This window comes from Pseudomonas sp. G166, assembly GCF_037027455.2.
GTDB lineage: Bacteria > Pseudomonadota > Gammaproteobacteria > Pseudomonadales > Pseudomonadaceae > Aquipseudomonas.
Window position 1 is genome coordinate 5556923 of record NZ_CP146985.1, and the last position, 57671, is coordinate 5614593.

Consider the following 57671-nt stretch of genomic DNA (forward strand, 5'->3'; position numbering starts at 1 on the left):
GGTTCCAGCTGTAGTCTACGGTGGCGAGAAAGCCCCTGAGTCCATCAGCATGCTGGCCAAAGAAGTTGCCAAACTGCTCGAAAACGAAGCGGCCTACAGCCACATCATCGAGCTGAACATCGGTGGCGCCAAGCAGAACGTCGTGATCAAGGCCCTGCAACGTCACCCGGCCAAAGGCCACGTGATGCACGCTGACTTCGTACGCGTAGTAGCTGGCCAGAAACTGACCGCTATCGTGCCTGTGCACTTCGTTGGCGAAGCTGCTCCGATCAAGAAAGGCGGCGAAATTTCGCACGTTGTTTCGGAAATCGAAGTGACCTGCCTGCCGAAAGACCTGCCTGAATTCATCGAAGTCGACCTGGCTGACGCCGAAGTCGGCACGATCATTCACCTGTCCGACCTCAAGGCTCCTAAAGGCGTTGAGTTTGTTGCTCTGGCACACGGCGATGACAAGGCTGTTGCCAACGTCCACGCTCCACGTGTTGCTCCAGAAGCTACTGAAGAAGGCGCTGCAGAGTAATTTCACTCTGTCGCCGGGGTGAGCGGAAACATCGCGGGCTGGAACGTAGCGAGGCAGCGGGCGAGAACGCGAAGTTTACCTAACGGTAGATCCGCATTTTTCGTCCACTGTCGCAATACCGTTTGAGCGCGACGTTGTTATCCACACTCCAGGAAGGGCCCCTATCGTGACTGCCATTAAACTGATCGTTGGCCTGGGAAATCCAGGCGCCGAATACGAACAGACCCGGCATAACGCAGGGGCCCTTTTTGTTGAGCGCATCGCGCACGCACAAGGCGTCAGCCTAACGGCCGATCGCAAATATTTCGGCCTGACCGGGCGCTTCTCGCATCAGGGTCAGGATGTTCGTCTGTTGATTCCCACCACCTACATGAACCGCAGCGGCCAGGCCGTGGCGGCATTGGCCGGTTTCTTTCGCATCAAGCCTGAAGAAATCCTGGTGGCCCACGACGAACTCGACCTGCCTCCGGGCGTTGCCAAGCTCAAGCAGGGCGGCGGCCATGGCGGTCACAACGGGTTGCGCGACATCATCGCGCAACTGGGTAATCAGAATACCTTTCACCGCCTGCGGCTCGGCATCGGCCACCCGGGCGTTGCCAGTATGGTTTCAAACTTTGTCCTGGGTCGTGCGCCACGCGCCGAACAGGAAAAACTCGATGCCAGCATCGACTTTGCCCTCGGCGTGCTGCCGGATATCCTCGCCGGGGAATGGAACCGCGCGATGAAAAACCTGCACAGCCAGAAGGCCTGACACTCACTCCTAGGGGAAACACCATGGGATTCAATTGCGGCATCGTCGGCCTGCCTAACGTCGGCAAGTCCACCCTGTTCAACGCCCTGACCAAGTCCGGTATCGCGGCTGAGAACTTCCCCTTCTGCACCATCGAGCCGAACACCGGCATCGTGCCGATGCCCGATCCACGCCTGGAGGCCCTGGCGGCCATCGTGATCCCGGAGCGCGTGCTGCCGACCACCATGGAATTCGTCGACATCGCCGGCCTGGTAGCCGGCGCGTCGAAGGGTGAAGGCCTGGGCAACAAGTTCCTGGCCAACATCCGCGAAACCGACGCCATCGCCCACGTGGTCCGCTGCTTCGAAGACGAGAACGTGATTCACGTCTCCAACAGCGTCGACCCGAAACGCGACATCGAGATCATCGACCTGGAACTGATCTTCGCCGACCTCGACAGCTGCGAGAAGCAACTGCAAAAAGTCGCTCGCAATGCCAAGGGTGGCGACAAAGACGCCGTCGCCCAGAAAGCCCTGCTCGAGCAGTTGATCGCCCACTTCACCTTGGGCAAGCCGGCCCGCAGCCTGATCAAGAACATGGGCGCCGATGAGAAGCAGATCGTTCGCGGCTTCCACCTGCTGACCACCAAGCCGGTCATGTACATTGCCAACGTTGCCGAAGACGGCTTCGAGAACAATCCTCTGCTGGACGTGGTAAAAGCCATCGCCGAAGAAGAAGGTGCGATCGTGGTACCGGTCTGCAACAAGATCGAAGCGGAAATCGCCGAGCTTGAAGACGGCGAAGAGAAGGACATGTTCCTCGAGGCCCTGGGCCTGGAAGAACCTGGCCTGAACCGCGTGATCCGCGCTGGCTATGAAATGCTCAACCTGCAGACGTACTTCACCGCAGGCGTAAAAGAAGTCCGCGCCTGGACCGTTCGCGTCGGCGCCACTGCGCCACAAGCCGCGGCCGTGATCCACACCGACTTCGAAAAAGGCTTCATCCGCGCCGAAGTCATCGCCTATGACGATTTCATCCAGTACAAGGGTGAAGCCGGCGCCAAGGAAGCCGGTAAATGGCGTCTGGAAGGCAAGGAATACATCGTCAAGGATGGCGACGTGATGCACTTCCGTTTTAACGTCTAACTTTCCTGAGCCTATCGCGTGGCAGCTACTCACTGCCACGCGACCTTCTCAAGCAGACGTCACGTCAATAGATGCCCTTGATCGAACTCTGCCGCTACCCCGATCAGCCCTATCCCGGCGTCGGGAGCAAAGCTCATGTCATCTTCGTCGAGGTTTTCCCGCCAGTCCCCGGCCAGCGCGATCTGGAACCAGTGGCCTTGGGCGTCTGCTTCCACATCCGCCAGATAAGTGCGGTCCAGCTCCTGGTTGTAAACCATCTTCAGCGTAGTGCCCGTACCGTCTCCGAAGCCGGTATAGCCCAGGGTCGCCACATCGATCTTGTCGTCAACCGTGAAGCCTTCGATAAGGTCGGCAAAGCTCTGGCTGTCAGTGCGATAGCTGTCTTGGGTTGAGGTATAGCGGAACACGTCGGCGTTTTCCCGGTTATCAGTCCACAACGAGATGTCGGCTCTATCTCCGCCGTTGAGACGGTCGGCGCCCGCGCCGCCTATGATTACATCAGCCCCAGCGCCGCCGTTGATACGGTCATTGCCGTCCAGGCCATAGATGATTTCCGACAAGGCAGAACCAGTAATCGTATCCTTGGTAGAGGTGCCTTCAACAGTGGGCGCGGTGAACACCAGGTTGGTGCTGTTCAATTGCCCCACCAGGTTGCCGTCCAAGGCCAGTTCAAACCGTTGCCCGGAGGCATCGACGTCGTAACTCTTGAGGTAGGTGAGAGTACCGTCCGCGCTGGTATGGACGGCCAAGGTGCCGTCATGGCCGTCGCCAATGCCGGTGAAACCCAGGGCAATCAAGTCGATGCGGTCCCCAGAGGCGTCGAAGTCCTGGACCCGGTCACTGTGGTTTTGCGTCGCAGTGCGGAAACTGTCACTCAGTTCGGTAAAGCGGAAAATGTCAGCGCCAACGCCACCTTGCAGAAGGTCGCGCCCGCCGCTGCCTTGAAGCACATCATCACCCGCCAGCCCCTGGATAATTTCGGCGGCATCGGTACCCTGCAAGATGTCTTCACCGGCGTAGCCATCCACATGGGGCTTACCGTCCTGGCTGCCGAAGCGGGTATCCACACTGCCATCCGCGTTCCAGCGGATGACGCTGAAATCCCCGTTGCTCGTGCCGGCCGCCAGGATCTTGCCATCTGCCTGGACCGTCACAGCCACAGGCGTGTCGGCCTCGAAGGTCACCATGCCATTGGAGCCAAAGCTGGTGTCAAAGGAACCGTCAGCGTTAAGCCGCGCTACAGTCGCCGAGGTGGAGCTTTCGCCATGGCCCATGACGATGATCTTGCCGTCAGCCTGCACGGTGACCACTGAGTCTTCGCCAAACCCCATGGCAGCACTCAAGTAGAGAACACCGTTGTCACCGAAATGGGTATCCAGCTGACCATCGGGATTGAAGTGCTGCAAGGCATACGTCGGATCACCCGCGCCGGCGGCATTGTACGCAGCCCCGACCACAACACCGCCATCGGCCTGTACCGCAGTAGAAATTCCGCCGTTGTAATATTCGTCTTCGGGAATGTTGACGGTCAGCACGCCATGGTCGCCAAAGCCATCGACGAGAGTGCCGTCATTGCCGAGCCTGGTCACTGTGGCCTGGTCGAATCCACGGGCGCTGATCTGGAACGTGCCATCCGTATTGGCCGTCAGGTCGATGTCCTTGAAGTCATGGCTGATGTCGACCGTGATAGCGCCGTTTTGACCAAAGCTAGCATCGCGTGTCCCGTCGCTGTTGAAGCGCTCCACCTGAACGCCCGTGTTCAGCGCTGTGGCGATCAGCACCTTGCCATCAGGTTGCACCGCCGTCAGCTCGTAGCGCGACGCCGGGGCTGTCGCGGCGGGTACGATATCGACGCCGCCGTCATGGAAGCTGGTGTCCAGACTACCATCTGCGTTCAGGCGAATAACGCTATGGTTCTGTTCGTAGCCATAGCTTTCCTCGCCTGGCGCCCCGGGGTAGCCCCAGGCCAGGTACTCGGTATAGCCACCGACCAGGATCTTGCCGTCCGGCTGGATAACGATGCTCTGGTTATCATCGAACTGGCCGGTGAGGTCGACCTGGACTGTGCCCGGGCCAGTTCTCACGGTATGGGTACTGACCATCGTGTTGTCGGTGGTTGCCATGGGTTTAATCCTTTAAGGGCATTGGATCCGTCACTTTAGTGGAGCAGGAAGGATTTGCACGCCGCCCCATCGCTGACACGAGCAGCGGCCGACCGATGGTTTTTTGTAGCCGTCTGGCCTCGCTGGTGGGCTGAAAAAAGTGCGCATAGCAAAAAGCCGCGTTGGTTCGCGGCTTTTTCATGGGCGTGGTTTGGAGGTACTTGAGATTCGATACGGCCTAGAACAGATAGCCTATATAGATCGCCCCGCCACCACCGGCCTGCACACCAGCGTTCATGCCTGCCATGACCAGCGCACCCTTGGCCGACTTCGCCAACTGCCGGTTGACCGTGGTGGACGCGATGAGCGCGGTCGCCGGGTTGGCGTTCAGCGCCATCGACAATGCCAGCAGCTTGGGATCGAGCCCGAACAACAGGGCCGTGGCGGAAGCACCGACCACCAGGCCTCCGCCCACTTCGGTATACATGCAGGGGCCGGTGATGTCATCGCTGGTCAGGTCGCGACTGGCCAAGGCGTCGCTGACAAACACCTTGCCGAAGCTGGGGAACGCCTCCGCTGCGCCGACGCCAGCCACGCTCTTACCCTTGACCTGGATATTGATCTTGCCGAAACGCGGCAGCCGCGCGCCGAATCCGGCCCCTACCCCGACGCCGCCGTAGCGGTAGCTGACGTCCTCACCTTGGGGCGAACGCAGGATGATCGAACCGCCACTGCCCGCCACCATGACCACGGTCAGACCACCGCCGCTGGCGGTCTGATACTGCCAGCGACTTTCATTGACCGGGATTGGGATGTTGAAGCTCATACGCTCAAAGTCCTTTATGTGAGTGAACTGCACCGTGACCACGCTGACGAATGGCTTTTGCCAGACCAGCAATGGTAAACATCAGACCCAGGCAACCCAGCAGCCCGGAAGGCCCCCACAGTGCACCCGGATCATCGACGATAGCGCTGCTGGCCGGCTGCTCGGGCAAGTAATGCACGCGTACCGACTGCCCCTCCCGATAGCCGAAGATCAAGCCGCCCTGGGGATAAGAGATTTTCTCGCCAGTGCCAGCGGTGAAGGCGATCTCAGGATGCGAACCGCCGGCATTCAGGCGGCTGACGATGCCATCGGCGGTCTGGGCGCGGGCGAGGAACTCGCGGCGCTCAAGCGTGAGATTGACGGTAATGCCCAACAGGACGATACCAATCAGGGCAAACAGCAGACCCAGCAGTATCTTCCCGATGTGTGACGGGGTGTCGTTAGCCATGGTGTGTCTCGGCGTTCGTCCATGAAAGAGGGGCGTCAGGATAACAAAGAAGCTTCGCGACTCCCCATCCCATGCGCAAAATGATTGAGGACAGGAGAAGCCGCTGCCTCTTGCATGAAGCGTCGAGGCAGCGTCCAGACTTATGCCCTATGCCTGGACCAGATTGGCAATCTTGACGTCCGGATCGACGTCAGCCTCATAGTCCACCCCTTCTACCCCAAAACCGAAGAGACGCAGGAACTCCGCTTTGTAACCGACAAAGTCCGTCAGCTCATAAAGGTTATCCGTGCTGACCTGATCCCAGAGTTGCTTGACGCGGTCTTGCACTTGAGGTGCCAGTTCCTTGTAGTCCACGCGCAGACGCCCCTCCTCGTCCATCACAGGAGAATGGCCGTACAAGCTGTCTTTGTAGAGCGCATGAACCTGCTCGATACACCCTTCGTGCGTGCCCTGCTCCTTCATGACTTTAAACAGCAATGACAGGTACAGCGGCATGATCGGGATCGCTGAACTGGCCTGGGTCACCACGGCTTTCAATACCGAGACCCGCGCATCGCCCCCCAGGGCAGCCAATCGTTCACGGATACCAAGGACTTTCTGGTCCAGGTCTTTCTTGGCCGCGCCAATGGAACCATTCCAGTAGATGTCATGGGTCAGCTTTTCGCCCAAGTAGGTGAACGCAGTCGTTTTCGCCCCATCAGCCAGGACACCCGCTTCGTGCAGGGCATCGATCCACATCTGCCAGTCTTCGCCGCCCATCACGGCCACCGTGCCATCGATTTCGCTTTGGGTCGCCGGCTCCAGGGTGGTCTCCTTGACCACTTCTTTATCAGTATCCAGCCCGCGCAAGGTCACGGCCTTGTCGAGCGGCTTGAGGGTAGAGCTCAGTACGGCACCGGTCTTGGGGTGCGTGCGGCGTGGCGCGGCCAGACTGTAGACAACGAGGTCGATCTTGCCCAAGTCGCGCTTGATGACGTCGATGGTCTGTTGTTTGATTTCATCGGAAAACGCATCGCCGTTGATGCTCTTGGCGTAGAGGCCCTCTGACTCGGCGAACGAGTGAAAGGCCGCGGTGTTGTACCAACCGGCGGTGCCGAGCTTGCCTGGATCACCTTCACGTTCAAAAAACACACCCAGGGTCTTGGCGCCACAACCAAAAGCGGCCGTAATCCGCGCAGCCAGCCCGTAGCCGGTCGATGCACCGATCACGAGTACGTTCTTTGGCCCATCGGTGATGGGGCCTTGGGCGGTCACGTAGTCGATCTGACTCTTGACATTGGCTTCACAGCCAGTGGGGTGGGTCGTCACACAGACAAAGCCACGAACGCGCGGTTTGATGATCATAAAAGGATCTGCCTCTTCCAGGATGTAGAGCGCCAACACTGGCCATTAAAGTCGTAGACGCCTGGAACGTGGAAGCGTCACGGTGAATGTCGCCTTACGTGGCTTGACTCACCAACGGCAACCTCACGATGAACTCGCTCCCCAGGCCATCCCCCGCGCTCTTGCCAATCACGGTGCCACCGTGGCTTTCGACCAATTCGCGCACCACCGTCAGGCCAATGCCCAGGCCTGCGCCGCTGAAGCCGACGGCGTGAACGTCCTGCACGAACGGCTCGAAAATGAATGGCAGCGCCTTGGCCGAGATCCCCATGCCGCTATCGCGGATGCTGACCTCCAATAGGTCGGCCTCGACGGTGGCCGAAAGCCTGATCGTGCCGCCGGCGGGGGTGTACTTGACGGCATTGCCCAGCAAGTTGCCGAAAATCTGCGCGAGCCGCACCGGATCGCCGTTCATGGATAGTACAGACGCGGGTAATTCGGCGCTGAAGTGCAAGTCGCCAGAGAGCATGACCGGCCGACAGTTGTCGATGGACTCATGAATGATCTGAACGATATCGACAATCTCGCAATCGAGGCGAAACTTGCCGGTCTTGACCCGAGAGACGTCGAGCAAGTCTTCGACCAACCGAGACATGTGCCGCACCTGGCCTTCGATCAACTTCTGCATGCGCGGCAGTTCCTCACTGGGCGCCCGTGCCAGTCGGCCGGCAATCATACTGATGGGGTTCAGTGGATTACGCAGTTCATGGGCCACCAGGGCGAGGACGCTACGCTGGCGTTCCAGCGCGCGTTCGGCCGAGGCCTTCAGGTGTTGCGCGCTGAGGGCGGCGATGACCAATAGCTCATTGGCTTCGCGCATATCCAGGTACAGCTGCTGTTGTTCTGCCGCCTGCGCGTTTTTTGGCTTTTCAGCCTCGGACTGGGCCGACAGGATCGCCAGGACCAACTGCTGGTTGGCCTCGATCAATTGCTCGATCTGTTGCTTATCGGCGAGCTGGGTGTTGGCGTCGTTCAGTTCCTTATGCAACGCCGCCAGCACCGCCCGCGCCTCGACGGTTTTCTGGCCAAGCAGGAACAGCTCGCGAGCGACCGTGGCCTTCGCTTGCTCATCCTTGCCATGGGTTTCATCCATGATCGTGACTCATCCAGCGCCTTTGCCAGAAAGCCGCCGGGTGGGGCGACCTCCAAGCAACCCCTCCTGATCCGGCAACATTTCACCGATCTGCAAACCGTTGTCGTCGATGCGATAAAGGCGTAATTCATCGGAGTGAGCGCTGGCGCGGACCTTGACCACGGCCATGATGCGCAATAAACGGCTCTGCACTTCAATGTAGCGTTGAACGATGATGGCGTCGGTGAGAAACGCCGTGCCATAAGGACTGAAACGCAGGTCGGTGTAGCGGTCCTCCAGCTCCGACGTCAGCAATACCGTGACACCGGCGCTGGTCAACGCCGTGACCATGCGCGACAGCGACTCGCGAAAGTCTTCGCGGAAGGTCGGCGCCAGCGCCAGTTCGAAGCCCGACAGCGAATCGATCACCACCCGGGTCGCTTTCAGGCGGGCGATCTCACTGAGCAGCAAGTGCACGATTTCGTCGATGGACAGGTCCGGCGCGCGGCTATCCACCAGCCCGACTTTTCCAGATTGAATCAAGTCGGCGAGCTTGGCGTTCTGGGAGTGATTGGGGCGCTGTTCAAACACCGCGATCACGCCGGTCTCACCGTTGCGCGCACCTTCGGCGAGAAAGGACGCCGCCAGAATGCTCTTGCCTGAACCGGACGGCCCCGCCACTAACAAGGAATACCCGCGCGGCAGGCCACCGCCGAGCATTTCATCGAGCTGCGGTACGCCCATGGCCAGGCGCTTGATCGGAAATTCCAGTGGCGCTTCGCCCGGGTTGAAAGGTGCAGGGGCAAATACCTTGATTCCCGACGCAGCGATACGGAAGGTGTGCAGGCCCGGCAGCGTCGGCTGGCCGCGCATTTTCATGATTTCCATCTTGCGCACCATGGAGTTGCGCTGAACGCTCTGGCGCAGCCAGATCAGCCCATCGGCCACGGTGAAAATCGGGTTGGTATCGGTTTCGGTGAAATACTCGCCGATCAGGAAAGTCGTGGCCTGCCAGGTGGTCATCAACATGCCCAACTGCTGGACGAACTGCGGCAGGTTGTTATTGGGGTTGTCCTGGGTCTGGCTGGCCAGCACTACCGAACGGAACGAGTCCACGAACACCAGCGCCGGGGAGTGAGCCTCCACCTCGCTGACAATACGCCGCAGCACTTCGTCCAGATCCCCGGCCAGGGTGTCGTCAGCCAGGTTGACGTAGCGGATCGACTGATTGATCGCGTCGCTGTCGAAGAAATCGAACTGCTGTTGATAACGCAGCATCTTCAGTGGCGGCTCGCCCAGCACGGTAAAAAACAGCGCGGGACGCTCGGGGGTCGCAAGGGCAAACATCATCTGGTGTGCGAGGGTGGTCTTGCCGCAACCGGGCGGGCCGGCGATCAGATTGAAGGAAAACTCCGGCAATCCTCCGCCCAAGACCTCGTCCAGCCCTGGCACGCCGGTGGCCAAGCGGTTGATAGTCACTTTGGTGCTCATGGCGAATTTTCCTGCGAAGGGGTGTCGCTCAAGGAAGGTTCCCACACGCCACGAAGCAAACGTGCGGTGAGCGAAGGCCCGATCAACGTGGTCAGCAACTCGTAGAAAATGCTCAGCAACATTTCACCGAAAAACAGCGCATCGGCTTCGCTTTGCTCGACGAGTACGGATTTAAGGGCCGTCAGAACCTGGCCGGCCTGCACTCTATCGCAGGTGCTGGTCAGGCGCGGATGGGTAGCCCCACACAAGTGCAGGCTGCGGCGATAAAGCGCGGCAACCCCTTGCTGGCCAATGACGGGCGTGAGGGCCGCCTCGATATCCTGCAAAATCGAAATGATCGCATGGGCGGTCTTGTCAATGTCAGCGTTGGGGCCAACGCGGTGCGTCAGAGAAGCTACGATCTGACGGCTCTCTTCGCTTAGCGTGGACATAGCTAACTGATATCCGATGGGCAAGCTTTGATAGTACACCCTCAAGGGCATTATCGAGCTCCCACTGGGCGAAGCAATGCAATTGCGATCATCTGCCGTTAGCGGATAAATCCAGCCTGGCCGCTAACCTAAAATGAAAAATCCCCGGTATCACTCGTGGATACGGGGATTTTACGTGATAACGCTCCAGGCTCGCGTCTGGAGCGGGCTGAAAAAAACTAACCCCTTTTGACCTTGAAGCGTCCCAGCACGCGTTGCATCAGCGAGGCGCGCTCCGAAAGGTCCTTGGCCGCCACCGCGCATTCTTGCGAGTTGGACTGGTTTTTCTGCGTCACCTCATCGATCTGCTCCAAGCCGATGCTGGCCTGCTGCAAACCCGAAGCCTGCTCGCTGGAGGCTTGATAGATCAGCGAAACCAGGTTGGAAACCGCGCTGGTTCCCGTGACGATGTTTTTCAGCGATTCGGCGGTCCGGCCGGCGATGATCATGCCGCGTTGCGTCTTGCTCGAAGAGTCGGCGATCAGCGCGGCCGTTTGCTGGGCGGCCTCGGCGCTGCGGGCGGCCAGGCTGCGCACTTCATCGGCCACCACGGCAAAACCGCGCCCAAGCTCACCCGCCCGGGCGGCTTCGATGGCCGCATTCAGCGCCAACAGATTGGTTTGAGCGGCAATATTGTCGATGGTGGTGATGATCGCGGTGATGTCCTTGCCCGAGTTGTCGATTTCGGCCATGGCGGCAATCAGCTCGCTCATCAATTTATCGCTCTCCCCCGCATCGGCACGGGATGCCTGGGATTGCTCATCGGCCTTCTTGGCGTTGGCGGCGTTGTCCCGGGTCTGCGCGGCCATTTGCGTCATCACCGCGCTGATTTCGGTAATGGACGACGCGGAATTGGACGCGCCATCAGACAATGACTGGCTCAGGTCGGTGACCTGCGCCGAGCTCCCGGTAATCTGCGTGGCGCTGGTCTGCACCTCGGAAATCAGCTGGTTCAGGTTGCTGACCATCTTCTCCAGTGACTTGCCCAGGGTATCGTGGGGCGAAGACAAGCGGACCTCCAGGTCCAGGTCTCCTTCGGAAATGCGCTCGGCCACTCGCACTTGCCGTTGCAGGCTTTCAGACATGTCGTTGAGCGCGACAGACAACTGCCCGACTTCATCTTCGGATTTCTGCACCAAACGACGGGAGAAATCCCCCAGGCTGATGTTGGCGGCCAAGGCCGCGGCCTCGCGAATCGGCCCGACGATTTTCGCGGCGGCAAACCACAGGGCGGCCAGGGCCAGCAGCGAAATACCCAGGCCCACCGAGACTTGCCAGATGCTGTTGCTGATACTGCGCGCCTGCAACTCCTGCTCCAGGGCAATGGCCTGGCTCATGACCACGGCCTTGGGCAGGCGAATCAGTACCGCCCATGGCTTGCCTGTACGACCGAGCGTAATGGGCATCAGCACTTCGATGTTCTGGGTTTGTGAGTTGAGCAAGCCGTCACTGCGACCGCCCTGGATATCGCCCAGCACTTTTTCCCAGGACTCAGGCAGCAAGGCCTTGATGGACTGGCCAATCAGGTCAGTGCGCTGGCTGTCTGCGACCACCAGGCCCTGGTTACTCAGGATCGACACCGTACCCTTGCCGCCGTAGAGCTCGGCGGACATCTGCTCGCTGAGTTTCTGGATAAAGGCGATATCGTAGTCCGCCCCGACCACACCGTAGAACTTGCCATTGGCGACGATTGGAACCGACAAGGTGGTCAGCCAGACGTTTTTACCCTGGACCACGTAAGGAATGGGGTCCAGCACGCTTTCCTTCAGGGTGTCGCGCGGGCCGCTGTACCACCCGCCTTTAGGCACACCATTGGGGTGACGATCCGGCGAGTCGTATTCGACCAACGGCTGCACCGCGACATGGCCACCGGCGCTGCGTGTCCAGTAAGGCGTGAAGCGCCCCGTCTGTGGATTACTGCCATCCTGGGCATTGCGCGATGCCAGATCCTGTCCGTCCAGCGCATCCGGTTCCCAGCAGGAATAGGTGCCATTGAAATCAGGGTTGTCCTTGAGGACGCCGAGCAACACCGTATTGATCTGTTCCCGGCCCAATGCCAGGGGGCTTTGCGTGGCCTTGCTGGCGGCAAAGGCATTGGCCATGGTGCGGGCCGCATCCAGGGCATTTTGCAACTTGGCCTGAATGGCGTTGGCCCGGGATTCGGCCAGGTTCTGAATTTCCCGGATGGTGGATTTTTCCACCAGTGCCGAGACTTCAGTGGCCACGTATTGCTCATTGGCCCGTGCGGTAAAGAGCCCGTAGATAATCAGGCTGACCGATGAAACAAACAGGCAAACGCCTGCCGTGACACAAATGCGTGCCTGCAATGACTTGAACTTCATATCATCCCCTGCCTGATTCTATTTATTGCCAGCGTTAAAGACGACGGTCTCCAACTCATGCACGACGCGGCGAATAACCATCGATCACGGCTGTTTACGCGGCCCACAAGACAAGCGTCTTGAAAGGGCACGGCGATACAGCTGCTTTATAAGTATTTGAAACGTGGCGGGTTGGGGGCAAAAAAGCAGTAAGGGGTATTCAAGTCAGGAACCGAAGGCCTTATGTACCTGGACAATAAGGGCGATAGGTGGAAAGAATGCGAAAGCCTGCTTGTCCAGTAACCATAGGGTCACCCTTGAATAATGCCGCAGAATCCATTCAGACCAATAACCACGACAGCAAGTTAACACCGTCGACATTTATACAAAATCGAACTTAGGACTTATACAAAATAGTGCTTTAGTCGTAATTCAGCAGGCCCGACACCCGAGGGGAAAGTGCCCCGCGAGTGTTGTGTACACCACACGGTGCCGGGAAGACCTGCGGCGCGTGCGAGGCATCACGCCGGGCTATTTGATCCTGGAAGGGCTGGGCGCGCCGTCGCGTTATCGGCTGTAGGAGGGCATCGTCAATGGCACCGGCTGCGGGTTGGCGATGACCCAGCGCACAGCCAATTCACAAAGACGATCCGTGTGCTCGGCGTCATCGTTGCCATTGCGCAGAGCGGCAGCCAGCGCCCGTGCTTCAGCGAGTTCGGCCGCCGGCAAGGGCACGGCGCTGCCCACGTGGCTAACCAGAGCCGCCAACATCGCTTTGAAATCCGCGTCCCAGTTGGCCGAGCCGTTGTGGTGAATCTCTCGGGATATACGGCCACTGATGCGGATCACCTCACCCTGCGCCGTCGCTGCGGCGCCAGAGGATGGCACCAGCAGCTCCCACAGTTGCTGATGCTGGTCAGGCCAGCCACAGGCCGTGACGACGATAGCGGCCTGACCGTCGTGAACCTTGCGGGAGGCAACGGGAGTGACGTCGAAAAGACGATAAAGACTGGCCAGGGCAGCGTCCGTTGCCTCGAGATAGTCCGGGTTGAAGGAGGCCCGGTGAAACTCGAATTCACGGCCGATGCGCTGCACTTCAGCGAGCATGCCGTCATCGCGCGGCAGCCCCGCGGCCAGCAGAATCTGGGCAATTTTCGCGGTGGCCTCGATATCGGCGTTGCGGGTAGTTGCCAGGGCGATATGCAGCACACCTTGTCCCTGCCGACTCTTGGCATCGACATTGGCGCCACGGCGGATCAGGGCAGCGATGGCGTCAGCTTTGTGACTATTGGCCGCGGCATGCAGCGGCGTGTAGCCCTGGTAATCCTGCGCCTCGATATCGGCGCCCAAATCCAGTAGCAGGTCGACACCGCCGATCCAACTCGAACTGCGATGATGCAGGGGCGTGCGTTGGTAAGTGTCACGGGCATTGATGTCGGCGCCCTGCTCCACCAGCCAGCGGACCAGTTCGTCGGGGCAGTTGTAGAAGCCCAACGCGGTGCTCTTGCTGTAACCGCCGGTGGCTCCAAGCTCGCATTCATCGAACACGGCGACCAGCTCGGCAAACGAGGCCCGCTCCAGCAACTGACCGAAATCCTTCGGCAATGTCTTGCGTTTACGCTTACCCATGGCGGCGGTCACCGTTCTGATCCAAAGATTTTTCAGCATGAAATCAAATATTCATAGGTCACGGCCATCTGAATGTAGATCAGACTTTTTTGGTTCTCGGCAGGAAAATCGCCAACACCCCGAACAACGGCAGGAACGAGCACAACCAATACACGTACTCGATGCCACGGATGTCCGCCAGGTGCCCCAGCAGCGCGGCGCCGATCCCACCGAAACCGAACATCAACCCAAAGAATACGCCGGCGATCATCCCGACATTGCCCGGCACCAGTTCCTGGGCGTACACCACGATGGCCGAGAATGCCGAAGCCAGGATAAAGCCGATGACCACGCTGAGGATGCTGGTCCACAGCAGGTCAACGTGGGGCAGGATCAAGGTGAACGGCGCCACGCCCAGGATCGAGAACCAGATCACCGCCTTGCGCCCGATCCGGTCGCCGATCGGGCCGCCGAAGAAGGTTCCCGCCGCCACCGCGCCGAGGAACAGGAACAGGTGCAACTGCGAGGACGCTACCGACAGGTCGAACTTTTCGATCAGGTAAAAGGTGAAGTAGCTGGTAAAGCTCGCCATGTAGAAATACTTGGAAAACACCAGTAGCCCCAGCACCACCAGCGCACTCAAGACCCGCCCTTTGGATAAACCGTGAGTGGCCGCCTGGCCTTGCTTGAGCTTGAACAGGTTCAGGTGGTTGGCGTACCAGCGGCTGATGCGGTACAGCACGAACAGCGCAAACAGGGCGAACAACCCGAACCAGGCCACATTGCCTTGCCCGTAGGGAATAATGATTGCGGCCGCCAGCAAAGGGCCGAAAGCAGAACCAGCGTTCCCGCCGACCTGGAAGGTCGACTGCGCCAAGCCGTAACGCCCGCCCGAGGCCAGTCGTGCGACGCGCGAGGCTTCAGGGTGAAAGGTCGATGAGCCGATGCCGATCAGCGCGGCGGCCAACAGAATCAGAGGGAAACTGCCGACCATGGACATCATCACGATGCCGATCAGCGTGCACACCGTCCCCGCCGGCAGCAGCCAGGGCTTGGGGTGTCGATCCGTGTGATAACCGACCCAGGGCTGCAGCAGTGATGCCGTCAGCTGGAACGTCAGCGTGATCAAACCAACCTGGGTAAAGGTCAGGCCATAACTGGCCTTGAGCATCGGGTAAATAGACGGCAACACCGCCTGGATCAGGTCGTTGATCAAGTGTGCCAACGCCACGGCACCAATGATGCGCATGACCAGCGGGCTGCTTTGAGGCGTGGCGGGGACCGACTTCGTATCGGCGTGGGTGTTGCTGATAGCCATGGGAGTTTCCATACGGCAGATGGGTGCACACGGGCAGGTTCATCAATGTGCCATTTTTCGGTGCAGCCAGGCTATCCCCTTAGCTTGCTATCGAACTAGAAAATTGTCGGAATCCAAGGTGATAGCGCAACGCCATGGTCTGAATCTTGCCTTGTTAATGGCCTAGAACGCGGCCTCTTACAAAGAGGACCGAGAATGGGAAGTTTCGCTACAGAGCTGGCCTACCGAGCCGATTTGGACAAACTTTCGAGGCCTTTTAAAAGGGCACCTGCTTCTACACTGTGTAGAAACGCACAAAAACAGTGCAAGGGTGTTCAGGGGAGTATGGGCATGCAGGCTTTTCTATCACCGGGCATCGGATTGCTGGGACGTTTCGGCTTCGCCCGTAAATTCCAGCTGTTGTTCCTGCTTTTCATCCTGCCACTCATGGGCAGCCTGTGGCTGATCGGCCAGGACTATCGTGACAAACTCAGCCTGATTTCCGGGGAACGCGCCGGGGTACGCCAGTTGCTGGCCCTGGATAACTTGGACAACCTGCTCACCGCCCAGCGCAACCGTGCGGCCCGTTGGCGTGCCACCGAAACCAATCGACAACCGACGCCGGCAACCCTTGCCGCAATGGCGGCTTTCGACGCAGTGCAACCGGCCCTCAACCAGGCCGCCAGCGACTTGGGCAGTACCCTGCAAGCCGAGGGCGCCGAAGCCGACACCCTCGCCCGCTATCAAACCCTGCAAACCAGCCTCAACGGCCTGGATTCGAAGAGCCTGGGCGCCGTGGGCTGGTGGCCAGACGGTTACGACCGTTTCACCACGGCCCTGAGCGCACTGCAAGCCTTGCGCGAGCAAATGGTTATGGACAACCGCCTGACCCTCGCCTCCTGGTTGGAGACGTATTTGCTGACGCAGATTTCCACCCAACAGACACCGGACCTGATCGAACGGGTCGGCCGCCTGACCAGCGTCGGCCAGGCCTCCGTGGTATCAGGCCAGTTCACCTTGCAGAGCCGCCTGCAACTGCGGGACCTGCGCAGCCGTATCGGTGACGCCCGGGACCAGTTGATCAAAACCGGTACCTTGCTGGAAACACGCCTGCCCAGTGATCTGCAAACCTGGGCCGGACAATTCCAGGGCAGCCTCAAGCACCTGGATGCTGGGCTTAAAGTGCTGGATGACGGCGTGTTCGGCGGCTCTATCAATCTCAAGCCGGAAGACTTCGAGAAACACATGGATGCCCTCCTGACAGATCTCGCCACCCTGCGCCAACAATCCCTGGTAGCACTGGACACCCGGCTGGATCACTACCACGGCTCGGCGATCCGCCAGTTCACGCTGGTGGCGACGGTGCTCGGCTGCCTGTTGCTGGCCGCGCTGTACCTCTTCATCTGCCTGCAAGCGTCGATCCGGCGCAGCGCCAGCGGCATCACCCTGCTGGCCGAAGCCCTGCGTGACGGCAATCTCAGCCTGCAAGTGCCGGTGCAGGGACGCGACGAACTGGCGGCCATCAGCACCGCCCTCAACGTCGCCGTGGTGCAGTTGCGCAACAGTCTGCTGGGGGTGGACCACGAAACCTTGCAGTTGAGCAACGCAGTGCGCACCCTCAATACTCATTCCAGCGGCGCGCTTGACGAAGTCGAAGCCCAGCAGATGCAGATCAGCCAGATTGCTGCCGCCGCGACACAACTGGCTGCCACGTCTCAAGGCGTGGCGAGAAGTTGTGAACAGGCTTCCGACAGCGCCCAGCAGACCCGGCGCATCGCCACCGACAGCAGCCGCGACAGCCAACGCACCACGGCGAGCATCCAGCAGCTCAACCAGCGGCTCAACGAAACCGCCGCCGCACTGGGTCGGGTCAGCGAACAGGGACAACAGATCCAACTGGTGGTCGATACCATTCGTGGTGTGGCCGAACAAACCAACCTATTGGCCCTCAACGCCGCCATCGAAGCCGCTCGCGCCGGAGAACAAGGACGAGGTTTTGCGGTGGTGGCCGATGAAGTGCGCAGCCTGTCGCAACGCACCCAGTCCTCCACGCAACAGATTGCCGGCACCGTCGACAGCCTGCGCGCCACCGTCAATGAAGCGGTCAGCCTGATGGAAGCAGCCTGCGGCCAGGCCCAGACCGACGCCCAAGCGGTCACGGGCCTGGGTGAACGCCTGGCAGAAATCGCCAGCGCCGTGCAAAGCGTCACCGACACCCTGGCGCAAATCGCCACGGCGGTGGATGAACAGGCCAGCACCGCCGACGAGGTCAGCGGCAATATCCAGCAGGTCGATCAAGCGGCCATGCGCTTGCTCGATGGCGCGCGGGCCGTGAACCTGGCAGCGGATACCCTGAGCAAGGGTAGCCAGGCCTTGAGTGCCAATACGGGGAGATTTCAACTCGGTTGACGGGTATTTGTAGCGAGGATTGATAAGCGGTTGAAAGCGCAGAGAAATATTTCAGATTTACGCTTGACACATCTTCGCTACCGGCGAATAATGCGCGCCACTTGGCTACATAGCTCAGTTGGTTAGAGCATAGCATTCATAATGCTGGGGTCCGGGGTTCAAGTCCCTGTGTAGCCACCAAGTACTAAAAACGGCTTATCGAAAGATAAGCCGTTTTTTTATGCCTCGAAAAAAGCGCCTGCTCTCCCAGGTTTGTTCGTTCCACCGTGCAGACAGACAAGCCGGAAATTAAGGCGATCAGCTGCGTGTTGATTTGCGCCCCACGCCTCGCGTCGCTACAGTCGTTCTCTATCCCCCAGGCCCACGGATGGAGCGACACATGCTTATAGATCTCAAACCCAATCTACATCGCCTGTCAGCCGTTTCGCTGCTGGCTGTCGCTCTAACGCTCGCTGCCTGTAAGGCCCCACCCTCCTCCACAACCACACCTGCATTGCCTGCCCCTCCGGAGGTCGTCTCCGGCTACCGCACCGACCTGCAGACCCGCCACGCCGACAAGCACATGGCCGCCGCGGCCAATCCGTTGGCGGCTGAGGCCGGGCGGGAGATGTTGCGACGTGGCGGTTCAGCCATCGACGCAGCCATTGCGATGCAAGCGGTGCTGACCCTGGTGGAGCCGCAATCCTCCGGCATCGGCGGGGGGGCGTTCATTGTGTTGTGGGACGGCAAGGCGGTGCGCACCTATGACGGTCGCGAAACGGCACCGGCTGGCGCCACCGAAAGGCTGTTCCTGCAAGCTGACGGCAAACCCATGCCGTTTACGGCCGCACAGATCGGCGGTCGTTCCGTGGGTACACCGGGGGTATTGCGTGGACTGGAACTGGCCCATCGCAAACATGGCCGTCTCGAATGGGCGACGCTGTTCGAGCCGGCCATCGCGCTGGCGGAGCGGGGCTTCGCGATCTCTCCCAGGCTGCATGCCTTGATCGCGTCCGACCCGTCGTTGCCGGGTTCGCCAGATATGGCGGCCTACTTTCTCAATGCCGATGGCAGCCCAAAGGCGGTCGGCACCGTGCTGAAAAACCCGGCATTGGCCGGCGTGCTCAAGCGCATCGCCCACGAAGGTCCCGATGCCTTGTACAAAGGGCCGGTTGCCGAGGAGATCGTCGCCAAGGTACAGGGCCACGCCAACCCCGGCAGTCTTTCGCTGAACGACCTCCAGGGCTACACCGCACGGGAGCGGCCAGCGCTATGCACCGACTACAAGCGCTGGCAAATCTGCGGCATGCCACCACCGTCTTCGGGCGGGGTTGCCGTGGCGCAGATCCTCGGGACGTTGCAGGCCCTGGAACAGCGCGACAGCAACGCAGCCCTGGCGCCCTTGAAACCCCTCAAGACCGCTAAACCCGCCGGCATTGAGCCTACCCCCGAAGCGGTGCACCTGATCGCCGAGGCCGAGCGCCTGGCCTATGCCGACCGCGCCCAATACATTGCCGACCCAAACTTTGTAGCCGTGCCGCTCAAAGGCCTGGTCGATCAAGGTTACCTCGCCAGCCGCGCCAGCCTGATCGGTCCTCGTAGCATGGGTGTCGCCAAGCCGGGCACACCACCGGGCATCCAGGTGGCCTACGCCCCGGACCGTTCACCCCTGCGTATTTCCACCTCGCAAGTGGTGGCCGTGGATGACCAGGGTGGCGCGGTGTCCATGACCACGACGGTGGAATCGGCGTTCGGCTCACATTTGATGGTCCAGGGCTTCATGCTCAACAACCAGATGACCGACTTCTCATTCATCCCCGAAGAGAATGGGCAAAAAGTCGCCAACCGCGTCGAACCGGGCAAACGCCCACGCTCGTCCATGGCACCGACGCTGATTTTCGATCATCAGGGCCGACTGCTGGCCGCTGTCGGCTCCCCCGGCGGCTCGCAAATCATCGAATACGTCGCCAAGTCAGTGATTGGCCTGCTCGACTGGGACCTGGACCCGCAAACCGCTATCAACCTTCCCAACTTCGGCAGCCGCAACGGCCCCACCGAACTGGAGCAGGGCCAGTTCAGCCCGGCGTTGATCCAGGCATTGAAGGACAAGGGTCACACCGTGAGCGAGATCGACATGAACAGCGGCACCCAGGCGATTGTCCGGGTGCGCGATGCGCAAGGGAAAACGTCACTGGCTGGCGGGGCAGATCCACGGCGCGAGGGTCAAGCACTGGGGGACTGATCGACCTCGCCCTGGGGTTGATAGACCAGCAGATCGGCTGGCTGACATTGCAGATAGCTGCAAATGGCTTCGAGGGTCGCCAGCCGTATACCCTTGACCTTTCCTTGTTTGAGCAAGGAAAGGTTGGCTTCGGTAATACCTATGGCGGCGGCCAGGTCCTTGGATTTGACCTTGCGTGTCGCCAGCATTACATCAAGTTGAATCACGATAGGCATGAGGTTCTCAAACGAAAGTTCGGTTTTCTGAATCGACTTCACTGGCCTGGGACAGGATCCGGGCAATGATCGCAATACAGGCCGCAAGAAACAAAGCCACAAAGGATGGGGCGGTAATACTGAGGGTCAGCAATCGTTGGCCAACCGGCGCATTGATCGTCATCAGCAGGCTGAGAAACGGCTCACACAGGAAATCCAGCAGCACCCACAGCGCAACCGCGCGACCTGCCTTCCCCAGATAAACCGCCGCTTCGCTGGAAAAGTATTGGCCTTGGGCATACCGCTTGAACAATTTCCGTAAGTTCGCCAGCCCAGATGCCAGGGCCAGCAAAGGAATACTCGATAAAAAGATCCCACCAAGGCATTGCCAGCCAGTCGCCCCCGTCGCTCTGTCAGACAGGCTCGACAACTGTCGTTCGGTCAGGGCAAACCCCAAGCCGTATTGCGACGCCACCGAAGGAAACAGCCAGGCTGCGGCGTTGATGACCATCATCGCGACAATGAAAACAAGCGTTATGGCAGCCATGCGCTGACTGTAAAGGGCGAGACGATTCGAATGCATGTGAGGCTCCAATAGAACAAGAGGAGCCGAAAACATAGCCATCAAATTATCTAATGGCAATAATTAATGTGTAATAAACGATAATTTATAGCGATCATGTCGACAATTGGTTAGCAAACTGACTCACCGCATCAACCACTTTTTTCGCCCCGTCCTGAATCTCGACAATCACCGTCCCCGCTTCGGCTGCCAGGGCCAGGCCCTGTTCGGCCTGGTGCTGGCCGTCGGTCATCAGCGCCACGGCATTGCGGGCCATGTCCTGGTTCTGGTGGACCACGCTGACGATTTCATCGGTCGCCTGGCTGGTTCGTGACGCCAGTTGCCGCACTTCATCGGCCACCACGGCGAAGCCTCGACCCTGCTCTCCGGCCCGGGCCGCTTCGATGGCTGCGTTGAGGGCCAGCAGGTTGGTCTGTTCGGCGATGCCGCTGATGGTCTTGACGATGGTACCGATTACCTGGGATTGCTCATTCAGAGCCTCGATCCCCTCGCCGGCGGTCTGCATGTGCCGGGCCAGGTCGTGCATCACATCCACCGCCTGAGTCACGACCGTGGTCCCGCGTTGGGCGCAACTGTCCGTTTGCAATGAAGTGCTGTAGGCAATGTTGGCCGCCTCGGCGACGGCTTTTTCCTGGTTGACCTGGTCAGTGATGTCTGTGGCGAACTTGACCACTTTATAAAGTCGCTCGTTGGCATCGAGCACTGGGTTGTAGGAAGCCTCCAGCCAGACCTCGCGGCCGTTGCTGTCGATGCGCTTGAAGCGGCCGGCCACGAACTCGCCGCTGTTCAGGCGCTGCCAGAACTGCTGGTAGGCCGCGCTGTTGTATTCTTCCGGTTCACAAAATGTGCGGTGGTGCTTGCCCTTGATCTGCGCCAGGCTGTAACCCATGGCGTTGAGGAAGCGGTCATTGGCCGTCAGTACGTGACCGCTCAGGTCGAATTCGATCACCGCCGTTGAACGCACCAATGCACCGATGAGGTTTTCATGCTCGCGGGAACCCTCGATGGTGCGGGTCAGGTCATTGGAATACATCGAAAAGAAGCGGATTCGCCCGTCAGCATTGCGTACTGGCTGAAGGATCGAACGCAACCAGGCCTCCTGGCCATTGCCGCGAACCAGGCGCACCGCACCGGAAAAGTGCTCGCCACGGGTCAGCGCCGACTTGAAGCGAAGCTGGAATTCGTTGGACTTCAGGTAAGCCGGAACAAGGTCCTCGACAGATCGGCCAATCAGGTCCTGGCCCTTGTAGTGCATTTCGTCGAGAAAATTCTGATTGACCGTTTGCACACGTCCATCGGCATCAAGCGTGAGGGCCAGCATTTCGCGGTCCAGGCTTTCTTTCACTTGCATGAGGCTGGACAGTTCTTGGCGAAGAGCCGACAGCTCCTGCTTCAAGCGTTTATTGAACATGGACATGCTCCGGCAGGCAGGAGAGTTAAGTGGCTTGTTTCCTTGCCATCGGCCCGGCGATTTTTTTCTAAAGAGCGTCCCTGGCCGGTTGCTGAAAATAATCATGAGCGCTCTCGAAACCCTGGTAGACCTCCCATGGTCACTGGATTGCTCTACTGTTGACGCCTGACCACTGAGGCCTTGCCGCCACCAATACCCGTAACCATAACCATAAAAACGAGGTAATTGCCGTGACCACCGACATCGAAGACAGCCGTTCCGCCCGCTTCGCCTTGCGCTGCTCCAGTTTTGCCGAGCGCTGGTTCCCCGATTCCTGGGTCTTTGCCGCGCTGGCAGTGCTGGTGGTCGCGTTGGCGACGCAATTGATCGGCGCCACGCCCACAGCCGCCGCCATGGCATTCGGCGATGGTTTCTGGAGCCTGATCCCCTTTACCATGCAGATGGCCTTCGTGGTGATTGGCGGTTACGTGGTGGCCAGTTCGCCGCCGGCCGTCAAGTTGATCGATCGCCTGGCGCGGATCCCGAAGAACGGCCGCTCCGCCGTGGCTTGGGTGGCGCTGATTTCCATGGTTGCGTCCTTACTCAACTGGGGCCTGTCGCTGGTGTTTGGCGGCTTGCTGGTACGAGCCCTGGCCCGTCGCACCGACCTGAAGATGGACTATCGCGCCGCTGGCGCCGCCGCGTACCTTGGCCTGGGCGCTGTGTGGGCCTTGGGGTTGTCTTCGTCGGCCGCGCAATTGCAGGCCAACCCAGCCAGCCTGCCGCCGTCGATCCTGTCGATCACTGGCGTCATTCCGTTCACCCAGACCATCTTTCTCTGGCAGTCCGGGGTGATGTTGCTGGCGCTGATTGTGATCTCGTTGATCATTGCCTACGCCACCGCCCCCGGTCCCAACAGCGCCCGTGACGCCGCCGCCTGCGGGATCGACCCCAGTTTCAGCATGCCGGCGCTGCAACCGCGCACCCGTCCTGGAGAATGGTTGGAGCACAGCCCGTTGTTGACCATCGCCCTGGTGCTGTTGGCGGCCGGCTGGCTGTTCCATGAGTTCTCGACCAAACCGGCGATCAGCGCCATTTCCGGGCTCAACACTTACAACTTCCTGTTCCTGATGCTCGGCGCGCTGCTGCATTGGCGGCCGCGCAGTTTTCTCGATGCGGTGGCCCGCGCGGTGCCGACCACCACGGGCGTATTGATCCAGTTCCCGCTTTACGGCTCGATCGCCGCCTTGCTGACCACGGTCAAGGGCAGCGACGCCCAGACATTGGCCCATCACATCTCGACCTTTTTCGTACAGATCGCGTCCCATGACACCTACGCCCTGTTGATGGGCGTCTATTCGGCGGTATTGGGCTTCTTTATCCCGTCGGGCGGCGGCAAGTGGATCATCGAAGCCCCCTATGTCATGCAAGTGGCCAACGACCTGAACTATCACTTGGGTTGGGCGGTACAGATCTATAACGCCGCCGAAGCGCTGCCCAACCTCATCAACCCGTTCTACATGCTACCGCTGTTGGGTGTGTTGGGGCTGAAGGCCAGGGATTTGATCGGGTTTTCCTTCGTGCAATTGCTGGTGCATACACCACTGGTGCTGGCGCTGCTGTGGGCGTTGGGGAAGACGTTGAGCTATTTACCGCCAGTGATGCCATAAAGCCATAAAAAAGCGCCGATATTTCCGTCGGCCCACTTTTTCTTCGGCCCGGTCTGTTTCAGTATGGGGGCGCCCTGTTTCAAGGGTCCCTCACGCTGAAAAGGATCTGAGCATGTTCAAATTCGCAGTACTTCCTCTTGCCGCCCTGGCCTTGAGCAGCACCGCTCAAGCCGCCGACATTGACGTACAACTTGGCAGCACTGAACGCGTCACTCGCCTCTTCGCCTACCCCAACAACTGCAACGTGATTTGCTTTCGCGACTGGACCCTGGAGCAGACCGTCGAGCATTACCTGACCCAAAGCGTACAGCGCGACGGCTATGACACAGCCAAGGTCCAGGTCAAAATCGATAACGATAAGGTTTATGCCAGCATCGACGGCGTACCGAAGAGCTACGGCCAACCGCTGAAGGCACTGCTCGACGCCGGGGACCTGGCGTACAACGGCGCCAGCAAACTCAACACCGACAAGAAATGGTCCTACAACTGGTACCTGTTCCTGCCGCTGGGCATGGCCCTGGAAAACCGCAAGAGTGTCGAGTTGCTGCACTTCCCGCCGGATTACTCCCTGACCCAGGCCCAGGATTACCTGGAGTCGGCGACCACCGATCGCTGGGCCACGTTGCTGACCGTCAACGGTATCGCCGCTGAACAGACGCCCGCCTACCAGACCATCATCGATATCGCGCCAATCGCGGCCCCGTCCAATGCTGGCAGCACGCTGGAAGGACTCTACGATTATTTCAACGACTACCAGACCACCATGGTCAAGCAGATCACCCAAGGCACAAGCGGGGCCACGTTGCCGATGGTGGCCTTCGGCGCTCCCGTGAGGAACTGGATCAAGACCCAGTATGGCCAGACCGTGGGTGTGCTCGGCCTGGCGACCATCACGCCGACTGAAGGTGCGAAGGTCCCGGTGCTGGGCTCCAACCACCCGAGCTATATCTGGTACGCCGCTGACAAGGACAACTACGACGGTGACGAAGCCAAGGCAGATGCCGCCGGCTTGAAAGTCATGGGCCAGGATCTGAGTGCGGCGTGCTGGCAGGCCGGCATGGGCAGCAAGCCGGGCAGCGATCCGAGCACACTGCTGAACCAATGCACCCAGACTTGGCAGGTGACGCAAAAGGAACAGACCTGCGAGTTGTTCTACACCTCGGTTCGCAACCTTTCCACGGCTGACGCGGCGAAAAAATGCGAAACGCCGGCGATCAAGTCGCAACTTCCACAACTGAAAGTGCCCATGCCGTTGCCGGCCGAGGCGGTGTAAAAACTCAGGGTGTCCCCGCGTCAGCCTGGGCTGACGCGGGGCAACGCATAGTCCTTGAGGTTATTGCACTCAGGACGCGTCGACCGGACGCAGCCGATACTGCGGCGGCAATTGCTCGAAACCACTGATCGTGGTGTCCAGGCTCTTCCAGCGTCCGTCCTTGATGCCGTAGATGCAGCCATGAATCGACAGTTTCTGTCCACGGTGCCAAGCGTTCTGCACAATACTGGTATGGCCGACGTTGGCCACCTGCTGGATCACGTTGAGTTCGCACAGGCGGTCTACGCGTTCCTCTTCGGTCGGCAATTGGCCCAACGCCTCGCGATGCTCGTAGTACAGGTCGCGAATCGAGCGCAACCAGCCGTCGATCAGGCCCAGTTGCCGGTCCTGCATCGAGGCCCGCACACCGCCACAGCCATAATGGCCGGTGACCAGGATGTGTTTGACCTTGAGCACGTCCACCGCGTACTGGATCACCGACAAGCAGTTGAGGTCCGTGTGCAGCACTACGTTGGCCACATTGCGGTGTACAAACAGATCGCCCGGCAGCATGCCGACAATCTCGTTGGCCGGCACCCGCGCATCGGAACAGCCGATCCACAGGTACTCCGGGGTTTGCTGACGAGCCAGCTTGGAGAAGAAGTCAGGATCTTCCTGCTTGATCGCATCGGCCCAGCGCGCGTTGTTATCAATCAGATCTTGTAATTCGTTCATGCTTCTAGCCCTCGAGAATAGTGCGCAACTTTGACAATCGACCGCCTGTCGAGGTCACTTCGATGATGCCGTTGGAATTCTCGGCACGGCTGCGGGTCCACCCAGTAAGGCCCACAGTATGAGGAATTGCCATGAATGATTCACGACGCCCCTTCGATGCGGCGCAACCGGAACCCATCGACGACAACGAGGACCGTATGGGCTCGATGCATGAGCTGGAATTCGATGAGGATGAGCCCAGCGCGAAAATCGGCGACGAACTGCCGGACAACGAACGCGAACAGTTGATGCCGCCTGAACGTGTGCGCGAGGCGGGCATGACAGGGGCTTCGACGGATGATCACGAACCGACCGACGACGACATGAGCCCGGAAACGCTCATTCGCGAGGACGGCGCGCGGGACGCCCACGAAGCCGGCGGCGACGAACGGGCGGACTGGGACCTGAGCGTGGTGGATGAAAATGATATTGGTGGGGGCGATGGGCTGGATGAAGCGGAAATGGCGGATATCGACCCACTGGATGGCAAGCGCAACTGATCTCTTATGGGGGCGAGCCTGGTCGCGATAGCGGTGGGTCAGGTTGCATTGATGTTGAATGTGACGCCGTCATCGCGAGCAAGCTCGCTCCCACATGGTTTTGTGTTCGAGCGCAAATCTGATGTGCACCGCCGTCGCCCCCTGTGGGAGCGAGCTTGCTCGCGATGGCAGCGTTGCGGTCAACCTCGGTAGGCAGTTCAGTCCACCAAGGTACACGCCATGACCACCGCATCTTCACGCCCGCCCACCGCCGGGTAGTAATCCCGGCGCCGGCCAATTTCATTGAAGCCATAGCGCTCATACAGCCGGAACGCCGTGCGATTGCTGTCGCGCACTTCCAGGAAGCATTCCCGGGCCTCGGCCTTGTAGGCAATGGACATGAGGTGCTCCAGCAGGCGCAGGCCCAGGCCACGGCCCTGGTTTTCCGGCTTGACGGTGATATTGAGCAAGTGCGCCTCATCCAGGATGATCTGCACCACGCCATGGCCCACTTGCTGCTGGCCTTCGAACATCAGCCATATCTGGTATTTGCCCAGCCCGTCGAGAAAGATTCCCCGGGTCCAGGGGTGGCTGTAGGCGGCGTATTCGATCTTCAGCACAGCGTCGAGATCCGCCTCGGTCATCGGGCGGAACGATACAGCGTCACTCATTCGATTCTTTCCAGCGCGCCATCAGCCGGCGCATGGCTTGCCAGACATCAGCCTTGCGCTGTGGCGTTTCCATTAACAATTCCAGCCCGGGCAATGCCCAGGCCGAGCCCAGGCCTTCGACCTGCAATTCACGATTGAACGCTTCGGCATCCGCCTCGCCGGCAAACTTCACCGCCGGCAAGCCGATCAACCACAGGCACGCACAGGGTTCATCTTCGAGCCGCGCCGAAACAAAACCCTGGACGAAATCCCGCGCCGCTTCCGGCCCCTGGTCCATCGTGCCGCGGGACAACAGCGGCCAGCGCACCGGCTCGCCGATGATTTGCGGGCTGTCTGGCAGGCCGGCAGCGCGCAGCATGTCCTTAAGCAGCAGATACGCCGGGTCGCGGCTCTGGAAGGGATCGCCCGTGGGCAGCTCCACCAGTAATAAACAACGCCCGGCCCGCAGCAACTGCAGGGCGAAACGCGGCGGCGCGACATAGGGCACCTTGACCGCAGCCGGCGCTTCAACGGTGTCCTCCACCGGTTTGGCGTTAGTACGGGTCGAGGCCAGGCTTGGACGCGGCACGTCTATTTTCGGTCGCTCGACCACCGGCGCCACCGGCTCGGCAACGCTCTTGGCCACGGGCTGCGTCACGACCGGCGCGATGTACTCGGGCTCGGGCGTGTCCAGCAGCTCGGGCCGCGACGGGGCGGCGAACGGCAATTCGGTACGCGGCAGCCAGCTGACCACCTGCATGGCGCTCAGATAAGCGCGGCGACGGGACTCGATAAGCAAAGGTCGGCCACTTGTGGATAACTGAAAGTGGGAGGGATTCTACCGCCCTTCGAGACGGATCGCTCCCCTGTTGAGCCAATAGTTGGTCGATAGCGAACGACAGTCCGTCCAAGGGGTGAATCGCAAGCGGCCCGATGCAGTACAATCGCCGCTTTTAATTGCCAACCCGACGGCCATTGCGATGATCGAACCCAAGCGCGTCTTGCGCGCCCTCGCTGAACACTGGGCATTGCTGGAACCTTTGTGCGAGCACTTCGACCAGGGCACCCTGAGCCTCAACGAATTGCGTTCACAGCTGGCCGCCCAACAACTGGACAGCACGCCCCAGGACATCACCAACCTGCTGGACGTGTGGATCCGCCTGGACATCCTCGTGCCGGTGGCGAAAAGCCCGAACCGCTTCGAGCTCAACGCCCAGATCCATGACTTCCTCGCCTACCTGCGCCGCGAACATCGCCTGGGCCTGTGCCTGGAGATCGAAGCCTACCTGCGCCACCTCGAGCGCCTGGCCGGCTATATCCAGGACGCTTTCGACATTCGCGACGGCAACGACCTGGCTCGCCAACTGCGCCTGCTGGACATGCGCGTACGCGACGTGCTCAAGAAACTCGCCAACGACGAACAGGCCCTGGTGGCCGTCGCCGAACGGGCCAAGACCAGCGACCGGCAGATCCCGCTGCGCCAGCGTTACGCCGAAGTGCTGGCGACCTGGGACGAATACGTCGAGCCGATGATCCAATTGGTGAACGCCGACGGCGCGTTCGAGCAGGGCGTGCGCAAGGTCGAGAACGTGTTGTTGCGCATGCTCACCGAACAGCAGCGCCTCGGCCACCTGGTGGACGACGACATGCTGCTGCGCACCCACGCGCGCATCCTCGAGATGCAGACCAGTGCCCAACTGACCCTGCGCCACGCCCGTGAATTGCTCCTGCCGCTGCGCGAAGAAGCCCGCCGCCACAACGCCGTGACCCGTGGCGCCGCCCTGGCCCTGGCCGCCATTCGCCGCAAAGGCATCGATGCCGTGCCACAGGCCGCGATGCCGCTGTTCACCCGGCCGCAAAGCACCTTCCTGGGCAGTGCGAGCCAAGTCGAAGCCTATGTCTACGCTCTGGCCCGTTTCGAGCCGAAACCGGCGCGCTTCCCCAAGTCCCACAAGCCCCACAAGGGCGGCGAAGCGCCGCGTGCGCCGCGTACCGTGCGCGAGATGGTCGAGCGTTGCGAAGACGCCCTGCCGATGCCGGACCTGATGACCTGGCTGCTGGAGCAGGAACCGGACGGCGCCACCGACGAATTGCTGTACTGGTTCTCGCGCCTGTCGCGGGAAAAACGCTTCAAACGCGAGCGTCTGGAACGCCGCGAATACCATACTCACGAGCATCAGGTCAGCCTGCGCTCCTTCGCCCTGCTCTCGGCCCGCGACAGCGCCGCCGAGGATTCTGCGAGCATCCCCCATGCATCTTGATTTATCCGAACTGTCCCAGCTGGCGCCGATCTTCCGCGAGCTGTTCAAGGGTTACCACGTCAGCCGCCGCGACCCGGAGCTGTACGCGCAACTGTCCAACTTCCAGGACCAGTACCGCACGCTGTTCAAGGCCCTGGGTTTTGAGCTGGTGTGCGACACCCGTGGCTTCTACTACTTCGTTCCGGACCTGGCCGCCGCCGCGGTGAACAAGACCGCTCAGCGCCTGGCCCTGTTCACCTTCATCCTTGTCGAACACTTGGCCGACCAGGGCCGCGACCCGATCGCCGTGCTCGACGGGGGCAGCCTGGGCCGCGATGAGCTGCCTTCGCTGCTGGAAAAGTACCGCGACCTGTTCATCCAGGCCGAAGTACAGACCCAGGAAGAGCTGGAAGAAAAAATCATGCGGCGCATGACCCAACTGGGTTTTGCCAGCGAAGAGAACGGCGTGTATCGCTTCCTGCCGCCGATGCACCGCTTCCTCGATGTTTGCCTGTCGGTCCAGCAGGACCGCGACCTGGCCGCCAGCCTGCACAGCGTGCTGCCGTTGCCGGCGCCGGTGCTGATCGACGAAGACAGCGACGAGAAGCTGCTGCAAACCGATGACCCGCTGGACTTGAGTGAATTCGAGGGTGAAAGCGAAGAAGACGCGCTGGCCCGTGCCATCGCCGAAGAACAGGAGACCGACGCATGAGCAAGGAACGCTACGGCATCCGCCGCTTTGCCCTTTTGAACACCGCCGGCTACAGCCTCGGCCTGTTCCCGCTGGAAGAACCACTGTCGGTATACGGCGCGAACAACCTCGGTAAATCCGCCTCGATCAACGCCTTGCAGTTCCCGATCCTGGCGCGTATGTCGGACATGAGCTTCGGCAAGTACAGCCTGGAACAATCCCGGCGTTTCTACTTTGCCTCGGACACCAGCTACATCCTGGTGGAAGTCGCCCTGCCCCACGGCCCGCACGTGATTGGCGTGGTCGGTCGCGGCCCCGGCGGCGGTTTCGGTCACCAGTTCTTTGCCTACGCCGGCAAACTGGACCTGGCCCACTACCAGAAAGACGACACCTGCCTGCGTCAGAAAGAACTGTTCACCAACCTGGAGCGCGAAGGCCTCAAAGCCTACGAACTCAAACCGGATGAACTGCGGCGGCTGTTGGTAGGCGGTCATACGTCCATTCCGCTCGACCTGACGCTGATCCCGCTGCGCTCCACCAGCGAACAAAGCCTCAAGACCTTCCGCGCGCTGTTCATCAACCTGCTGCACATGCGTGAAATCACTGCGGCCAAGCTCAAGCAACTGTTCCTCGACGCGTTCGAGCACAGCCTGCGCTCCGGCAGCGTGGATTACATTGCGGCGTGCGAAGAAGCCTTCCGCGACGTACGACGCATGGAACAGGACTACAACTCCCTGGTCGCCGCCGGCCCGCTGGTGGAAGCCCTGGCCAATGGCGTGAAGCAGCGCGACATTCTGCGCGGCAAACTGCATCGCCTCTCGCCGTTGCTCGATTCGTTGCTCGGCACTTGGTCGGACTACGCCAGTGCGCGCAAGGAAGAGCTGACCATCCAGGCCGAACACTATCGCAACGAACAGGATTCGCTGCAGAACGACCAGCGCGGCGGCACTCAAGAGCTGATGCGTCTGGAGCGGGAAATCAGCGGCATCCAGCGCTGGATCGGCGAGCTGTCGGTGCTCAAGAACCGCTTTGCCCTGGTGGATGACGTCAAGGTCCTGGAGCAACAACTGCTCGCCGCCAAGGACGCCCACGACGAACTGGCCGGTGCCCTGGCCCAGTCCCGGCAGTTCAGCGCCGAAGACCTGGAAGAGCGCCTGCGGGATCTGGAAAAACGTCTGAAGTCGGTCAAGCAGCAACTCGATCATGCCGACAACAACAGCTACGCCCGCCTGCGCGAAGAGTTCTCGCAGCAGGACGTCGAGCGCCTGATGCGCCTGTTCAACAGCGCCCTGTTCAGCCTGCCACTGGGTGAACACGGCATCGCGCTGGACGAGAATGGCGAGTGGGTCAAATCCATGGAGCTGATCCTCGACGGCTTCAAGGGTGAACGTTTCGAAGTGCCGGGCCTGTCCATCGACCTGTCCCACATCGAACCGCCTGCCCTGCAAGCCCTGGCTGACCGTGCCGCGTTGCGGGACCAGAAAGAGCGCCTGGAAAAAGAACTCAAGCAGCTCAAGACCCAGCAAGCCGTGGCCGCCGACCGCGCCGCGAGCAAAACCCAGACCGAAGCCCTGTACCAACAAGTGCTGGATGCGCAAAAGGCCCTGGAAGACTTCCGCCGCAGCCAGACCTTGAGCGCCGAAGAAGGCGAAAAGCTCGAACAACTGGCACAGATGGAAGCCGCCCAGGACGAACTCAAGCGCTCCAGCGATGCCTTCACCGAGCGCGTCCAGCAACTGTCGGCCAAGCTGCAACTGGTGGGCCGGCAGATCGCCGACATGGAGGCCAAGCAACGCACCCTCGACGATGCCCTGCGCCGTCGCCAATTGCTGCCGGCCGACCTACCGTTCGGCACGCCGTTCATGGACCCGGTCGACGATTCCATGGACAACCTGCTGCCGTTGCTCAATGACTACCAGGACAGTTGGCAAGGCCTGTTGCGGGTCGATGGCCAGATCGAAGCGCTGTATGCCCAGGTGCGCCTCAAGGGCGTGGCCAAGTTCGACAGCGAGGACGACATGGAGCGGCGTCTGCAGTTGCTGATCAACGCCTATGCCCACCGCACCGATGAAGCCTTGACCCTGGGCAAGGCGCGCCGTGCGGCCGTGACCGATATCGCCCGGACCCTGCGCAACATCCGTAGCGACTACGACAGCCTCGAGCACCAACTGGCGCTGTTCAACCGCGAGATCAACAAGCGGCAGGTGTCCAACCTGCAGAGCTTCCGGATCGTCCTGGCGCCGAACAAGGAAGCGCTCAAGCACATCGACCAGATCATCCACAGCGCCGGCCAGTACGAAGAAGGCGAGACGCTGTCGGTGTTCGACCTCAGCCAGAGCGCCGAGCAGGACAACAAGAACGAAGAAGCCAAGGAATACCTGGCGCGGCTGGTGGCGGCGAACCACAACCAGCTCGGTCTCAAGGACCTGTTCGAACTCGCGTTCGAGATCACCAAGGTCAACGGCCAGCCCGTGATCCACACCGACATCGACGGCGCGGCCTCCAACGGCACCACCATGACCATCAAGGCGCTGACCAACATGTATTTGTTGCTGCACCTGATGGACCGCGAACAAGCCGGCCGCGTGCGCCTGCCGTACTACCTCGACGAAGCGGCGGACATCGACGAGAAAAACCAGGCCGCGCTGCTGGAAACCAGCCTGCAACTGGGCTTCGTGCCGATCCTGGCCAGCGTGAAGCCGCAAGTCTGCGCCAGTGTCGCCATCGACCTGGAAGGCGGCAGCGGCCCGAACGGCATCTACATCGACGAAGCGGACTGGAAATACATCCGTCGTCATGATGCAGTGAGAGCTACGGTGAATGTACAGGCTGATGAGCCGGAGCTGGATCCGGTATGAGGTGAATTACCGGACATGAAAAAGGCCGCGATCATTGGATCGCGGCCTTTTTTGTGGTTATGCCCAACCTGTGGCGAGGGAGCTTGCTCCCGCTGGGCAGCACAAAATAACGGTTACTTGCCGAGGCTGATTTTCGGCGCCCAGGTCAGCCACTCATCCTCAAACTTATCGAACAGTGGGAAGGTCTGCTGAGGCCGCGCAGCAGCGCCCATTTTTTCGCCATCCGGCGTTGCGAAGGCAATGCCACCCTGAATCAGTGTTTCCAAGGACTCGGTCCGCACCGTTGCCCCTTTGAACAAGCCGAAGTCCAGACCGAAACCGCTGGTATTCCAGAATCGCGTGCCGCTGCGCACCAATGGCGCATATTTAGGCTCGATCAGGATATGGATCAGCACCCGATCCGCCGTCTGGCCCAGTTCATAACCGGTGACCTTGCCCACGGTAATCTCGCGGTAGGTCACCGGCACGCCGGTCTTCAAGGAACCACGACGTGCTGCGCTCAACACCAGGCTCAAACCTGCTTCGGGCGCAGCGCTTTCCGGAGGACTGGCCAGGGCCACGAAGTTTTTCTGCGGCCCGAGGTTTTTCGCCGAGGGCTGCACTTCAATGTACTGGCCGGTCACCAACGTCTCCAGGTTGGACGTCTTGATCAACCCCAACTCAGGCTTGACCACCCAAAACTGCGAACCGACCCGGGCAATGCGCTCTGGCACTTCGGTGATCCGCGCGGTGAGCAGCACCGATTGCAGATCGCCACTGAGGTCCACATCCTCGATCTTGCCGACATCCAGCCCCTTGAAACGGATTGGCGTACCGCTGCGCAAACCGTCGGCGCGATCGACCTTGATCGTCACCAAAGTGCCCTTCTGTTGCGCGGCCTCGCGGTCCTCGAACAAGCGGAACCGGGGGATGCGCCTTTTCAACGGCACATTGGGCTCCGGCGTCTCGAAGGAGATGCCACCGGCCATCAGGCTTTGCAAGGACTCACTCTTGACCTGGATCCCGCCCGTCAAACCTCCGGTGAGGGTAATGCCACTGGCATTCCAGAACCGCGTCGAGCCGTTGACCAACCCTTCGTATTCCTTCTCGATGTGAACGCCGATGATCAACTGCTTTTTCTTGCGAGAGAACTGGTAGCTCTGCACCGATCCGACCTTGACCTGCTTGTAGAGAATCGGACTGCCGACCTCCAGTGACCCGAGATTTTCGGTGAGCAAGACCAGGTGCAGGCCTGGTGAACGCAAGTCCAGCGGCGGCGCCTTCGCCCTGGCTTCAAACTCCCGTTGTGGCGCACCGCCTTTATCACCTGGACGCACGGCAATGTAGTTACCCTTGACCAGCGCTTCCAGACCGGTAATGCCCGCCAGGGAAATCGATGGCTTGACGACCCAGAACTGAGTGCCGGTCACCAGGTAGTCCTCGGCCAATGGGTCCAGGGTCAATTCAGCGGTAGCGCTGGACAGGTCCGGATCGACCTTGAGGGTCTTCAGGCTGCCGACCTGGATACCTTTGTACATCACCGGTGTACGACCGGACTGCAATCCTTCGAAGTCGCTGAGTTTGACCTTCACACGGATACCGGCAGCGGCCGCATCAAAGTCCTCGTACAAACGAAACGGCAGGCTCGGGTCCGTTGGCGGGCTGTCTTTGCGGCTTTCTGGCGTAGCGAAAGCAATGCCGCCGGCCACGATACTGGCCAGGGATTCACTGCGCACTTTGACGCCCGACAGGTTGGCATCGATGCTGATGCCACTGGCGTTCCAGAAACGCGTGTGCTTGCGCACCAGGTTGGCGTAGGTCGGTTCGATAAAGACCTTGATCTCGACCTTGCTCTGGTCTTCGGACAGCAGGTAACTCTTCACCTGGCCGACCTGAATCTGTTTGTAGAACACCGGGCTGCCACGGTTGAGGGAGCCCAGCCGGTCAGCCTTGAGGGTCAGGTGTAGACCCGGCTTGGCGTCCGACAGCGGCGGCTCTTCGGCCAGAGCTTTGAATTTACGGGTCGATTCTCCTTCACCTGGACTAATCGCCACGTAGTTACCCGACACCAGGGTTTCCAGGCCGGTGATCCCGGCCAGGCTCACGCTCGGCTTGACCAGCCAGAAACGCGTTCCGGTCTTGAGGTATTGCTCGACCTCCTTATTCATCTCGATGGTCGCAACCACGCCCTTGGAGCTGCCTTCGTCATCGAGCGTGAGAGCCTTGACTTTGCCGACTGGCATGCCTTTGTAGACGACTTCAGTCTTGTTGACCTGAATGCCTTCACCACTCTCAAAGCGCACGCTGATCTCGATTCCGGTTTCGGTGTAAGCCCGCCAGCCGAGCCAGCCACCGATGATCAAGGCAATCAGCGGTAGAACCCAGATGGCCGACCAGTTCGAAGCCGGTCGGGTTTTAGCGGTAGGCAAATCAGTCATGGTCGTTATCCGACTCCGTGTTATCCCAAATCAGTCGGGGATCGAAGGTTACTGCGGCAATCATTGTCAAAATCACTACGCTGGCAAACGCGATCGCGCCGAGACCGGCTTCGACACTGGCAAGCCGTCCGAAATTCACCACAGCCACCAAAATGGCGATCACGAAAATATCCAGCATCGACCAGCGGCCAATGAACTCAATAAAGCGGTACATGAAGATACGTTGTCGGGCAGACATGGGCTGATGTCGCTGAACGGAAAACAGCAACAACGCAATGCCCACCAATTTGAACGTGGGCACCACGATACTGGCAATAAACACCACAGCGGCAATAGGAATCATGCCGTGTTGGACCAACTCGATGACCCCGGACATGATGGTACTCGGAGCGCCCTGGCCCAACGAGTTGATAGTCATGATCGGTAACATGTTGGCCGGAATGTAGAGAATCGCCGCGGTGATCAACAATGCCCAGGTGCGCATCAAGCTGTCCGGGCGACGGGGATGAACCAGTGCGCCGCAACGAGTACAGGTTTGTCTGTCTGCGTCTGCGTCCTGTCGGTTCAACTCATGGCATTCAGTACAGATCAGAATGCCCGCATCAATCGCCCGCATGGGCATCCTCTCCTGATAACGCCTGCCAGATCTGGTGCGGCGACATGACGACCTCCAGCCAGACCTGAACCAGCAACAAACTGATGAAACACACCAGGCCAAGACCTACGGTAATAGCCGCCATATCTGCCAACTTGACGATGGCTACCAGGACGCCCATGAGGTAGACCTCGAGCATTCCCCAGTCTCGTAAATGGTGGTAAATGCGATACAGCAATAACCCGTAGCTACGGCCGATGTTCCAACGGATGGTCAGTAACACGGCCAGTTGGCAAAGCAGCTTGAGTAACGGAATGCCCATGCTGCAAAGGAACACCACTGCCGATATGCCTTGCATGCCGGTATCGAACAGACCGATCACACCACTCCAGACGGTGTCCTGGGAAGACTGCCCGAGCAAATTGAGTTGCATGATGGGTAAAAAGTTAGCCGGCACATATAACAGCAGAGCGGCGATGACCAAGGCAAGACTGCGTTCGACCACGTTGTGCCGATGGGCGTAGAGCTCATACCCGCAACGGGGGCACTCGGCTTTTTCGCCGTGGGCCAGTTGTGGCTTGCGCATCAACAGGTCGCACTCATGACATGCCACCAGATCATCCAGAGGTAAATCTGACAATCGATGAGTGTCTGACGGATCGGACATAAAAGAGCTCTGGCTCAGCTAAGTTGGGCCTATTCTAGTGCTCCAGCTCGAAAATAACTGTGCAAATTTATCAAGCTTTCGCGTGCTTTTATTGCGGGCAAAACAAAACCCCTACCTGCATCAGCAGATAGGGGTTTCGGAATTTAATCTTGACGATGACCTACTCTCACATGGGGAAACCCCACACTACCATCGGCGATGCATCGTTTCACTGCTGAGTTCGGGATGGGATCAGGTGGTTCCAATGCTCTATGGTCGTCAAGAAATTCGGTAGCCAGCGCGTGCCTTACGGTCACGTTCCAGCGAATGGGTATGCGATAGTTTGTGTGTTTGCTGCGAACTTTCGGTTCATGTCGTCTTCACACACCGCAATCTGGTGCCCTTTCGGGTCAGCAAATTGCTTGGGTGTTATATGGTCAAGCCTCACGGGCAATTAGTACAGGTTAGCTCAACGCCTCACAGCGCTTACACACCCTGCCTATCAACGTCGTAGTCTTCGACGGCCCTTCAGGGGACTCAAGGTCCCAGTGAGATCTCATCTTGAGGCAAGTTTCCCGCTTAGATGCTTTCAGCGGTTATCTTTCCCGAACATAGCTACCCGGCAATGCCACTGGCGTGACAACCGGAACACCAGAGGTTCGTCCACTCCGGTCCTCTCGTACTAGGAGCAGCCCCTCTCAAATCTCAAACGTCCACGGCAGATAGGGACCGAACTGTCTCACGACGTTCTAAACCCAGCTCGCGTACCACTTTAAATGGCGAACAGCCATACCCTTGGGACCGGCTTCAGCCCCAGGATGTGATGAGCCGACATCGAGGTGCCAAACACCGCCGTCGATATGAACTCTTGGGCGGTATCAGCCTGTTATCCCCGGAGTACCTTTTATCCGTTGAGCGATGGCCCTTCCATACAGAACCACCGGATCACTAAGACCTACTTTCGTACCTGCTCGACGTGTCTGTCTCGCAGTCAAGCGCGCTTTTGCCTTTATACTCTACGACCGATTTCCGACCGGTCTGAGCGCACCTTCGTACTCCTCCGTTACTCTTTAGGAGGAGACCGCCCCAGTCAAACTACCCACCATACACTGTCCTCGATCCGGATAACGGACCTGAGTTAGAACCTCAAAGTTGCCAGGGTGGTATTTCAAGGATGGCTCCACGCGAACTGGCGTCCACGCTTCAAAGCCTCCCACCTATCCTACACAAGCAAATTCAAAGTCCAGTGCAAAGCTATAGTAAAGGTTCACGGGGTCTTTCCGTCTAGCCGCGGATACACTGCATCTTCACAGCGATTTCAATTTCACTGAGTCTCGGGTGGAGACAGCGCCGCCATCGTTACGCCATTCGTGCAGGTCGGAACTTACCCGACAAGGAATTTCGCTACCTTAGGACCGTTATAGTTACGGCCGCCGTTTACCGGGGCTTCGATCAAGAGCTTCGCGTTAGCTAACCCCATCAATTAACCTTCCGGCACCGGGCAGGCGTCACACCCTATACGTCCACTTTCGTGTTTGCAGAGTGCTGTGTTTTTAATAAACAGTCGCAGCGGCCTGGTATCTTCGACCGGCGTGGGCTTACGCAGCAAGTGCTTCACCCTCACCGGCGCACCTTCTCCCGAAGTTACGGTGCCATTTTGCCTAGTTCCTTCACCCGAGTTCTCTCAAGCGCCTTGGTATTCTCTACCCAACCACCTGTGTCGGTTTGGGGTACGGTTCCTGGTTACCTGAAGCTTAGAAGCTTTTCTTGGAAGCATGGCATCAACCACTTCGTCACCCAAAGGGTAACTCGTCATCAGCTCTCGGCCTTAAGATCCCGGATTTACCTAAGATCTCAGCCTACCACCTTAAACTTGGACAACCAACGCCAAGCTGGCCTAGCCTTCTCCGTCCCTCCATCGCAATAACCAGAAGTACAGGAATATTAACCTGTTTTCCATCGACTACGCTTTTCAGCCTCGCCTTAGGGACCGACTAACCCTGCGTCGATTAACGTTGCGCAGGAAACCTTGGTCTTTCGGCGTGGGTGTTTTTCACACCCATTGTCGTTACTCATGTCAGCATTCGCACTTCTGATACCTCCAGCAAGCTTCTCAACTCACCTTCACAGGCTTACAGAACGCTCCTCTACCGCATCACTTGCGTGATACCCGTAGCTTCGGTGTATGGTTTGAGCCCCGTTACATCTTCCGCGCAGGCCGACTCGACTAGTGAGCTATTACGCTTTCTTTAAAGGGTGGCTGCTTCTAAGCCAACCTCCTAGCTGTCTAAGCCTTCCCACATCGTTTCCCACTTAACCATAACTTTGGGACCTTAGCTGACGGTCTGGGTTGTTTCCCTTTTCACGACGGACGTTAGCACCCGCCGTGTGTCTCCCATGCTCGGCACTTGTAGGTATTCGGAGTTTGCATCGGTTTGGTAAGTCGGGATGACCCCCTAGCCGAAACAGTGCTCTACCCCCTACAGTGATACATGAGGCGCTACCTAAATAGCTTTCGAGGAGAACCAGCTATCTCCGAGCTTGATTAGCCTTTCACTCCGATCCACAGGTCATCCGCTAACTTTTCAACGGTAGTCGGTTCGGTCCTCCAGTTAGTGTTACCCAACCTTCAACCTGCCCATGGATAGATCGCCCGGTTTCGGGTCTATTCCCAGCGACTAGACGCCCTATTAAGACTCGCTTTCGCTACGCCTCCCCTATTCGGTTAAGCTCGCCACTGAAAATAAGTCGCTGACCCATTATACAAAAGGTACGCAGTCACCCAACAAAGTGGGCTCCCACTGCTTGTACGCATACGGTTTCAGGATCTATTTCACTCCCCTCTCCGGGGTTCTTTTCGCCTTTCCCTCACGGTACTAGTTCACTATCGGTCAGTCAGTAGTATTTAGCCTTGGAGGATGGTCCCCCCATATTCAGACAAAGTTTCTCGTGCTCCGTCCTACTCGATTTCACTTCTAAGATCCTTTCGCGTACAGGGCTATCACCCACTATGGCCGCACTTTCCAGAGCGTTCCGCTAAAATCAAAGAAGCTTAAGGGCTAGTCCCCGTTCGCTCGCCACTACTAAGGGAATCTCGGTTGATTTCTTTTCCTCAGGGTACTTAGATGTTTCAGTTCCCCTGGTTCGCCTCTTGCACCTATGTATTCAGTACAAGATAACCATCTTATGATGGCTGGGTTCCCCCATTCAGACATCTCCGGATCAAAGTCTGTTTGCCGACTCCCCGAAGCTTTTCGCAGGCTACCACGTCTTTCATCGCCTCTGACTGCCAAGGCATCCACCGTATGCGCTTCTTCACTTGACCATATAACCCCAAGCAATCTGGTTATACTGTGAAGACGACATTCGCCGAAAATTCGCATGCATGCTCAAAGAGCAACTCACAAATTTTACCTTAGCCTGATCCGTTACCAGTGAAAGTAACGTTCAGTCTATCTTTCTATCACATACCCAAATTTTTAAAGAACGATCTAATCAAAAGACTAGAAATCAACATTCACCATCACCTTGATGGAATGCTCATTTCTAAGCTTTCAGAAGCAGTTTATGGTGGAGCCAAGCGGGATCGAACCGCTGACCTCCTGCGTGCAAGGCAGGCGCTCTCCCAGCTGAGCTATGGCCCCATAACAAAATTGGTGGGTCTGGGCAGATTCGAACTGCCGACCTCACCCTTATCAGGGGTGCGCTCTAACCAACTGAGCTACAGACCCAATTTCGAGCTTGTAACTGTTAGCGTGAGCTATCAGCTTGGAGCTTAAAGCTGCTTCTATCGTCTTCTTCAATGAATCAAGCAATTCGTGTGGGAGCTCATGAAGCAGCTGCGGTCGTCGATTAAGGAGGTGATCCAGCCGCAGGTTCCCCTACGGCTACCTTGTTACGACTTCACCCCAGTCATGAATCACACCGTGGTAACCGTCCCCCCGAAGGTTAGACTAGCTACTTCTGGTGCAACCCACTCCCATGGTGTGACGGGCGGTGTGTACAAGGCCCGGGAACGTATTCACCGCGACATTCTGATTCGCGATTACTAGCGATTCCGACTTCACGCAGTCGAGTTGCAGACTGCGATCCGGACTACGATCGGTTTTGTGGGATTAGCTCCACCTCGCGGCTTGGCAACCCTCTGTACCGACCATTGTAGCACGTGTGTAGCCCAGGCCGTAAGGGCCATGATGACTTGACGTCATCCCCACCTTCCTCCGGTTTGTCACCGGCAGTCTCCTTAGAGTGCCCACCATAACGTGCTGGTAACTAAGGACAAGGGTTGCGCTCGTTACGGGACTTAACCCAACATCTCACGACACGAGCTGACGACAGCCATGCAGCACCTGTCTCAATGTTCCCGAAGGCACCAATCCATCTCTGGAAAGTTCATTGGATGTCAAGGCCTGGTAAGGTTCTTCGCGTTGCTTCGAATTAAACCACATGCTCCACCGCTTGTGCGGGCCCCCGTCAATTCATTTGAGTTTTAACCTTGCGGCCGTACTCCCCAGGCGGTCAACTTAATGCGTTAGCTGCGCCACTAAGAGCTCAAGGCTCCCAACGGCTAGTTGACATCGTTTACGGCGTGGACTACCAGGGTATCTAATCCTGTTTGCTCCCCACGCTTTCGCACCTCAGTGTCAGTATCAGTCCAGGTGGTCGCCTTCGCCACTGGTGTTCCTTCCTATATCTACGCATTTCACCGCTACACAGGAAATTCCACCACCCTCTACCATACTCTAGCTCGACAGTTTTGAATGCAGTTCCCAGGTTGAGCCCGGGGATTTCACATCCAACTTAACGAACCACCTACGCGCGCTTTACGCCCAGTAATTCCGATTAACGCTTGCACCCTCTGTATTACCGCGGCTGCTGGCACAGAGTTAGCCGGTGCTTATTCTGTCGGTAACGTCAAGACAATCACGTATTAAGTAACTGCCCTTCCTCCCAACTTAAAGTGCTTTACAATCCGAAGACCTTCTTCACACACGCGGCATGGCTGGATCAGGCTTTCGCCCATTGTCCAATATTCCCCACTGCTGCCTCCCGTAGGAGTCTGGACCGTGTCTCAGTTCCAGTGTGACTGATCATCCTCTCAGACCAGTTACGGATCGTCGCCTTGGTGAGCCATTACCCCACCAACTAGCTAATCCGACCTAGGCTCATCTGATAGCGCAAGGCCCGAAGGTCCCCTGCTTTCTCCCGTAGGACGTATGCGGTATTAGCGTCCGTTTCCGAGCGTTATCCCCCACTACCAGGCAGATTCCTAGGCATTACTCACCCGTCCGCCGCTCTCAAGAGGTGCAAGCACCTCTCTACCGCTCGACTTGCATGTGTTAGGCCTGCCGCCAGCGTTCAATCTGAGCCATGATCAAACTCTTCAGTTCAAACATCTTTGGGTTTTGAGAAAACCCTAAACTTGGCTCAGCAATCGTTGGTTACATCTTTGATTTCTCGCGGAGTAACTTGCGATGCTGATAATCTGTTGACTAGCAGTCTGACTCCACAAGCACCCACACGAATTGCTTGATTCAGTTGTTAAAGAGCGGTTGGTTAAGAGCTTTCGTCTCAACCGAGGCGCGCATTCTACAGCGCCCGGTGTATCTGTCAAGCGGTTATTTTAAGAAGTTTTCAAAGTTTCGTTTGGGAAACATCAACAACTTCAACCACTTGCGCTTCCGATCTCTCGTTAGCGGGAGGCGAATTCTACAGCGTTACTCGCTGCTGTCAACACCTCTTTTTCTCCGCTTTCGACCGAGAAGATCGAATCGCTGACAAGGCCAAACAAACACTGCCTTATCAACTGCTTCCTGGCTTCGATGAACTGAAGCCCGGCACCTTCAAAACATGGTTAACTCATTGAAACTCAAGGAGTTTTTCGTTTCGACTGCGCCGGAAGTGGGGCGAATTATAGACGTCCAGAATTTGCCGTCAACCCTTAATTACGCTTTTGTCGCACAAGAAGTTTTCCTACCCATTAATCGCGGGATCCGGCGCATCACCGGCGGAACTCTCAACACCAATAATACGACGCCTATAAAGGCGTAAATCGACCACTCCTTCAGATCCGCCCGCACGATCCACAACATATGCAGCAGCCCAAGCCCCAGGATCAGATAAACCAGGCGATGCAGCTTCTTCCAGCGCGTGCCGAGTCGCCTCTGACTGTAGCGATTGGAGGTGATCGCCAGCGCTAACAAGCCGAGAAACCCAAGCGCCCCGACAATAATGTAAGGCCGTTTGCTCAATTCAACGCCCAGTTGCGACCAGTCGAACCCCAGGATGAACGCCGCATACCCACTCAAATGCAGCACCACATAAGTAAAGCACCACAACCCCAACTGGCGCCGGACCGCGATCCACCCTGCCCACCCCGTCAGTTTTTGCAGCGGAGTCATACTCAGAGTGATCAACAATAGGATCAAAGTCCCTAACCCAAGCCGATCCACCAGCACCTTGCCGGGATCTGGCCCCAACGAGCTCGTCAATGCCTGGTAAAGCCAGAGCAACGGCCAGACCGCCGCAGCGAGAAAGACGCCGACCCGCCATGCTGGGAAACGCATCAGTAGTCCTTCCTCAAGTCCATCCCTGCATATAAAGAAGCGACTTCATCCTGATAGCCGTTGAACATCAACGTATCGCGCACATTAGGGCTGAAAAGCCCACTCGGCAAACGGCGTTCATGTGCCTGGGTCCAGCGCGGATGGTCGACCGTCGGATTGACGTTGGCATAGAAACCGTACTCGTCGGACGCAATGCTTTGCCAGGTCGTCTTCGGCTGCTCGCTCACCAGGCTGATACGCACAATCGACTTCACACTTTTAAAACCGTATTTCCACGGCACCACCAATCGCAACGGCGCGCCGTTCTGATTGGGCAACTCCCGTCCGTACATCCCTACCGCCAGGATAGCCAGCGGGTTCATCGCCTCATCCAGTCGCAAGCCCTCGACATAAGGCCAGTCGATCAAGGCAAAGCCAGACCGCTGCCCCGGCATGGTCTTGGGGTCTTGCAAGGTTTCGAAGCGGATGTACTTCGCTTTGGAGGTCGGCTCAACCTGCTTGAGCAGCGCGGAAATGGGAAAGCCGAGCCAAGGAATGACCATCGACCAGGCTTCGACACAACGCAGACGATAGATACGCTCCTCCAACTGATAGGGCTTCATGAAGTCTTCCAACCCATAGCGCCCTGGCTTACCCACCTCCCCGTCCACCACCACACTCCAAGGTTCGGTTTTCAAGGATCCGGCATTCGCCGCCGGATCCCCCTTGTCAGTCCCGAACTCATAGAAGTTGTTGTAATGAGTGGCGTCTTTGAACGGAGTGATGGGCTCATTCTTGACCGTGACCGCCCCCCATTGGGTGGCCGGCAATTTCTCGGCAAACCAGGATGGCGCCTTGCCAGGCTCGACATCAGCATAACGCGCCGCATCGGCAGCACCGGCCCAACGCGGCAGGCTGCCCACGGCGAGGCCAGCCATGGTCGCACCCAGCATTTGACGACGCGATAAATAGAAGGATTCAGGCGTGACGTCCGATTCACTGCAGTCGGACGACTTGGGGATCTTGATCAGCATGGCAACTCCGCAGTATTGGAGGGTAGGTGCACCAATAGACTGCGGAGTATGGGGGAAATTACATCACTCGGCGCTTTTGTGGCGACGCAGGCGCAACAGGTATTGAACCGGACCCGATGCAGCGTAGGCGAGGAACACCAGCAACAGAATACGTGGCGGATCACTGAAGACCACCGCGAACACCAGCACCACCGCCAGAATCGCAACGAACGGCACGCGCCCCTTCAGATCCAACTCCTTGAAGCTGTTGTACTTGATGTTGCTGACCATCAGCATCCCGGCCGCCGCAACCAATAGCGCCACTAGGAAGGACATTTTCGAACCCTGGATGCCATAGTCGCTGAATGCCCAGACCACACCCGCCACCACACCTGCCGCAGCCGGGCTGGCCAAGCCAATGAAGTAGCGCTTGTCAGCCTTGCCTACTTGCGTATTGAAACGCGCCAGACGCAGTGCCGCACCCGCCACGTAGATGAAGGCGACCATCCAGCCGACCTTGCCCATGTCCCCCAGCGCCCAGCCGAATGCCAGCAAGGCCGGCGCCACGCCAAAGGCGACCATGTCGGACAGCGAATCATATTCGGCGCCGAACGCGCTTTGGGTATTGGTCATGCGGGCCACGCGGCCGTCCAGACCGTCAAGCACCATGGCGACAAAGATCGCAATGGCAGCGAAGGCGAAGTAACGACTCGCCCCGGCACTGTCGCCAGCGCTCAAGGCGGCCTGGGCGCTCATGGAACTGATGATGGAATAGAAACCGGCGAACAGGTTCGCGGTGGTGAACAGATTCGGCAGCAGATAGATGCCACGATGCCGGACCTTACGGCCTTCAGCGTCATGGCCTTCTTCGACGTGCTCATCGATGGGTAGCAGGCTTTCAGCGTCAGGAGCCTGGTTTGGCTCGTCGGGACGTTCGCTCATGGACAGTACCTTGCAACGGTGTGAAAAAATTCGACAGGTGTCTGGGACGACGGTTCGGCCGCAAACGATGCAGCTTTATACCAGAAGCCACCGCCCAAACGAAAAAACGCGGCCAAGGCCGCGTTTTTCGATCAAGCTCGCGACTTAGTTCTTGGCTTTGTCGACGATCTTGTTGGCACCGATCCACGGCATCATGGAGCGCAGTTGCTCGCCGATGATTTCGATACCGTGGGCGGCGTTGTTACGACGCTTGGCGGTCATCGAAGGATAGCCAGTGGCGCCTTCGCTGATGAACATCTTGGCGTATTCGCCGTCCTGGATACGTTTCAGGGCGTTGCGCATAGCCTGGCGGGACTCGGCGTTGATCACTTCCGGACCGGTCACGTACTCGCCGTATTCGGCGTTGTTGGAGATCGAGTAGTTCATGTTGGCGATACCGCCTTCGTACATGAGGTCAACGATCAGCTTCAGTTCGTGCAGGCATTCGAAGTAGGCCATTTCTGGCGCGTAGCCCGCTTCAACCAGGGTTTCGAAACCGGCTTTGACCAGCTCGACGGTACCGCCGCACAGAACGGCTTGTTCGCCGAACAGGTCGGTTTCGGTCTCGTCCTTGAAGGTGGTTTCGATGATGCCGGTACGACCACCACCAACGCCAGCAGCGTAGGACAGAGCCACGTTCTTGGCGTTGCCGGACGCATCCTGGTAGATCGCGATCAAGTCAGGGATACCACCGCCCTTCACGAACTCGGAACGTACGGTGTGGCCTGGAGCCTTCGGCGCGATCATGATCACGTCGAGGTCGGCGCGTGGCACAACCTGGTTGTAGTGGATCGCGAAGCCGTGGGAGAAGGCCAGGGTGGCGCCTTTCTTGATGTTCGGCTCGATTTCGTTTTTGTACAGGGCAGACTGGAACTCGTCCGGGGTCAGGATCATGACCAGGTCGGCTGCAGCAACGGCAGAAGCCACGTCGGTGACTTTCAGGCCATGGGCCTCGGCCTTGGCTACGGTGGCAGAGCCTTTACGCAGGCCTACGGTCACGTCAACACCGGAGTCCTTCAGGTTGCACGCCTGGGCGTGACCTTGGGAACCGTAGCCGATGATGGCGACTTTCTTACCCTGGATGATCGACAGGTCGCAGTCTTTATCGTAGAAAACTTTCATGAATTTCCCCTATATCCGGCCGTTCAGGCCATTCGCTAATTTGGTTAGATGCTCAGTACTTTGTCGCCACGGGCAATCCCGGTGACGCCACTGCGTACGGTTTCCAGAATCGAGGCAGTGCCGATCGATTGAATGAAGCTGTCGAGCTTGTCGCTGGTACCGGTCAACTGAACGGTATAGACGCTGGCGCTGACATCGACGATCTGCCCACGATAAATATCGGTAGTGCGTTTGATCTCGGCGCGCTGGGCGCCGGTGGCCTTGACCTTGACCAGCATCAGCTCGCGCTCGATGTGAGCGCTTTCCGACAGGTCCACCAGCTTGACCACCTCGATCAGCTTGTTCAGGTTTTTGGTGATCTGCTCGATGACTTCATCGTGGCCCACAGTGGTCAGCGTCAGACGCGACAGGGTCGGGTCTTCGGTTGGCGCCACGGTCAGGCTTTCGATGTTGTAGTTGCGCTGCGAAAACAGGCCCACAACACGAGACAGAGCACCCGGTTCGTTTTCCAGAAGCAGGGAAATAATATGTCGCATGATTAGGTACGCTCCGTCTTGCTCAGCCACATATCGCGCATGGAGCCGTCTTTGATTTGCATCGGGTAGACGTGCTCACTGGTGTCGACCGCAATATCGATCACCACCAGGCGATCCTTCATGGCGAACGCCTCCTCCATCTTCGACTTCAAATCTTTCGATTCGGTGATGCGTACGCCGACGTGACCGTAAGCCTCTGCCAGCTTGACGAAATCAGGCAGCGATTCCATGTAGGAGTGCGAGTGGCGGCTGCCGTAGCTCATGTCTTGCCACTGGCGAACCATACCCAACACACCGTTGTTCAGGATCACGATCTTCACCGGCAATCCGTATTGCAGGCAGGTGGACAGTTCCTGGATGTTCATCTGGATGCTGCCCTCGCCCGTGACGCAGGCAACGTCGGCATCCGGGAAGCTCAACTTGATACCCATGGCCGCCGGGAAACCGAAGCCCATGGTGCCCAGGCCACCGGAGTTGATCCAGCGGTTGGGTTTGTCGAACTTGTAGTACTGCGCGGCGAACATCTGGTGCTGGCCCACGTCGGAGGTCACAAAGGCATCGCCCTTGGTCACTTCGCACAGGGTTTCGATCACGGTCTGCGGTTTGATTACGCTGCCATCGCCCTTGTCATAGGGGAACAGGCCGCGATCACCGCGCCACTCATCAATCTGCTTCCACCAACTGGCCACGGACTCTTTGTTCGGAGCCTCGCCGATTTCCTTGAGGATGGCGACCATTTCGGTCAGTACACTCTCAACAGGACCGACAATCGGCACGTCTGCCTTGATGGTCTTGGAGATGGACGCCGGGTCGATATCGATGTGGATGATCTTGGCGTTAGGGCTGAACTTCGCCGGGCCATTGATGACACGGTCGTCGAAACGCGCGCCGACCGCCAGGATCACATCGGCATGGTGCATCGCCAGGTTGGCGGTGTAACTGCCGTGCATGCCGAGCATGCCAATGAACTGACGATCAGTGCCCGGATAGGCACCCAGGCCCATCAGGGTATTGGTCACTGGCAGGTTGAGCATTTTCGCCAGTTCGGTCAGCGGCGCAGAGCCACCGCCAAGGATCACGCCACCACCCGAGTAAAGCACCGGGCGCTTGGCCGCCAAGAGCATTTCGGCTGCCTTGCGGATTTGCCCGGAGTGGCCGCGTACGGCCGGGCTGTAGGAACGCAGCTTGGCTTTTTTCGGAAAGATGTATTCGAACTTCTCGGCCGGGTTGGTCATGTCTTTTGGAACATCGACCACGACCGGGCCCGGACGACCGGATTCAGCCAGGTAGAAGGCCTTCTTCATGACTTCCGGGATTTCCGATGCGTGCTTGATCATGAAGCTGTGCTTCACGATCGGCCGGGAGATACCGATCATGTCGGTTTCCTGGAATGCATCGGTGCCGACCATGGTGCTAGGCACCTGGCCGGAGATGATCACCATCGGGATGGAGTCCATGTACGCCGTGGCGATACCGGTGATGGCGTTCGTGGCGCCTGGACCGGAAGTCACCAGTACCACGCCGGCCTTGCCGGTGGCACGGGCATAGCCGTCAGCCATATGGGTCGCTGCTTGCTCGTGACGAACCAGGATGTGGGTCACTTCCGGTTCTTTGAACAGAGCATCATAGACATGAAGAAGAGCACCACCCGGGTACCCGTAGATATATTTGACGCCTTCGTCACGCAAGAAGCGGACGAGCATCTCACCGCCAGATAAAAGCTCCACGTTGTTCACCTCTAAAACGCCAGAATACCGCCCCTCAACAGGGACGGGTCTTAATAGGTTTACTTCTCGGCAGAGCATGAGCGACGGTGGTCGCCGACTACGTCAGCACTGACTGAGCAAGTATTGGGATCGTCCCAAGTGTTGCGGGCCTTTCCCACCCAGCGCGAGGTAACGCGTTGCGGGTGTAACAGGTCGGCGCGGATGTGCGCCTCATGATCTGCCGAGTGGGTCTGCTTCTGGCAGTCCCTCTACAGCGGACTTTGGATTCTTCTGTTTCGCCCTGTGCAAGTCAAGTCGTCAATGTGCTTTATTCGAAGTAACCGCATGAGAACGCAAGAAAAAACCTTTAAACGGCAACTGTGTTAGCTTCAATTGCGCAACCCATGACAAGGAAACAGCATGCGAATGTTCTTCTTGACGGCTAGCCTGATGGTTGGCCTGAGCCCGATGTGCATGGCCGGCCAGGTCTACAAATGGGTCGACGCCCAGGGCGTGACCCACTTCGGGGCCCAGCCACCCGAGGGCACCGAGGCCTCGACCGTGATCAAGTCTTCACCGTCCGTCGCCAAACCGCCAGCACCGCCTTCTGGTGGGCCCATAGGCGACCAGAAGGCGATCGATAAAGAGGTGAAGAAACAGATTGCCGAGCAGGAAGCCCAGCTCAAGGCATTTTGCGAACAGGCCAGGACCAACCTGGCGCAGTTGCAAAACAACCCAAGAGTTCGCGAGGACGTTGAGGGGGAAATGCGCCGCCTATCTGACGAAGAGCGACGCCAGCGCATCGATGAAACGCGCAAGCAGATCGAAGAGCACTGCCAGTAACGTCGGTCAGCCGACGCTGCTGATCATCTGATCGAACTGCGCCAACAGCCGCTGCAACTCCATACCCTGCCCTGGCCGCTGGGCATAGACCATTTCAGCCATGGCCAGGATGCCCGAGGCGTTGGGCAGCGGCAGGTCATTTTCCAGGATGGCTTTCATCCGCGGCAGGAAAATCCATTGCAGCCATTGCTCGAAGTCCAAGGTGTCGACCGCGAACGGCTCGACACTGGCCAAGGCCTCGGCCGAAGGCGAAACGCTGCTCCACCAGCCCTGAACCCGCAGCTCCCGTTCGATCAGCAGCAACTGATCGGCTATCTGGGGAAAACGCGTATCCATCAGAGCGAAACCTTGGCCTTCTGGCGTGCCAGCGCCGCACCCGCAGAATCGCCTTGCTTCTCACGAGCCTGGGCGATCAATTCCCACAGGCTGGCCTGAAGTGCCGGGCGCCCACTGGTAAATGTCAGGCCACGACGGGCGAGCTGTTCGGCTTGCGGCGCATCCCCCTGGGCCATGCGCACCTGGGCCAAGCGATAAAGCACCTGCGGCTCGCGCGGCGCTACCCGCTGGGCACGCTCCAAGCTCGAAGAAGCACCGTTGAGGTCCCCTCCGGCCTGCTGCTGTTGTGCCGTGGTAAGCAGGGCCAGCACCGGACCGTCCAGTTGCTCATCGGCGGACAAACCACCCGCACTGGCCGGCGGAATACTGCTCGGCGTCGAAGGCATGCTGTAACTACCCTGATCGATCGGCGAGGTCTCGATAGGGCCAGGCGTGATGGGACCTGGCGTGATCGGCGTACTGCTGATCGGTGCCGAGGTCGTGGCGCCCCCCCCCGGTACCATCACGACGACACCGCTGTCGCCCTGGGGAATCGCCTGGGCCTGGCCCTGCACCGGCCGCTTCACCGTCGTTTGCCGGAAACCACCGTTGGCCGAGATCCGCTCGCTGTTGGAAACGGCGGTGCCGGAGTCAACGACCGGAATCGAACCACGCTGTACGGTGGAACAGCCACTGAGCAAAGCCACGGCAGTTACCGCTGGAATCAACCACTTGTTCACTTGAAACCCTCTTTGCTTAACGCATCCAATCTTTGACCCAATCCATCACCGATTCGGCGGGATTCGTGCCGCCACAGGCCGCACCGGGTGGTGGTTCGCTGCCGCGAATATACGGCATCTGTACCGCGCCCGGGCAATTGGCATCGGAGCCTTGGCCTGTACGCGAATCGACCCAGGCCTGAACGATATTGTCCGGTTGCGGCATGTCCAGTGGCAACGGGTCGGCCTTGCGCATGAAACTGGTCCAGACCTGCAACGCGCCAGTGGCACCGGTGAACGGGGTCTTGCCGTTGTCATCACGCCCAAGCCAGACCACCGCCAGCAGATCCTGACTGAAACCGGCAAACCAACTGTCGCGCGAATCGTTACTGGTGCCGGTCTTGCCCGCCAGGTTCAGGGTCTTGGGCAACACGTTATAAACCGAGCTGCCGGTACCTTCACGCATGACCCGCTGCATGGCGCTCTGGATCAGATAAATAGAAGCCGGATCAAAACGCTGCTGGATCTGGAACGGATAACGCTTGAGCGGTTCGCCATCGGCGGTCAGCACACTGCGAATCCCGCGCATCGGCGTATTGAAACCGCCGTTGGCCAGCGTCTGGTACATGGCGGCCACTTCGATTGGCGTGAGGCCGCCAGCCCCCAGCAACATTGACGGGAAAGCCGGGAATTCGCGGCTTACCCCCAGGCGCGCCAGGGTCTTGAGCACGTTCGGGACGCCGACTTCCAACCCAAGGCGAGCCGTCGAGAGGTTGTAGGAATGCGCCAGGCCCTGGTACAGGAACACCGTACCGTGGGAGCGGCGATCATAGTTCTGCGGCTTCCAGACTTGGCCATCCGCGCCCTTGACCGAGAAGGTCTCGTCCGACAACCAACTGGTCAGCGTGTACTGGCTCGGTTTCTCCAGGGCGGTGAGGTACACCGCCGGCTTGATCAGGGAACCGATCGGCCGCACCGCATCCAGCGCCCGGTTGAAGCCAGCGAAGCTGGCCTGGCGGCTGCCGATCATGGCCTGGACTTCGCCGGTTTCCGGGTTGGTCACCACCATGGCGGCTTCAACTTCGTCGGCGCCCTTGCGCCCGCCCAGCCGCTTGAAGGTATCCTCGACCGACGCTTCGGCCTTCATCTGCAGGATCGGGTCGAAGCTGGTGAAAATGCGCAAGCCTTCTTCAGTCAAGTCTTCATCGCGGTAGTCTTCACGCAACTGGCGCTTGACCAGGTCCATGAAGCCAGGGAACGAACTGTCCGCCAGGCTGCCGCGTTTGGTCACGCCCAATGGCATCTTCTTCGCCGCTTCGACTTGCTCGGCGGTGGCCACGCCTTGTTGTTGCAGCAGGTCGAGAACCAGGTTGCGCCGCTCGAGGGCACGCTCCGGATTACGCCGCGGGTTGTAGGAAGAAGGTCCCTTGACCATGCCCACCAGCAACGCCACCTGATGCAGCTTGAGTTCGGACAACGGCTGGCTGAAGAAGAACTGGCTGGCGAGGCCGAAGCCGTGCACCGCCCGCTGACCGTCCTGGCCGATAAATACCTCGTTGAGGTAGGCCTCCAGGATCTCCTGCTTGTCGTAGTGCAACTCCAACAGCAACGCCATCATGGCTTCGGTGAGCTTGCGGGTGAGGCTGCGCTCGTTGGTCAGGTAGAAGTTCTTGACCAACTGCTGGGTCAAGGTACTGCCGCCCTGGCGCATATGGCCCGAGGACGTGTTGACCCAGATAGCCCGGGCAATCGACTTGGGCGAGACGCCGAAGTGATGATAGAAGTCGCGGTCTTCGACGGCGATCAGCGTATCGAGCAGGAACGGCGGCACCTGATCGATCTTGATCAGGATCCGGTCTTCAAGGTTCTTAGGATAGAGGCCACCAATGAGCAGCGGCTCGAGACGCACCACCGACAGGCTCGCATTGTTGGCGCCGGTCAGTGCAGCCACATAGTCGCCGGAGAAACGTACCCGCACCGGTTGCGCCTGTTCCATGCCCTCGTAGAACTGGAAACCGCGGGTATTGAGGTCGACGGTATTACCATTGATCGAGGCCGCACCCGGACCATTGGCCACGCTTTCACGGCGATAACCCAAGGCATCGAGCTCGGTCAGGAAATCATCCTTGCTCAGCTTTTGTCCGACGAACAGCTCCAGCGGCCTGGCGTAGACCTTGGCCGGGATCGTCCAGCGCTTGCCGGAGAACTTCTCCTGGACCACCGCATCGAGGTAGACCGCAAAACCGGCGAGCACGACAAGGCCCACCAGACTAAGTTTAAGGGCCCAGCCCAGCCAGGGCCGCAGACGGCTGGCGGGTGGTTTCTTGGGGGTACGGGAGGATCGGGTACGAGTCATGGCGGCGGATTATACGCACTTTGCTGCGGTTCAACATGAGCCCGACGAGGTTTGCGTTAACGCGGCTTGCGGCCATAATGACGGCCTTGAATTTTCCAGTCTCTGAAGGACCGCCCGTGAGCCAATCCCTGATCGCTGCCCTGCAAAACCCGGCCCTCTACCCGCATCCCGTCGAAGGGTTCCAGGTCATCGAAACTCATATTTCCTGGGTATTGCTCACCGGGCCTTACGCCTACAAATTCAAAAAGCCGGTGAATTTCGGCTTCCTCGATTTCACCAGCCTCGAGGCGCGCAAACATTTCTGTGGCGAAGAGCTGCGTCTGAACCAACGCCTGACCCAGGACCTGTACCTGGAAGTCCTGCCGATTACCGGCAGTGCCGAAGCACCCCAATTGGCAGGCGATGGCCCGGCCATCGAATACGCCCTGAAGATGCGTCAGTTCCCACAGAGCCAACTGCTCAGCACGCTACAAGCCAACGGCGAACTGACCACCGCGCACATCGACGAAATGGCCGTGCAGATCGCCCAGTTCCACCTCTCCACGCCTCAAGTGCCGGCTGAGAACGCTGCTGGTACTCCGGACAGCGTGATGGCTCCCGTGCGGCAGAACTTCGAGCAGATCCGCCCGTTCCTCAGCGACAAGGCTGACCTGTTGCAACTCGAAGCCCTGCAAGCCTGGGCCGAGAGCAGCTTTGATCGTCTCAAGCCGCTGTTCACCCAGCGCAAGGCCGAAGGCTTCATCCGCGAATGCCATGGCGATATCCACCTGGGTAACATCACGCTGATCGACGGCAAGGTGGTGATTTTCGACTGCATCGAATTCAACGAACCGTTCCGCTTCACCGACGTCTACGCCGACACCGCGTTCCTGGCGATGGACCTGGAGGACCGTGGCCTCAAGTCGCTGGCGCGGCGATTCGTCAGCCAATACCTGGAGCTGACCGGCGACTACCGGGGCCTGGAACTGCTGAACTTCTATAAAGCCTATCGCGCCCTGGTCCGCGCCAAGGTCGCGCTGTTCAGCATGCCGGCCGAAGCCGATCCAGTGCAGCGCGCCACCACCCTGCGCCAATACCGTAACTACGCCAACCTGGCCGAAAGCTACAGCACCATTCCGTCGCGCTTCCTGGCTATTACCCACGGTGTTTCGGCCGTCGGCAAAAGCCACGTTGCCATGCGCCTGGTGGAAGCGCTGGGGGCGATTCGCCTGCGTTCGGACGTAGAGCGCAAGCGCCTGTTCGGCGAGCAGCAAGTTCCCAATGATCCACAGGCCGGCATCTATAGCAGCGATGCCAGCAACACCACCTACGCCCGCCTGCACGAAATCGCCGACGTGATCCTGCGCGCCGGGTTCCCGGTGGTGGTCGATGCCACTTACCTCAAGCGTGACCAGCGCGACGCGGCAGCGAAAGTCGCCGAAGCCACGGGTGCACCGTTCCTGATCCTTGACTGCAACGCACCGCAAGCAGTCATCGAAGCCAGGCTGGCGCAGCGTCAGGCCGACCAGAAGGACCCTTCGGACGCGAACCTGGCCGTGATCGCGGCGCAACAGGCCAACCGCGAAGCTCTCACCCCGGCGGAAATCCTCTGCAGCAAACGGGTCCAGACCAACGAAAGCGGCACGCTCGATATCGTGGTCGCGCAGATCCGTCAACGCCTGCCAGGCCTGTAGGAATTATTTCGGTCGTGAAGCGATCCTCGGCTTCACGACCGCTAAATAGTGGCACTATACTGGCGTCATAAAACCAACAGGTGATATGAAATGAGCCTTCCCAAGCTTCTCAATACCCCGCTTTATGCCTTGCTGCGCAAAGACGATATCGCAGGTTTCAACAGTGAGCGCCCTCAAGGTCCGGTGGACATGCGCGGCGGCGATTTTCGCGGCCTCGATCTGCGGGAACTGAACGCCGACGACGTTGATTTCAGCGACGCTTACTTTCGCTCCGCCGACTTACGCGGCATCGATTTCCGCAAGTCGTCACTGGAAGGCGCGAGCTTGGCCCACGCGCAAATATCCGGCGCCTACTTTCCGCCTGAGCTGTCTGCCGACGAGATCCTGATGTCGATGAATTTCGGCACCCGCCTGCGCTACCGCACCCGCTGACACTGTGGAGAACGGGCTAGCCAATATGCCGCGAACCCACCACAGACCGAACTGAGCTCCAGCGCCCCCGCTCGCGCTGGACGATGCACCTTGCTGCATATTTCCCCTCTATCGTGCGTAATGCATTAGAAGCTTTTGCGTCGATTCACACCAAAGAATCACGCTTTTCCTACTGACCGCTACACTGCTCAGAAGCTTGCCCAATGCACCAGTCGGCCGTCGCAAGGAGGCTCGATGAATGATGAATTGCAACACCTGAAGAATCTGGGCAAGACATCAGCCCAGTGGCTGCACGCCGTCGGTATTCACAGTGCCTCGGATCTACGCCGGCTTGGTGCGGTAGACGCTTATCGGGCCGTGCGCACGCGCGGTTTCCGGGCTTCCAAGGTGTTGTTGTACGCCATCGAAGGCGCGTTGATGGATGTGCACTGGAACGATATCCCTGCCGAACGCAAGGAAGCCCTGAATAAGCAGCTGGACGCTATTTCAACGCGGCATAAAGCCTGACTGCCCCCTTGTTTTATCGAATGGCGTCATAACCGGTCAGGTTATTTCAGTGGATCGAAAAACAATGTTTGACATGGTAATGAGAATCGCTATGATTACCACATCCAGTCGCGAGACTGGTCGATATTTGAAAAGCCCTTGGTTCGGACTCTCAGATATCTCCTCATCAGGCTAATCACGGTTATTTGACCCGGCTTTTGCCGGGTCTTTTTTTGCCTGCAAAAAAACAGCTCCGACGCCACGCCATGGTAGGAGCTGCCGTGCAACGAGGCTGCGATCTTTCCGCCGTCAATTGAGTCAAGAGCGAAAGATCAAAATCAAAAGATCGCAGGCTCCTACGGGGTTTTGATGGATTCACGCATCTGTGCGCAGTAATCCTGAGGCGGCGTGGCCGGGGTGTACCACACGTAATCAGCCATGGTTGGTGTCACGTCGCTGCCCTCCTCGGCCAGCATCAAGACGATCGGAGCTTCGCTGGCGCCAAGATCCAGCGCATGCAGCGGTACGCCGACATCCTTTCGGCCATGCCAAGCGCCAGCGAACAACACCGCCGGTGTCGGCGCGCCCAGCAAACGTTCAGCCATGCGCCGGTCACGCTGCTGCTGGACGGCCAGCATCGCCGGCATTTGCGCTTCCGGCAGCAGGCCGCAGTGGGATTCGCGGATCTGCCCCAGCAGCTCATCCTTCACCGCCGCCGCATTCGTGCGTCCCCCGCTCAACGCCGGTGCTTGCCGGTAGAAGCGCTGGATCTCGACGGCATCCAGATTGGCCGCCAGCAAAGGGTAAGGTTGCGCCAGGGCGAACTCGACGACGGGTCCATACAGGCTCCAGTCCCAGCCCGGCGACCAGTCCAGTGCGCCAGGCAGATCCTTGGGCAAGGCGGGTAACTGGCGCAACGCTTCGACCCGCGGCTGCTGGGATGGGGTGAGCATTTCCAGCAACAAGCTGCCTTGGGCCCGCTGCCCGGCCAAGGTTTGCAGCAACCATAGCTGCAGGGCGTGGTGATCTCGATTGTCGTGCTGCTCGCCCACCACCAACCGCTGTGCCTTCGCCAAGCGCTCGACCAGCGCTTGCGGCGTAAGGGCCTGGCCATTGTGCAAATCACGGATCTGCCCACCGGCCGGCGGCGGTGCGATGCTCTGACAAGCCGTCAGGACACTCAATGCCAAAATCAGGATCAGCCGCACGTGTACATCCTCAAGACGCCCTCAACGGGCAATGATCAACGGATGCCCTCGCTCCGGATGGGGTTGCACCAGCACTTCCAGGCCAAACACGGCCTTGAGCGGTTCCGGGCGCAGCACCTGCTGCGGCGTGTCCAGGGCCACCGGCCGACCGGACGCGAGCAGCAACAGGCGATCACAGTAACGCGCCGCCAGGTTCAGGTCATGCAGGATCACCAGCACCGCAGCGCCACGATCGGCGAACTCGCGCACCGCCTGCAGGATGGTGTGCTGATGCAGCGGGTCGAGCATCGAGGTTGGCTCGTCCAGCAACAACGTTTGTCCCGCTTCACCCGGCCACAGTTGTGCCAATACCCGCGCCAGATGCACCCGCTGACGCTCGCCACCCGACAGGGCCAGATAACTGCGCCCGTGCAGATGCGTCGCGTCCGCGGCTTGCAACGCCAACTCGACGATTTGTCCATCACGCACGCGACCACTCTGATGCGGCAGGCGCCCCATGCCGACCACCTCCTCGACACGAAAGGCAAAATCCAGGGTCGAAGATTGCGGCAACACCGCCAGGCGACGGGCACGCTCGGCGCCCTCCCACTGACTCAGAGGTCGATCATCGAGCAAAACCTGCCCCTGGGCCGGGCGTAATTCGCCGCAGAGCCCCGCCAGCAAGGTACTTTTACCCGCACCGTTAGGCCCAAGCACGCCGAGCACTTCGCCGGGATGAAGGACCAGGTCGACCGCCGCCAGCACGGCTTTTCGACCACGTTGAATGTGCAGGTTCTGCGCTTGCAACATCAGGCGCGCCCTCGCAGCAGCAAATAAAGAAAGAAAGGCGCCCCGATAAAGGCCGTGACGATACCGATCGGCAACTCCGCCGGCGCCAATGCCAAGCGCGCCACCAAGTCGGCCAACAACAGCAGGCTTGCCCCTGCCAGCACTGACGCCGGCAGCAGTACCCGATGGTCGGGGCCAGCCACCAGACGCACCAGATGCGGCACCACCAAACCGACAAAACCGATCATGCCCGCTGCCGCCACCGCCGCGCCAACACCCAGAGCGGTACAGAACACCAGTTCACGCTTGAGGCCTTCGACGTCGATGCCCAGATGGGCCGCCTCGGATTCCCCCAACAGCAGCGCATTGAGCGCCCGAGCCCGACGTGGCAACCATAGCGCCACGCCAGCGCTGACCAGCAGCAATGGCCACAGCCGTGCATAGCTGGCCCCATTGAGACTGCCCAGGTTCCAGAACGTCAGTGTG

46 protein-coding genes, 3 tRNA genes and 3 rRNA genes (2 of these 52 running past the window's edge) are annotated in these 57671 nt (G+C 59.1%); 16 read left to right on the top strand and 36 right to left on the bottom strand.

Annotation, left to right across the window (positions count from 1 at the left end; all coding sequences use genetic code 11):
- The 3 genes from SGN16_RS24575 to ychF form a co-directional block, all read left to right on the top strand.
- Positions 1-520 carry the 3' portion of a 50S ribosomal protein L25/general stress protein Ctc gene (locus tag SGN16_RS24575; protein WP_210640865.1) on the top strand. It extends 83 nt beyond the left edge of the window, so the window shows 520 of its 603 coding nt (coding positions 84-603); the start codon falls outside the window, past its left edge; it ends in the stop codon at positions 518-520.
- A 166-nt stretch (positions 521-686) separates the two neighbouring features.
- Positions 687-1271 carry an aminoacyl-tRNA hydrolase gene (gene pth, locus SGN16_RS24580; RefSeq protein ID WP_335945599.1) on the top strand — a complete coding sequence of 195 codons (585 nt, stop codon included), beginning with the start codon at positions 687-689 and terminating at the stop codon, positions 1269-1271.
- 23 nt (positions 1272-1294) lie between these two features.
- Positions 1295-2395, top strand: coding sequence for a redox-regulated ATPase YchF (gene ychF / locus SGN16_RS24585; RefSeq protein WP_003205534.1), 1101 nt, complete (start codon positions 1295-1297; stop codon positions 2393-2395).
- 59 nt (positions 2396-2454) lie between these two features.
- Here ychF and SGN16_RS24590 read toward each other — a convergent pair whose 3' ends face one another.
- The 10 genes from SGN16_RS24590 to SGN16_RS24635 form a co-directional block, all read right to left on the bottom strand.
- Complete coding sequence (locus tag SGN16_RS24590; RefSeq protein ID WP_335945600.1) at positions 2455-4518, bottom strand: calcium-binding protein; 2064 nt, start codon at positions 4516-4518, stop codon at positions 2455-2457.
- 217 nt (positions 4519-4735) lie between these two features.
- Positions 4736-5323 (bottom strand): hypothetical protein, encoded by a 588-nt coding sequence (locus SGN16_RS24595; protein ID WP_210640869.1) that lies wholly within the window; start codon positions 5321-5323, stop codon positions 4736-4738.
- A gap of 4 nt (positions 5324-5327) precedes the next feature.
- Positions 5328-5771, bottom strand: coding sequence for a DUF3592 domain-containing protein (locus SGN16_RS24600; RefSeq protein ID WP_210640871.1), 444 nt, complete (start codon positions 5769-5771; stop codon positions 5328-5330).
- Between the two features lie 147 nt (positions 5772-5918).
- Positions 5919-7115: an enoyl-ACP reductase FabV gene (fabV, locus tag SGN16_RS24605; RefSeq protein ID WP_210640873.1), complete on the bottom strand. Its 1197-nt coding sequence runs from the start codon at positions 7113-7115 to the stop codon at positions 5919-5921.
- Between the two features lie 94 nt (positions 7116-7209).
- Positions 7210-8247 (bottom strand): HAMP domain-containing sensor histidine kinase, encoded by a 1038-nt coding sequence (locus SGN16_RS24610; RefSeq protein WP_335945601.1) that lies wholly within the window; start codon positions 8245-8247, stop codon positions 7210-7212.
- Between the two features lie 9 nt (positions 8248-8256).
- Complete coding sequence (locus SGN16_RS24615; protein ID WP_335945602.1) at positions 8257-9717, bottom strand: ATPase domain-containing protein; 1461 nt, start codon at positions 9715-9717, stop codon at positions 8257-8259.
- Positions 9714-10199, bottom strand: a complete 486-nt coding sequence (locus tag SGN16_RS24620) for a hypothetical protein (protein WP_335945603.1) — start codon at positions 10197-10199, stop codon at positions 9714-9716. Before SGN16_RS24620 ends, SGN16_RS24615 begins: the two co-directional genes overlap by 4 nt.
- A 167-nt stretch (positions 10200-10366) precedes the next feature.
- Positions 10367-12529 carry a methyl-accepting chemotaxis protein gene (locus SGN16_RS24625; RefSeq protein ID WP_335945604.1) on the bottom strand — a complete coding sequence of 721 codons (2163 nt, stop codon included), beginning with the start codon at positions 12527-12529 and terminating at the stop codon, positions 10367-10369.
- Between the two features lie 546 nt (positions 12530-13075).
- Positions 13076-14137: an ankyrin repeat domain-containing protein gene (locus SGN16_RS24630; RefSeq protein ID WP_335945605.1), complete on the bottom strand. Its 1062-nt coding sequence runs from the start codon at positions 14135-14137 to the stop codon at positions 13076-13078.
- 79 nt (positions 14138-14216) lie between these two features.
- Positions 14217-15434, bottom strand: a complete 1218-nt coding sequence (locus tag SGN16_RS24635) for an MFS transporter (RefSeq protein ID WP_210640881.1) — start codon at positions 15432-15434, stop codon at positions 14217-14219.
- A gap of 330 nt (positions 15435-15764) precedes the next feature.
- Between SGN16_RS24635 and SGN16_RS24640 the strand changes: the two genes are divergently transcribed.
- The 3 genes from SGN16_RS24640 (at position 15765) to ggt (ending at position 20043) form a co-directional block, all read left to right on the top strand.
- Positions 15765-17822: a methyl-accepting chemotaxis protein gene (locus SGN16_RS24640; RefSeq protein ID WP_335945606.1), complete on the top strand. Its 2058-nt coding sequence runs from the start codon at positions 15765-15767 to the stop codon at positions 17820-17822.
- Between the two features lie 103 nt (positions 17823-17925).
- Positions 17926-18002, top strand: a tRNA-Met gene (locus tag SGN16_RS24645).
- A gap of 199 nt (positions 18003-18201) precedes the next feature.
- Positions 18202-20043 carry a gamma-glutamyltransferase gene (ggt, locus tag SGN16_RS24650; RefSeq protein WP_335945607.1) on the top strand — a complete coding sequence of 614 codons (1842 nt, stop codon included), beginning with the start codon at positions 18202-18204 and terminating at the stop codon, positions 20041-20043.
- Here ggt and SGN16_RS24655 read toward each other — a convergent pair.
- The 3 genes from SGN16_RS24655 to SGN16_RS24665 all read right to left on the bottom strand — a co-directional run bounded on the left by SGN16_RS24655 (position 20025) and on the right by SGN16_RS24665 (position 22231).
- Entirely contained in the window at positions 20025-20258 is a 234-nt protein-coding gene (locus SGN16_RS24655) for a helix-turn-helix transcriptional regulator (protein ID WP_335945608.1), read from the bottom strand. The two genes, ggt and SGN16_RS24655, sit on opposite strands and share 19 nt — an antisense overlap.
- 7 nt (positions 20259-20265) lie before the next feature.
- The gene (locus tag SGN16_RS24660; RefSeq protein WP_335945609.1) at positions 20266-20820 is read right to left on the bottom strand and encodes a DUF2975 domain-containing protein; all 555 of its coding nucleotides are present in this window, start codon (positions 20818-20820) and stop codon (positions 20266-20268) included.
- A gap of 94 nt (positions 20821-20914) precedes the next feature.
- A complete protein-coding gene (locus tag SGN16_RS24665; RefSeq protein WP_335945610.1) occupies positions 20915-22231 on the bottom strand; it encodes a PAS domain-containing methyl-accepting chemotaxis protein in 1317 nt (438 codons plus the stop codon).
- A gap of 230 nt (positions 22232-22461) precedes the next feature.
- On the opposite strand from SGN16_RS24665, the gene SGN16_RS24670 reads away from it, so the two are divergent.
- The gene (locus SGN16_RS24670) at positions 22462-23880 is read left to right on the top strand and encodes a TIGR00366 family protein (RefSeq protein WP_335945611.1); all 1419 of its coding nucleotides are present in this window, start codon (positions 22462-22464) and stop codon (positions 23878-23880) included.
- Positions 23881-23992: 112 nt separating this feature from the next.
- Positions 23993-25153, top strand: a complete 1161-nt coding sequence (locus SGN16_RS24675; protein WP_335945612.1) for a hypothetical protein — start codon at positions 23993-23995, stop codon at positions 25151-25153.
- A gap of 69 nt (positions 25154-25222) precedes the next feature.
- On the opposite strand, the gene can is transcribed toward SGN16_RS24675, so the two are convergent.
- Positions 25223-25867, bottom strand: a complete 645-nt coding sequence (can, locus tag SGN16_RS24680) for a carbonate dehydratase (RefSeq protein ID WP_210640915.1) — start codon at positions 25865-25867, stop codon at positions 25223-25225.
- A 131-nt stretch (positions 25868-25998) separates the two neighbouring features.
- On the opposite strand from can, the gene SGN16_RS24685 reads away from it, so the two are divergent.
- Positions 25999-26406 carry a serine kinase/phosphatase gene (locus SGN16_RS24685; protein ID WP_335945613.1) on the top strand — a complete coding sequence of 136 codons (408 nt, stop codon included), beginning with the start codon at positions 25999-26001 and terminating at the stop codon, positions 26404-26406.
- A 197-nt stretch (positions 26407-26603) separates the two neighbouring features.
- Here the strand turns inward: SGN16_RS24685 and rimI are convergent, their stop codons facing one another.
- Positions 26604-27056, bottom strand: a complete 453-nt coding sequence (gene rimI, locus SGN16_RS24690; RefSeq protein ID WP_003205585.1) for a ribosomal protein S18-alanine N-acetyltransferase — start codon at positions 27054-27056, stop codon at positions 26604-26606.
- A complete protein-coding gene (locus SGN16_RS24695) occupies positions 27049-27834 on the bottom strand; it encodes an energy transducer TonB (RefSeq protein ID WP_335945614.1) in 786 nt (261 codons plus the stop codon). Before SGN16_RS24695 ends, rimI begins: the two co-directional genes overlap by 8 nt.
- Before the next feature lie 181 nt (positions 27835-28015).
- Here SGN16_RS24695 and mksB point away from each other — a divergent pair, with 181 nt between their 5' ends.
- The 3 genes from mksB to mksF are packed head-to-tail and all read left to right on the top strand — an operon-like array spanning position 28016 to position 32824.
- On the top strand, positions 28016-29296 hold the full coding sequence (mksB, locus tag SGN16_RS24700) for an Mks condensin complex protein MksB (protein ID WP_335945615.1): 1281 nt from the start codon (positions 28016-28018) through the stop codon (positions 29294-29296).
- Positions 29286-29987, top strand: coding sequence for an Mks condensin complex protein MksE (mksE, locus tag SGN16_RS24705; RefSeq protein WP_014340217.1), 702 nt, complete (start codon positions 29286-29288; stop codon positions 29985-29987). Before mksB ends, mksE begins: the two co-directional genes overlap by 11 nt.
- Positions 29984-32824 carry an Mks condensin complex protein MksF gene (mksF, locus tag SGN16_RS24710; RefSeq protein WP_210640920.1) on the top strand — a complete coding sequence of 947 codons (2841 nt, stop codon included), beginning with the start codon at positions 29984-29986 and terminating at the stop codon, positions 32822-32824. The genes mksE and mksF overlap by 4 nt, the downstream gene beginning before the upstream one ends.
- A 113-nt stretch (positions 32825-32937) precedes the next feature.
- Here mksF and SGN16_RS24715 read toward each other — a convergent pair whose 3' ends face one another.
- The 14 genes from SGN16_RS24715 to SGN16_RS24780 all read right to left on the bottom strand — a co-directional run bounded on the left by SGN16_RS24715 (position 32938) and on the right by SGN16_RS24780 (position 48406).
- Positions 32938-35241 (bottom strand): MlaD family protein, encoded by a 2304-nt coding sequence (locus SGN16_RS24715; RefSeq protein ID WP_210640922.1) that lies wholly within the window; start codon positions 35239-35241, stop codon positions 32938-32940.
- Positions 35234-35857, bottom strand: a complete 624-nt coding sequence (locus tag SGN16_RS24720) for a paraquat-inducible protein A (protein ID WP_210640924.1) — start codon at positions 35855-35857, stop codon at positions 35234-35236. Before SGN16_RS24720 ends, SGN16_RS24715 begins: the two co-directional genes overlap by 8 nt.
- Positions 35844-36503: a paraquat-inducible protein A gene (locus tag SGN16_RS24725; RefSeq protein ID WP_335945616.1), complete on the bottom strand. Its 660-nt coding sequence runs from the start codon at positions 36501-36503 to the stop codon at positions 35844-35846. The genes SGN16_RS24720 and SGN16_RS24725 overlap by 14 nt, the downstream gene beginning before the upstream one ends.
- Positions 36504-36650: 147 nt before the next feature.
- Positions 36651-36766, bottom strand: a 5S ribosomal RNA gene (rrf, locus tag SGN16_RS24730).
- A gap of 149 nt (positions 36767-36915) precedes the next feature.
- Positions 36916-39807: ribosomal RNA gene (locus tag SGN16_RS24735) — 23S ribosomal RNA — on the bottom strand.
- 243 nt (positions 39808-40050) lie between these two features.
- Positions 40051-40126: transfer RNA gene (locus SGN16_RS24740), tRNA-Ala, on the bottom strand.
- Between the two features lie 10 nt (positions 40127-40136).
- A tRNA-Ile gene (locus SGN16_RS24745) sits at positions 40137-40213 on the bottom strand.
- A gap of 122 nt (positions 40214-40335) precedes the next feature.
- Positions 40336-41872: ribosomal RNA gene (locus SGN16_RS24750) — 16S ribosomal RNA — on the bottom strand.
- The 16S, 23S and 5S rRNA genes sit together here with 2 tRNA genes alongside, the layout of an rRNA operon.
- Positions 41873-42427: 555 nt before the next feature.
- A complete protein-coding gene (gene msrQ, locus SGN16_RS24755; RefSeq protein ID WP_335946010.1) occupies positions 42428-43048 on the bottom strand; it encodes a protein-methionine-sulfoxide reductase heme-binding subunit MsrQ in 621 nt (206 codons plus the stop codon).
- On the bottom strand, positions 43048-44061 hold the full coding sequence (gene msrP / locus SGN16_RS24760) for a protein-methionine-sulfoxide reductase catalytic subunit MsrP (RefSeq protein WP_335946011.1): 1014 nt from the start codon (positions 44059-44061) through the stop codon (positions 43048-43050). Before msrP ends, msrQ begins: the two co-directional genes overlap by 1 nt.
- A 63-nt stretch (positions 44062-44124) precedes the next feature.
- On the bottom strand, positions 44125-44982 hold the full coding sequence (gene pssA, locus SGN16_RS24765) for a CDP-diacylglycerol--serine O-phosphatidyltransferase (protein ID WP_210640932.1): 858 nt from the start codon (positions 44980-44982) through the stop codon (positions 44125-44127).
- Positions 44983-45126: 144 nt separating this feature from the next.
- Positions 45127-46143 carry a ketol-acid reductoisomerase gene (ilvC, locus tag SGN16_RS24770; RefSeq protein ID WP_003185459.1) on the bottom strand — a complete coding sequence of 339 codons (1017 nt, stop codon included), beginning with the start codon at positions 46141-46143 and terminating at the stop codon, positions 45127-45129.
- Positions 46144-46187: 44 nt separating this feature from the next.
- The gene (gene ilvN, locus SGN16_RS24775) at positions 46188-46679 is read right to left on the bottom strand and encodes an acetolactate synthase small subunit (protein WP_003176102.1); all 492 of its coding nucleotides are present in this window, start codon (positions 46677-46679) and stop codon (positions 46188-46190) included.
- A gap of 2 nt (positions 46680-46681) precedes the next feature.
- Positions 46682-48406, bottom strand: coding sequence for an acetolactate synthase 3 large subunit (locus tag SGN16_RS24780; protein WP_210640934.1), 1725 nt, complete (start codon positions 48404-48406; stop codon positions 46682-46684).
- Positions 48407-48811: 405 nt separating this feature from the next.
- Between SGN16_RS24780 and SGN16_RS24785 the strand changes: the two genes are divergently transcribed.
- Positions 48812-49228: a DUF4124 domain-containing protein gene (locus SGN16_RS24785; protein WP_210645416.1), complete on the top strand. Its 417-nt coding sequence runs from the start codon at positions 48812-48814 to the stop codon at positions 49226-49228.
- A gap of 6 nt (positions 49229-49234) precedes the next feature.
- Here SGN16_RS24785 and SGN16_RS24790 read toward each other — a convergent pair whose 3' ends face one another.
- Genes SGN16_RS24790 through mrcB form a run of 3 tightly spaced genes read right to left on the bottom strand, consistent with a single transcriptional unit; the run spans position 49235 to position 52618 of the window.
- The gene (locus SGN16_RS24790; protein WP_335946012.1) at positions 49235-49564 is read right to left on the bottom strand and encodes a YqcC family protein; all 330 of its coding nucleotides are present in this window, start codon (positions 49562-49564) and stop codon (positions 49235-49237) included.
- A complete protein-coding gene (locus tag SGN16_RS24795) occupies positions 49564-50283 on the bottom strand; it encodes a hypothetical protein (RefSeq protein ID WP_210640938.1) in 720 nt (239 codons plus the stop codon). Before SGN16_RS24795 ends, SGN16_RS24790 begins: the two co-directional genes overlap by 1 nt.
- A gap of 16 nt (positions 50284-50299) precedes the next feature.
- Positions 50300-52618 carry a penicillin-binding protein 1B gene (gene mrcB / locus SGN16_RS24800; protein WP_210640940.1) on the bottom strand — a complete coding sequence of 773 codons (2319 nt, stop codon included), beginning with the start codon at positions 52616-52618 and terminating at the stop codon, positions 50300-50302.
- 116 nt (positions 52619-52734) lie between these two features.
- Between mrcB and SGN16_RS24805 the strand changes: the two genes are divergently transcribed.
- From SGN16_RS24805 to SGN16_RS24815, 3 genes are all read left to right on the top strand, one after another.
- The gene (locus tag SGN16_RS24805; protein WP_335946013.1) at positions 52735-54291 is read left to right on the top strand and encodes a bifunctional aminoglycoside phosphotransferase/ATP-binding protein; all 1557 of its coding nucleotides are present in this window, start codon (positions 52735-52737) and stop codon (positions 54289-54291) included.
- 90 nt (positions 54292-54381) lie between these two features.
- Positions 54382-54723, top strand: a complete 342-nt coding sequence (locus tag SGN16_RS24810) for a pentapeptide repeat-containing protein (protein WP_063324353.1) — start codon at positions 54382-54384, stop codon at positions 54721-54723.
- 234 nt (positions 54724-54957) lie between these two features.
- Complete coding sequence (locus SGN16_RS24815; protein ID WP_003205623.1) at positions 54958-55230, top strand: TfoX/Sxy family protein; 273 nt, start codon at positions 54958-54960, stop codon at positions 55228-55230.
- Positions 55231-55565: 335 nt separating this feature from the next.
- Here the strand turns inward: SGN16_RS24815 and SGN16_RS24820 are convergent, their stop codons facing one another.
- The 3 genes in view from SGN16_RS24820 to SGN16_RS24830 are tightly spaced (at most 21 nt apart) and all read right to left on the bottom strand, a layout consistent with a single transcriptional unit that may run on beyond the window.
- Positions 55566-56417, bottom strand: coding sequence for a ChaN family lipoprotein (locus SGN16_RS24820; RefSeq protein ID WP_335946014.1), 852 nt, complete (start codon positions 56415-56417; stop codon positions 55566-55568).
- A gap of 21 nt (positions 56418-56438) precedes the next feature.
- A complete protein-coding gene (locus SGN16_RS24825) occupies positions 56439-57206 on the bottom strand; it encodes a heme ABC transporter ATP-binding protein (protein ID WP_210640948.1) in 768 nt (255 codons plus the stop codon).
- Positions 57206-57671 carry the end of an iron ABC transporter permease gene (locus tag SGN16_RS24830; protein ID WP_210645418.1) on the bottom strand. 518 nt of this gene lie beyond the right edge of the window, so the window shows 466 of its 984 coding nt (coding positions 519-984); the start codon falls outside the window, past its right edge; it ends in the stop codon at positions 57206-57208. Before SGN16_RS24830 ends, SGN16_RS24825 begins: the two co-directional genes overlap by 1 nt.

Excerpts from the sequence above, each read along its gene's own strand:
- ychF (WP_003205534.1), top strand. The coding sequence starts at position 1,295 with ATGGGATTCAATTGCGGCATCGTCGGCCTGCCTAACGTCGGCAAGTCC.
- SGN16_RS24590 (WP_335945600.1), bottom strand. The coding sequence starts at position 4,518 with ATGGCAACCACCGACAACACGATGGTCAGTACCCATACCGTGAGAACT.
- SGN16_RS24595 (WP_210640869.1), bottom strand. The coding sequence starts at position 5,323 with ATGAGCTTCAACATCCCAATCCCGGTCAATGAAAGTCGCTGGCAGTAT.
- SGN16_RS24600 (WP_210640871.1), bottom strand. The coding sequence starts at position 5,771 with ATGGCTAACGACACCCCGTCACACATCGGGAAGATACTGCTGGGTCTG.
- fabV (WP_210640873.1), bottom strand. The coding sequence starts at position 7,115 with ATGATCATCAAACCGCGCGTTCGTGGCTTTGTCTGTGTGACGACCCAC.
- SGN16_RS24610 (WP_335945601.1), bottom strand. The coding sequence starts at position 8,247 with ATGGATGAAACCCATGGCAAGGATGAGCAAGCGAAGGCCACGGTCGCT.
- SGN16_RS24615 (WP_335945602.1), bottom strand. The coding sequence starts at position 9,717 with ATGAGCACCAAAGTGACTATCAACCGCTTGGCCACCGGCGTGCCAGGG.
- SGN16_RS24620 (WP_335945603.1), bottom strand. The coding sequence starts at position 10,199 with ATGCCCTTGAGGGTGTACTATCAAAGCTTGCCCATCGGATATCAGTTA.
- SGN16_RS24625 (WP_335945604.1), bottom strand. The coding sequence starts at position 12,529 with ATGAAGTTCAAGTCATTGCAGGCACGCATTTGTGTCACGGCAGGCGTT.
- SGN16_RS24630 (WP_335945605.1), bottom strand. The coding sequence starts at position 14,137 with ATGGGTAAGCGTAAACGCAAGACATTGCCGAAGGATTTCGGTCAGTTG.
- SGN16_RS24635 (WP_210640881.1), bottom strand. The coding sequence starts at position 15,434 with ATGGCTATCAGCAACACCCACGCCGATACGAAGTCGGTCCCCGCCACG.
- SGN16_RS24640 (WP_335945606.1), top strand. The coding sequence starts at position 15,765 with ATGCAGGCTTTTCTATCACCGGGCATCGGATTGCTGGGACGTTTCGGC.
- ggt (WP_335945607.1), top strand. The coding sequence starts at position 18,202 with ATGCTTATAGATCTCAAACCCAATCTACATCGCCTGTCAGCCGTTTCG.
- SGN16_RS24655 (WP_335945608.1), bottom strand. The coding sequence starts at position 20,258 with ATGCCTATCGTGATTCAACTTGATGTAATGCTGGCGACACGCAAGGTC.
- SGN16_RS24660 (WP_335945609.1), bottom strand. The coding sequence starts at position 20,820 with ATGCATTCGAATCGTCTCGCCCTTTACAGTCAGCGCATGGCTGCCATA.
- SGN16_RS24665 (WP_335945610.1), bottom strand. The coding sequence starts at position 22,231 with ATGTTCAATAAACGCTTGAAGCAGGAGCTGTCGGCTCTTCGCCAAGAA.
- SGN16_RS24675 (WP_335945612.1), top strand. The coding sequence starts at position 23,993 with ATGTTCAAATTCGCAGTACTTCCTCTTGCCGCCCTGGCCTTGAGCAGC.
- can (WP_210640915.1), bottom strand. The coding sequence starts at position 25,867 with ATGAACGAATTACAAGATCTGATTGATAACAACGCGCGCTGGGCCGAT.
- SGN16_RS24685 (WP_335945613.1), top strand. The coding sequence starts at position 25,999 with ATGAATGATTCACGACGCCCCTTCGATGCGGCGCAACCGGAACCCATC.
- rimI (WP_003205585.1), bottom strand. The coding sequence starts at position 27,056 with ATGAGTGACGCTGTATCGTTCCGCCCGATGACCGAGGCGGATCTCGAC.
- mksB (WP_335945615.1), top strand. The coding sequence starts at position 28,016 with ATGATCGAACCCAAGCGCGTCTTGCGCGCCCTCGCTGAACACTGGGCA.
- mksE (WP_014340217.1), top strand. The coding sequence starts at position 29,286 with ATGCATCTTGATTTATCCGAACTGTCCCAGCTGGCGCCGATCTTCCGC.
- mksF (WP_210640920.1), top strand. The coding sequence starts at position 29,984 with ATGAGCAAGGAACGCTACGGCATCCGCCGCTTTGCCCTTTTGAACACC.
- SGN16_RS24715 (WP_210640922.1), bottom strand. The coding sequence starts at position 35,241 with ATGACTGATTTGCCTACCGCTAAAACCCGACCGGCTTCGAACTGGTCG.
- SGN16_RS24720 (WP_210640924.1), bottom strand. The coding sequence starts at position 35,857 with ATGCGGGCGATTGATGCGGGCATTCTGATCTGTACTGAATGCCATGAG.
- SGN16_RS24725 (WP_335945616.1), bottom strand. The coding sequence starts at position 36,503 with ATGTCCGATCCGTCAGACACTCATCGATTGTCAGATTTACCTCTGGAT.
- msrQ (WP_335946010.1), bottom strand. The coding sequence starts at position 43,048 with ATGCGTTTCCCAGCATGGCGGGTCGGCGTCTTTCTCGCTGCGGCGGTC.
- msrP (WP_335946011.1), bottom strand. The coding sequence starts at position 44,061 with ATGCTGATCAAGATCCCCAAGTCGTCCGACTGCAGTGAATCGGACGTC.
- pssA (WP_210640932.1), bottom strand. The coding sequence starts at position 44,982 with ATGAGCGAACGTCCCGACGAGCCAAACCAGGCTCCTGACGCTGAAAGC.
- ilvC (WP_003185459.1), bottom strand. The coding sequence starts at position 46,143 with ATGAAAGTTTTCTACGATAAAGACTGCGACCTGTCGATCATCCAGGGT.
- ilvN (WP_003176102.1), bottom strand. The coding sequence starts at position 46,679 with ATGCGACATATTATTTCCCTGCTTCTGGAAAACGAACCGGGTGCTCTG.
- SGN16_RS24785 (WP_210645416.1), top strand. The coding sequence starts at position 48,812 with ATGTTCTTCTTGACGGCTAGCCTGATGGTTGGCCTGAGCCCGATGTGC.
- SGN16_RS24790 (WP_335946012.1), bottom strand. The coding sequence starts at position 49,564 with ATGGATACGCGTTTTCCCCAGATAGCCGATCAGTTGCTGCTGATCGAA.
- mrcB (WP_210640940.1), bottom strand. The coding sequence starts at position 52,618 with ATGACTCGTACCCGATCCTCCCGTACCCCCAAGAAACCACCCGCCAGC.
- SGN16_RS24810 (WP_063324353.1), top strand. The coding sequence starts at position 54,382 with ATGAGCCTTCCCAAGCTTCTCAATACCCCGCTTTATGCCTTGCTGCGC.
- SGN16_RS24815 (WP_003205623.1), top strand. The coding sequence starts at position 54,958 with ATGAATGATGAATTGCAACACCTGAAGAATCTGGGCAAGACATCAGCC.
- SGN16_RS24825 (WP_210640948.1), bottom strand. The coding sequence starts at position 57,206 with ATGTTGCAAGCGCAGAACCTGCACATTCAACGTGGTCGAAAAGCCGTG.